Genomic DNA, 55,542 nt, shown 5'->3' with positions numbered 1-55,542 from the left:
GCTTCGCGGACGCTGGGCAGCGGGCCGTCGACGGTCTCATTGCTGGCGATCTTGATGGCGCCGGGCACGGTGCGGCCGGGGGTGTAGGCAGGCAGAGCGTCCATCTCGGGGCGCAGGCGGGCGGTCACCCGGGACAGTCTAGGTGGACGGCAAATGGCCTTCTGGCGTCGCGCTTTGCCTTTGGCAGTGTTGACTGTGTACCGTATGCCCTCGGCGGTTCCGGGGTGCAAGAGCCCGGTAACCTCGGAGCGTTCAGGAGGCGTGCCAGAGCGGCCGAATGGGACTCACTGCTAATGAGTTGTCCCCCTTACAGGGGACCGGAGGTTCAAATCCTCTCGCCTCCGCCACATAACTGAATAGTTGTAACCATGCGCCCGTAGCTCAATGGATAGAGCACCTGACTACGGATCAGGAGGTTAGGGGTTCGAGTCCCTTCGGGCGCACAACAAACAACAGGCCAGAAGCTGAAGCTTCTGGCCTGTTGTCGTTTCTGAACACAGTCCTCAGCGCGAGGCCTGTAGCACCGGAATCAGGTAGCGGCGGGCGAATTCGCGGGTGTTCTCGTCATCGTCGGTGGGCAGGAATTCCGATGGCGCGATCAGCAATGTCGCGGTGACGCGCAGCGAGAAGTCGAGCGCCCGTTCGGCGGCGGCCGATGGATAGTCGTTGTCGGCCAGGAACATCGCGAGCACGCTGATCATGCTGCGGTAACCCGGCGTATCGAGGGTGAACAGGCGCCGGGTGAACGCCTCGTTCTCGAAGTCTTTGAGGGCCTGCACGAGAGGGTGCTCGCGGCATTCCCGCATGCCCATGACGAAGATCTCGACCATCTTGTCTTCGATGGTCTGCTGGGTCGCTATGGCGGCAGCGCCGCGGGTGAAGAAGTCGATTACTTCCCGCTGCACGACGGACGCCACGATCTGGTCTTTGTCGCCGCATTGGCGGTAGAGCGTCGGCCGGGAAACGCCGGCTCGGGTGGCGATGGTGGCGACCGAGGTGCGCGCGATGCCGTGGTTGATGAACTCCGTGCGCGCTGCGTCGAGCATGCGGTCACGGGCGTCGTTGGCATCTCCCTGGCCGCCGGCCATTACTGCGGCCGCGAGTGACGGCAGGTCGACCATGCCCCAGATGTTAGAGCATTATTGATCCTTGAATCAGAGAACGATCTTTGATTCACTGATTCACATGGTTGCGCCAGAAGCGATAGACAGGTCCGTTGAGTCCGGGAACCCGCCACGGCCACCGGACCCGCCGACGTTGCACAGGCGGGACGCGATCAGGCTCGCCGCGTCGTGCGCGGGTGATCCGATGCGCCTGCCCTACACGCTGTTGCCCAAGATCGCGGCCAAGTACGGGGACGTGGTGCGGCTGAACAACTCGCGCCGGCCGGAGTTCACGGTGACGCTGATCAATCACCCGGACCACATCGACCACGTCTTCACGCGGCACCACGACCGCTACGTCAAGCACGAGGCCGCGAACGAGTTGGTATCGGGAGAACCGGCAGCTCTGCCGCTGCTCGATGGTGCGGAGTGGAAGCGGGTTCGCACCACCTTCAATCCGTTCTTCGGGGAGAAGGCGCTGGCTGCCGCGACCCCGCTGATGATGGAAGGGATCACCGACCGGGTTGACGCGTGGTCCGAATACGCCGCGTCGGCACGGGAAGTCAACCTTGAACATGAGCTCGGTGCCGTCGTCATGGACGGCCTCATGCGCTCGATGTTCAAGATCGAGCTCACCCCGGCGGAAATCGACGTCGCGGTCGATGGCGCGCGAGAGTACGGCGTCTACGTGATCAGCCGCGTCGGCTTCCACTATCTGCCGAACTGGGTGCCGAACCCGTTGCAGCGCAAGGGGGAGGCGGCGAAAAGTGAACTGTTCGGCATGCTGGACCGCTTCGTCGATGAACGACGAGGCTGCCCGATGTCAGGTGCACCCGACTTGGTCGACACCCTGATCGGCATGGAATTCGAGGGATGCCCGGAGCAACAAGACAGGCGCCGGCGGTCAGAAGCCGCGGGCCTGGTGTTCGCCGGATTCGAAACCACCGCAGCCGCACTGGCCTGGACCATCGCACTGTTGTGCCGCAACCCTGGCGCGTTGGGCAAGGCGTATGCCGAGGTTGACGCGCTGGGCGGAAAACCGTTGGTATACGACGATTTGCAGCACCTCACGTATCTACGTGCCTGTTTCGACGAAGCGCAGCGGTTCCAGGCCGCGCCGGCGAATATCCGCACGGCTGTGGTGGACGACGAGATCGGCGGGTATCACATACCCAAGGGGTCGCAGGTACTGATCACACCCTATGCGCTGCACCGTGATCCGCGATTCTGGACGAGGCCGGACGACTTCTGGCCGGACCGTTTCCGCACCGAGAAGATCAACAGGAATGCCTTCTTGCCGTTCAGCATCGGGCCACGCAAGTGCATGGGCACGCGGATGGCCTACATCGAAGGCACGTTGGTGCTGGGAACCATCTTGCAGCGCTTCACCTTCCAGGTGCGTGACGGCTGGACGCCACGCCATCTGGTGCGGGTCTCGACCGGCCTCGCCGGCGGCCTGCCTGTGCGCCTCGCTGCGCGCTGATTTCGTAGACACTCAAAACCCTTGAAAGGCAGCATCTTCATGACCAAGATCAGTGAACTCGGACCCTCGCCGGAGCACGCCAAGTACCAGGCCCTGATGCCCAAATTCTGGGAACGCGTCGCGCAACAGGAGAAGCTTGCCATCGAGCGTGGTCTGCCCGCCGAGGGGATGTTCGACTTCGCGCAGGTCTGGTTCTCCGCGTGGGCCGAACAGGACATCAAGAAGATCGACTACTGCCTCGCCGACGAGTGCAGCTACATCGACAGCTCGACATTCCAGGTGAACAAGGAAGGTCGGCAGTTCACAATCGACAACTGCCAGGCCAGTTTTGACATCTTCCCGGACTTCGCGTTCTACCCGCAGGACGGCACCATCCGATCGCTGCCGTACGCCGACTACTTCGAAGGGCAGTGGCGCATCACGATCCCGTGGCGTGGAGTCGGCCGGATGACGGGCGAAACCGTCGTGCCCGGTCTGGACGTGAAGCTGCGCGGCACGGGCCGCTGCCTCAATTTCATCGGCATCGACCGCTACACGCTGACCGACGACTTCAAGATCAGCCACATAGATACCGACTGGGACATGCTTTATGGCGCAGCACAACTCGCCGGTATCGGCTCGTTGGTGCACAACGAGCGCCTGCAGAAAATCGGCATCCGGACGGCTTCGGCAATGTCTCCGATCGTCCGAGCGCTCACTCGGCTGACGGCGTGATTCCGCCGCCGGCGGGTGTCAGGCTGTGTCGTAGCCGGCGGACATCGCGGCGAGCAACGCCACGAGGTACGCAGTGATCTGCTCGGCGCTGTGGTCGAGCTTCCCCGTGATGGATGCCAGCAGTACCTCACGGCACGCGCCACCAAAGGCGTACGCGCCCATGCGCAGCATTCCTCGCTGGATCGGATCGTCCGGGCTGTTGGGATCGCTTGCCAGCCACAGCTCGACGGCGCCGTCGATGAAGCGCTGGCTGTGGTTGGTGAGCGCGCCCGAGTCGGCCTCCACGAACAGCAGCCGCGCTATCCGGTGGTCGGACAGCACCGTGTCGACGAAGTAGGCCACGGCCGGCTGCGGGTTACGGAAGCCTCCCTTGGCGACGCGGGGGACCAATCCTTCGGCAATGTCGGCGAGGATTCGCTTGACGACCGCGTCCACGAGATCGTCTAGGGAACTGAAGCTTTCGTAGAAGTAGCGCTTGTTGAGCCGGGCATGGACGCATATCTGGTCGATGCTGACCGCGGCGATGCCCTGGGTGCCGAACAGCTCCAGACCAGAATCGATCAAGGTCGCGCGCCGGATGCTCTTCCGCTCGGCAGCGCTCACGCCGCGATGCGGGCGATGTAGGGCGGAGTCGGCCACCGTCGGGGCTCCTCTCGGTCTTCCCGTCAATCTTGACACGGCATCGTACCCAAAATAGTCTGCTGGCAATGCTGGTACGAGATCGTGCCAACAATTCTGAACGGAGCGGCGAGATGCTGACACACCCGGTGGACATGACGCCCAATCTCACCGTGTATTGGCTGGTGATGGCTGGGCTCGCAGTCAGCACAGTGGCGGTCGGTGTTATGGCGCTACGGGACTGGCTGCGTCGGCGAGATCCGCTACTGGCGCTCCTGATAGTCAGCGGCGCAACGATTTTCGCGTTCGCCATCGAACCGACCTACGACATTGCGATGGCGACCTGGTATCCGGCGGAGTTGCCCCTGCAGTTGGCCACCATTGCCGGGCGGCCGATGTCGGCAATGGTTCCCCTGATGTACGCATCGTCCGTCGCCTACGTCTCCTACCTCGCCTACCGGATGATCGTTGCCGGCGCGTCGGTCAATCGGATGATCGTGGTGTTCGGCGGACTCTCGCTGATCGAGGGTGCTGGTGAGATGGCGCTGTCGTATTTCGACGTCATGCGTTACTACGGCAACCACGCCACGATCCTGGGCGTGCCGCTTCCCAGCTTGATGCAGAACGCCGGCATGTTTCCGATCATCGGCGTCGCGCTGGCGATGTTGGTGCCACACCTCCGAGGCTGGCGTTGGCTGGCAGCACTGGTCGCACCGCCGGTGCTCTACATCGGCTACGTCCTCGGTTGCACCTTTCCGAACTTCCTGGCCATCCATGGTCAGGCGAGCCCACCGTTGTTCTGGGTGCTTGCGATTGCGTCCACGGCATTGAACGGCGGCGCGGCGTGGGTGGCGCTACACATGCCGGTCTGCGTGGACTACCGCTTACGCGCGTCCGTGCACCGCTCGAACGCACCGGCGCCGACTGCCGTCTAACCGGCACTAATCCTTAGCTGTTTGAACGAGATTGGAGTGGCGATGGCCACCGAGTTACTCAACTACTTCCGCAACCCGGTGCGCACGGCACGCCTGGCTCGATCGGAGCGGGCTGCCGTTCGCCCGCCGGGACCCAAGGGCAAGCCGTTCATCGGTGTCTTGCCTCAGTATCAACGTGACCCGTTCACCTACCTGCGGAACTGTGCGGCCGACTATGGCGACGTCTTTTCGGTTCCGCTGCCGGTGCTCGACATCGTGTGCGTCAATCACCCCGATCACGTCGCGCAGATCATGGCCGACAACACCGGTACCTACAGCATGGTCGGCCCGTTTGAATCGCTGGCGCACAACATCTTGGGCGCATCAATTCCTTACATGGAAGGTGCTGCATTCAAGCAGCGCCGGCGCTTGATCACGCCGATGTTCCGCAACAGCTCGCTCGCCGAACTATCGCCGGCGGTGGTCGATGAGTTCAACAGCCGCATGGACGCATGGGCTCCGTGGGTGGGAACCGGCAAAACCGTTGATTTGCAACATAAGATCGCCTGGCTGACCATGCCGGCATTCATGCGGGCCATGTTCGGCATCCCCCTCACCGACGGAGAAATCGATCAGCTCGATCAGGACCTTCGTACGATCCTGAAAATGATGAGCGCGGCGGTCTTGGTGAACCGCCCCCCGAACCTGTTGCCATTCGGGCGCAACAACCTTTGGGCTGCGTATCGGCGTACCCGTCGCTGGATCAACAAACAGATCGAGCACCGGCTGGCGCAGCCGATCGAAGGAACAGATCTGCTACAGGTGCTGCTCGACGCGCGCGATGAGGACGGGAATCCGTTGAGCCGCAAGGACCTCATTGCCGAATTGTTGATCCTCATCGCGGGCGGCTATGAAACCGTCGTCGCGTCGACGGCGTGGACACTGGCCCTGCTGCGTGACAACCCCGCCGCTCGTGCCCAGCTGCAGGCCGAAGTCGATCAGTTGAATGGCCAGCCGCCTACCTACGCCGATCTTGAACGTCTCACCTGGGTCAAGGCATGCTTCGACGAAGGTCAACGGCTGCAAGGACATCCGTTTCATCCACGGATCGCGATGCGCGACGACACGATCGACGGCTACTTCATTCCGAAAGGGACGATCGTCGGGGTCTCGGTGTACGCACTGCACCGCGACCAACGTTGGTGGGACAACCCAGATCAGTTCGATCCCAGCCGGTTCACCGATCGGGACACGGTTGCGGCGCGACCGTCGCTGGCGTACATCCCGTTCGGCGCCGGCCCGCATCGGTGCATCGGATCGCAGATGGGCTATATGAACGCCATGTTCATCCTGACCTTGCTGCACCAGCGATTCGAGCTGGCCATCGATCCCGGTTGGCGTCCGGTCCATGCCTCGACGTTCTCGTGCACGATCTCCGGCGGTCTGCCGGTGCGGCTCGAGCCTCGCCGCACAACGACTATCCGCGAAGCACTGTCGGTGTCGTCGTGATCACGGTGCAGGTCGATCCCGAGTTGTGCTTGGAATCAGGCCAGTGCATCGCGGCGGTGCCCACCTTGTTCGGCTTCGATGGCGGTGTTGTGAGTCTGCTTGGGGAGAATCCCATCGGACCAGTACCCGTTGGACCGGCTGACGAACAACGCGTTCGGCAGGCTGCTGACCGTTGTCCTGCCGCCGCTATCGTGTTGGGGCATCAGGATTGAGGTCGGATATGAGCGATTCCGGCAGGGCATCGCTGGGCCAGCACTCGCTGCTGTGGCGATGGGCCGGCGACATGCGCATCGCATTCGAAGGCGGTGCGGCAGGGCTGCTGCAGACGATGCATCCGGCGATCGGCTATGCGCTGATCGAGCACTCCAACTTCTTCGATGACCCGGTGGACCGGGTATTCCGTTCCCTGCCAGGGATTCTCGGCACCGTCTATCGCGCCGACGGCGCTGCCACGGGGTTGGGGGTCCGTGACTACCACCGAGAGATCAAAGGCGAGATGCCCGACGGGCAGCCGTATCACGCGCTGAACCCGAAAACATACTGGTGGGCGCACGCCACCTTCCAGCGGATGGTCGACCGAGTGGCGACCTATTGGGACACCTACCCGTTGACCGATACCGAGCTACAGCAGCTCTACGACGAGGGCTGCGTCTGGTATCACCGATACGGTGTCAGCGACGCACCATTGCCCGCCGACCGCGAGGCGTTCGAGGCAGAGTTCGAGCGCTACTGCACCCAAGTGCTGGAACCGAATCCAGCGTCGGATTACCTGATTGCCTTCATCAAGCGTCAAGCCATCCCCGATATGAGCGCCTCGCCGTACTTCCCTGCGTTGCCCGGCTTGGCTGCGGTGACCGACCGCTTGCTGCCGATGCGCTCGACCCGAACGGTGCTCGCGCCGCCGATGCGATTGACCATCTTTGGTGGCCTGCCCGAGGTTGTGCGAGAACGATTCGAGATTCGATGGACCCGCACCGATGAGCGGGCGTACCGTGCCATCCGGGCAACCATCCGACACAGCTGGCCGCTGGTGCCCAGGCCATGGCGTTGGCACGAAGAAGCGCGGATGGGTTGGTCGCGGGTGAGACGAGGTATCTAGGAGCATGAATGCCGACAGTTGAACATTCCGCCGAGTTTTCGGTACCCGCCGATGTGTGCTTCGCATACATCGACAGCGCCGATAACGTTCCCAAGTTTGTGTTCGGCGCCAAGGCATTTGACTATCTGGTGCCCACCGCGCCGCGGCTCGGCGCCAAGTTTCTGTTGCGCATGCAACTCGGTCCGATCAAGTTCGCCCTCAACGGTCATGTATCCGAGTACACCGATGGTCAGATCATCGCTCTGTCACTCGACGACGGCCTCATCACCGGCACTGTGGTGTGGGGTGTGACGCCGGTCGACGCCGAACGGTGTTCGACTTCCGCGGAGATCCGATACCAGGTCGGAGGTGGCTTGGCCGGCCGTGCGCTATCCAAGGTCATCGATTCCATACTCGAGCCCGGCATCAAGTACACCGAGTCGAAACTGCGTGAACAGGTCACCGCGCACTATCGAGCCCTCGCTACGGACTGACCGGGTCCGCTTCGGGGCGGAATCGACAGCTGACGTGCGCCTTCAGCGATACGCTGCCGGACATGTCGCCCGGGACAGCGTCCGCAGAGAGCCTCGCGCGCCGTCGACGGGTGCTGACTGTGGCCGCCCGCATCGGCGCGGTGGTCGCTGTCTTCCTCGGCGGGTTGGCCATGCTCGCCGGCGAGCATGGCCTGTGGATCGGGGCGCTTGCCGTCGTGTGCGCCCCGGTCTATCTCGTGCTCCCCAGGCTGTACCGCTTCGGTGAACTCCACGCCCCGCTGATCTTCATCGGTATCGCGTACTCCCTGACCACTCTCGTGACGGCGTATATAGGACGCGGATCGGGGCAGCAGCTGTACTTTCTGGTCGCCGCGTCGCTCGTCGTGCTGATCCTCGGCATCGAACACATCGTGCTGGCATCAGTCGTGGCGGCGGTCGGGGCCGGGCTCACCATTGCGTTGCAGTTCCTGGCGCCCATCGACACCGGGGTCCAGCCGACATGGGCGACGACCCTCGGGTTCGTCATCTCGGTGGTGTCGTCATGGATCCTGGTGGTCGCGACCGTCTGGTATGCGATGCGCGAAATCGGCCGTGCGGAAACCGCTTTGGCGAGTGAGTACGAACGCTCCGAGTCGCTGTTGGCCAATATCCTGCCGGCGAAGATCGCGCAGCGATTGAAGGATCCGCACCGGGATGTCATCGCCGACAGGTACGACGACGCTTCGGTGTTGTTCGCCGATATCGCCGGATTCACCCAGCGCGCAGCCGATACCACGCCCACCGAACTGGTCCGTTTCCTCGATGGCCTGTACACCGACCTGGACACCCTGGTGGATCGGCATGGCCTGGAGAAGATCAAGAGCAGTGGCGACTCCTACATGGTCGTCAGCGGGGTGCCGGAGCCGCGCCCCGACCACCTCGAGGCGCTGGCGTCGTTGGCGCTGGACATGGTCGACGCCGTGGCGGAACTGAAGGACCCGGGCGGCCGACCGGTGCCGCTGCGCATCGGGTTGGCGGCCGGCCCGGTGGTCGCCGGCATCGTCGGCGCCCGGAAGTTCTTCTACGACGTGTGGGGCGACGCGGTCAACGTTGCGGCACGCATGGAGACCACCGACGTCGAAGGCCGAATCCAGGTGCCGCAGAACGTCTATGAGCGACTCAAGGACTCATTCGTGCTGGAGGAGCGGGGCGCAGTCGAAGTCAAAGGCAAGGGTGTGATGCACACCTGGTACCTGGTCAGCCGCCGGGACTAGGCGGCGGCCTGCTCCAGTTCGTCGAGTGCTTCGCGGGCATACACGGCCAGGCGCTGCAGGTGCGGCATGGTGTCGCGGCAGCCGACGAACCCGAGGATGACCTTGTCGGTGTAACCCACCAGGGTGATGTTCAGCCCGTAGCCGTCGCACAGGAACGAGACGGGGGCGATCAACTCCAGCTGCGCGCCGCCGAGGTACAGCGGATCCTTGGTCAGGACCACGTTGGACACCGTGAGGTTGAACAGCGGCGGAATCTTGGTCAGCGCACCGGTTTTCTGGCCGATGGTCAGCGGCAGCAGCCCCATCAGCGTGTAGTGGTTCAGTGCGTTCGGTGACATCGCGAGCAGTTCCTTCTTGCCGCGGGTAGTCGAGGCGTTGATCACCGCCAACCGCTCCAACGGGTCGGATTCCGTTGTCGCCAAAGGACAGACGAAACCGGCGGCAGCATTCAAGGTGTCCTCGTCCCGCTCCCAGCCGACCGGCACCGAGGCCGTCAGGGTTTGGTCGGGCAGCTCGCCCTGCTCCTCAAGGTAGCGGCGCAGCGCCGCGCCGCAGACTGCCAGCGTGACGTCGTTGACGGTCGTCTCGGTGGCTTTGGCGATCGCCTTCAGGCGGGAGAGTTCGAGAATCTCGACCGCGAGTCGACGCTGCGGGGTGAGAGTCGCGTTGAACGGCGCCCGCGGCGTGCCCAGCGTGGCCCCCACGTGGCTGTTGTCGCCGCCGATCATGCCGACCAGGCTCTTCACCAACTCGGCCGAGCCGGTGACACCGTCGGCCGTCCGGTTCCAGAGCTCGTACGCGACCGACGCGAGCCGATTGCGGTCGGGCACCTCCGCCTTCGGCCCGGCCTCGGACAGCGGCACGTAGCGGTCGGGTTCGGTGCTCAACCACTTCTTGATGGTGTTGATCGCGCCCATGCCGTCCACCGCACAGTGGTGGGCCTTGAAGTACATGGCGAAGCGCCCGTCGGACAGGCCCTCGATGAAGTGCGCCTCCCAGAGGGGCCGGCGCATGTCCAGGGGGTGGGCGTGCAACCGCGCAACGAGCTTGCCCAAATCGGTTTCGCTCCCCGGGTACGGCAGCGCCGAGAGTCGGACGTGATAGTCCGGATCGGGCTGGACGGTGTGCCACTCGGGGAAGATGCCGTCGACGATCTGACTGTCGAACGGGAACGGCAGGAACGAGAGTGTGGAGAACGCCTCGTACAGCTTGCGGACGTAGTCCGGGCCGGCGCCGTCGGGCAGCCGGAACGTCAGCAGGGCACCGATGTGCATGGGCGTCCGGTCGGACTCCATCCGGTAGAACATCGTGTCGACAGCGCTCAACAACCGCATGGCAGCACTATGTCAGGCGCGCCAGCTGGAACACGACGAAATCGACCACGAAATCCACGCCGGACGCGAATTCCTCGTCCCGGTCGAAGCGCGCGAGAAAGGGCGCGCACGCAACCACTTCCGGTAATGCGGATTCGTCGAGTTCGGCTTGTCTGGCTGTGATGTCGGCGGGATCGCCGCTACCGAACGTGGGGCCGGCGGACACCTCACGAAGCAGCATCCCGACGACAGCGGCCACCAGGACGCGGGTGAGGCGCACGGCCTGCTCGGGGTTCGCGCCGCCCTGACGCAGCATCGACAGCAGCGCGTCGACGGGGGTGAGCCCGGCGAGCGTAGACATCTGCCGGGTCAGTACGAGCGTCGCGGCCTCGGGGTGGGCGAGGGTCACCCGCCGGAATTCGTAGGCCAGGGCGCGAAGGTCGGTCCGCAGGTCGCCCGTGGGCGCCGGTGGCCGCAGCTGTCCGAGCAGATGTTCGGCGACGGCGTCGAGCAGATCGTCCTTGTCGGCGACGTGGTGGTACAGGCTTTTCGCGTCGACGCCGAGCAACCGGCTGACCGATCGCATGCTCACCGCGGCGATGCCGTCGTTGTCGATGACCTGCAGCGCCGCTTCGCGAATAGTCGATCGCGTCAACTGTGCCAGTGCCTTTGGTGGCCGTCCGCGGCGCGGAGCTGGGGTGGCCGCGTTCATGGCGTCATTCTTGCGCAGACCCTTGCAAATTTCCACACCGTGGGATTATCCTCGATTAATCCCACGGTGTGGAAATACTTCACGGCCCGAACAGGAGGGCGCATGACGCTCCGCTTCGCCATTCCGTCCATCGAGGTGTTGCAGGCTCGCGAAAAGCTTGTCCTCGACCACTTTCACGACGAGGTCCGCCAGGACTGGGACGACGTGCTGGCCACCTTCCCGCATCCGCACTACGAGATCATCCCGACGCTCACCGTCCACGACGGCGACGCCGACGTGCGTGGCTACTACCACGACACCCGGGTCGCGTTTCCCGACCAGGACCACGAGATCATCGCGCTGCGGCACAGTGCCGATGCGGTGATCGTCGAATTTTGGCTGCTGGGAACGCATCTGGGGCCGCTGGGCGGAATCCCGGCCACGGGCTCACGGCACCGGACGCGGATGACGGCGTATTTCGTCTTCGACGAGAACGAGAACCTGATCGCCGAACGCATCTACTTCGACACGCTGACAATGCTGAAACAGCTTGTGGGAGGCCTCAATCTGCGCGACCCACGAAACTGGCCCGTGGTCATCCGCGGGCTGCGCGGGCTGCTGGCCATGTCCAGCCAGCCTGACGCCCGGCTCATCGATACCCCGCCCGCTGATCTGACCGCGTCGCCATGAAGGTCCACCACCTGAACTGCGGCACCATGCACCCGCGTTTCGTCCCCGACGGGTTGGTGTGTCACGTGCTGCTGGTGGAAACGCCGGGTGGTCTCGTGCTCGTCGACTCAGGACTGGGGCTACGGGACGCCGAGTCGCCAGCCAGCCGCTTCGGCCCGGCCCGCTTCTACGTCCGGCCGGTCTTCGACCCGGCCGAAGCCGCCGTCAACCAAATCCGCGGGCTCGGATTTCAGCCCACCGATGTCCGGCACATCGTCCTGACCCATTTCGATGCGGACCACGTGGGCGGTCTTGCCGACTTCCCTTGGGCCCAGGTGCATCTCACCAACGCCGAAGCATTTGCGGCGCTGCACCCGAAAACCCTCGTGGAGAAGCAACGGTACTTGCCCGCCGGACACGCCCACGGCCCGCTCCTGGTCGAGCACTCACCCGCGGACACCGAGTCTTGGCGCGGTTTCGCCGGCGCCAAAGAACTGACCGAGATCGCAGACGGCATCGTTTTGATCAACCTGCCAGGGCACACGTGTGGGCACGCCGCGGTGGCGGTCGACGCCGGGAACCGCTGGATTCTGCACGTGGGCGACAGCTTCTACCATCACGGTCAGCTCGACGGCAGCGGTAGCGCACCGCAGGCCCTGCGCCTGATGGAGCGTTCAGTCGCGTTCGACTGGAAGAAGGTGCAGGCCAATCACCAACGGCTGAGCGAACTTTGGGCCGCGGGCCAACCGAATCTACTGCTGGTCAACGCTCATGACCCGCAGCTGCTTCGGCGCGCGGCCACTTAGCCTGGTACGGCTGTAGCGGCCGTTGCCGCACGAACGTCGGCCACCAGAACCACGGGCCCAGCAGCCGCACCAGACACGGCACGATAAATGACCGCACCACCAGGGTGTCGAGCAGCAGGCCGATGCAGACGGTCGACCCCATCTGCCCGATGGTCCGCAGATCACTGGAGAGCATCGCCAGCATGGTGAATGCGAACACCAGACCGGCGGACGTCACGACGCCACCGGTGCTGCCCAGCGCACGGATGAGGCCGGTGTTCAGGCCGGCGTGGATTTCTTCTTTGAGCCGGGCCACCAGCAGCAGGTTGTAATCCGAGCCGACGGCCACCAGCACGATGAAAGTCAGCGGCAGGATCAGCCAGTGCAGATGCAGGCCGATCAGGTGCTGCCAGATGAGCACCGACAACCCGAACGCACCCGCGTAGGAGAAGGCCACGGTGCCGGGAATGACCAAGGCAGCCACCAGGGATCGGGTGATGATCATCATGATCAGGAAGATCAGCACGAAGGCCGCGATGGCCGCGATCATCAGGTCGTTCTTCGAGTACAGCTCGATGTCCTTGTTGTTGGACCCGGAACCACCGATGTAGATCTTCGACCCGGCCAGCGACGTTTCCTTCAGCGCGATCTTGATGGCGTCGGGGAACTGCTCGACGTGCTCGATGCCCTCGGGGCCCATCGCGTTGCCCTCGTGGGTGACGATGAAGCGCGCGGCATGTCCGTCGGGCGACATCATCAGTGCCATACCGGTTTTGATGTCGTCGTTGTCGAACGCTTCGCGCGGGATGTAGAAGAAATCGTCACTGCGCGACGCGTCGAAGTCGTTGCCGACGTTGATCATGTCGTCGAAGGTCTGGTCGGTGTTCTTGTTCTGAATGTCGGTGGGGCCGTAGTTGTTGACGATCAACGCCAGTAGCGCCTGATTGTCGGACACCGTCTGCCGCAGCAGTGAGACCATCTGCGGCATCAGGCTGTCAATCACCTGAAATGAGCCGACCGCCTTGCCGATGTCGGCGGCCAGGTTGTCGACCTTGTCGATCACGTCGAACAGCGACCGGAACGACCAGCACACCGGAATGTCGAAACAGTGTGGCTCCCAATAGAAATACGCACGAAGCGGGCGCATGAAGTCGTCGAGGTTGGATACCGCGTCACGCATGTCGTTGGTGACCTGCTCCATGTCCTCCAGGGTCAACACCGTGTTGTGCAGTTCGTCGGCGAGTCGCTGGGTCAGGTCCGCCGTCTTCTGCAGCACCTCGATGCTGTGCGCGGTGATCTTGGCCTGCTTCGCGGTGTTCTCGTTGTTGTGCTGGGTGAACGGCAACTGCTGGCCGTTGCCGCTGCCCTGTGTGGTGAAAAGGTAAGGGATGGAGGCGTGTTCGAGAGCCCGGCCCATGGGGCGGGTGATGCTCTGCACCATCGCCACGCCGGGCAGGCGGATCAGGGCTTTGGCCACCCGGTCCAGCGAGATGAAGTCCGCCGAATTGCGCATGTCATGGTCAGCCTGGACCATCAGCATCTCGCTGAACAGCTTGCTCTTCGGGAAATGCCGGTCGGCGGCCTGAAATCCCTGATTGGCCGGGGCATCTGACGGTTGGTAGGTGCGATCGTCGAAACTGACCCGGTACGTCGGGACGAACACCGCGCCCGCGGACACGACCGCGACACTGGCCACGAGAATCGGCTTGGGCCAGCGCACCACGGCGGTGCCGATGCGCCGGTACAGCTTGGCCTTGACCGCTTGCTTCGGGTCGAAGAGCCCGAAGAGGCTGCCGACGCTGAGCAGTGCGGGCCCGATGGTCAGGGCACCGGCGATGGTGATCAGCATGCTGACCGCCACGGCGGGGCCCATGGTGTGGAAGTAATTCAGCCGGGCGAACGTCAGGCAGGCGCAGGCGCCCGCGATGGTCAGGCCGGAGCCGACGATGACGTGCGAAACACCCTTGTAGGCGGTGTAATACGCGTCTTCACGACTCTCGCCGGCGAGGCGGGCTTCGTGATATCGGCCGATGAGGAAGATGCCGTAGTCGGTACCCGCACCGAGGGTCAGTGAGATGACCATGTTGGTGGCAAAAGACGACAACGGGATGAAGCCGTAGTGCCCGAACGCGGAGATCACGCCCTTGACCGACAGCATCAGCAGGATCACCCCGAAGAACGGCACCAGCATCGTGACGACGGAGCGGTAGACCAGCAACAGCATGAAGATGATCAGGAACATCGTCGCGATGGTGATGTTGTTCAGGCTCGAGTTCGCGATGAGGACGGTGTCGGCGGCCAGTGGCGCCGCGCCACTGACGTAAACCTTCAGTCCGGCAGGCGGATTGGAGGTGTCGACGATTGTCCTGACGGCATTGACCGAGTTGTTGGCCTCCATCTGCCCGATGTCGCCGGCCAGGCGGAGCAGGACGTAGGCGGCTTTGCCGTCGAGGCTCTGCGCGCCGGCGGCGGTGATCGGCTTGCCCCAGGTGTCCATGACGTACTGCACGTGCGTGCTGTCGGCCTTGAGCGTGTTGACCAGGCCGGCGTAGTAGTCACGATCCTGCTCGGTGAGGCCGCGGTCGGCCTCCAGCACCAGCATGGTCAAGCTGGTCGAGGTGGACTCGTGGAATTCCTTGCCGATGGTCAGCATCGCGACCTGGGATGGCGCGTAGGTCGGCACCATCGGGCCGGCGAGTTCCTCGGCGACGCGTTCGATCTGCGGCACAAAGGTATTCGTGATCACCGCGAGCAGCGCCCAGAAGACGATGATTGGGATGGCCAGGAACCGAACGGTTCTGGCGACGAAGGGGCGCTTCGCCGCGCTGTGTGCGGGGCGGGCGATCGGGGCGGTGTCGGTTTCGGTCACGCGGACTTCACCCGGCAGGCGACGTCGGCGTTGCCGTGGTCGTCGGATTGTTCATCGCGGACAACGTCATTCACCTTCATCCGGCAGCCGACGGTGCCGCCGTGCACCTGGATCGAGATGCTGCCGGAGACCACGGTGAGGGTGGTGGTCTCGGTGTGTGACCACGGCAGTTCGGTGAGGTCGACCTTGTGGGGGTGGCCGCTGATGTCGACGTACGACAGCAGGCCGCCGGAGCCGAGGGTGCCGAAGACCTCATAAGTGAGGGTCTTGGGGGTGAACTCCGGAGGAGCCTGCGGCGGGTTGACCGCCAGCACCGGTCCCGGCTCGGAGAATTCGTGGACCTTGACCATGCACAGCACGCCGACGGCGATCGCGATGAGGGCGACCAACGGCATCCAGGCGCGTGCGAGGAATCGTCTGCCGGTAGAGCGCTGGCTCACTCGATCACCTTTCGACATCAGAGTTCTATATCAACTAGATTGAGATGAGTCGGCGTAAAGACTATCAGTCAATCGACGCCGGAGTAGTCCCACATATTCCGCGCCATAGAAAGGCGAGGTGAGAGCGTCCAGCTAATTCCCAGAATTCACCAAGGTGACGGTCGCGAGGCGCTTTTTCAGTTTGATCACCCGGAAGATCTGCGTCGTCACATTGATGGACGAGATCATGGCGATGATCCCGAGAAAGGTGCGCTCCGAAGGGGTTGCGCCGTGCAGTTGTTCCAGGCTGCCGAGCACGTAGAAACAGCCCAGCGAAAAGATGGTGAGGGGAATTGCGAAAGTCATCAGGGTCCGCTGATTGTTGACGACCTGGGTCGCATATTCCAGTTCTTCAGGGGTCATCGGCTGGCGCTTGCGGACCTTGGTGAGCACCGTCTGCTTGGCCCGTACGCCCTCGGCCATCGGTAACTGGGGCTGTTTTCGGAGGCGCTGGATGTAGAAGAACATCACTGTGGCACCGAACAGCAGCGTCAGGAGGGCGACGTCGGCCAGCTTGCCGAACAGGTGCCAGTCGGTGCCGAGGAAGTTCCAATCCATGCGGACACTCCTTTGCGGTTCTGGATGTGTGGGACGTTACCTCAGCTAACTGGGAACGTGTAGGTGGTGTCAACTCGATTGACATGGGGTCTTGATGCCCGAGGATCGATGGCACAGACTGGCGGTGATGACGAACGTGCAGACCGTCAGGGGCCCGGTTCCTGTCGACCGACTCGGGGCGACGCTCATGCATGAGCACGTGTTCATCCTGGGCGACGAGATTCGGCAGAACTTCCCCGACTATCCGTCGCCGTGGGACGAGGAGACCCGCGTCGCCGACGCGATAGACCAACTGCGCCAATGCAAATCACGAGGCATCGACACGATCGTCGATCCCACGGTGATCGGTCTTGGCCGCTACCTGCCCCGTATCCAGCGGGTCAACGAGCAGGTCGACATCAACATCGTGGTGGCGACAGGCATCTACACCTACAACGACGTGCCGTTCCAGTTTCTGCACACCGGCCCTGGCCGGCTGTTCGACACTCCGGAGCCGATGGTCGAACTGTTCGTCCGAGATATCCGCGAGGGCATCGCCGGCACCGGGGTCAAGGCGGCGTTCCTGAAATGCGCCATCGAGCACCAGGGGCTGACGCCGGGCGTCGAGCGGGTGATGCGCGCCGTCGGCCAGGCACACGTGCAGACCGGTGCCCCCATCACCGTGCACACCGACGCGCACAGCCGCTCCGGCCTCGTCGCGCAGCAGGTGTTCGCCGAGGAAGGTGTCGACCTGACCAAGGTCGTCATCGGGCACTCCGGCGACAGTACGGATCTCGACTACCTGTGCGCGCTCGCCGACGCCGGGTCGTATCTCGGTATGGACCGCTTCGGGCTCGACATCCTGCTGCCGTTCGAGCAGCGGGTCGACACCGTGGCGGCGCTGGCCAAACGCGGCTATGCCGAGAAGATGGTGCTGGCGCATGACACCTCGTGCTTCATCGACTGGTTCTCGCATGAGGGCAAACTGGCTGCGGTGCCCAACTGGAAGCTGACCCACATCAGCGACGACGTGCTGCCCGCACTGCGGGAGCGTGGCGTCACCGACGAACAGATCACCGCCATGCTGGTGGTCAACCCGCGCCGGTATTTCAGCGGCGAGATCGCCTGAGCGGCAGCGGGATGCGTCTACTGCTGATCTCCGACACCCACGTGCCCAAGCGGGCCCGGGACATGCCCGCGCAGGTCTGGGACGAAGTGGCCCGCGCCGACGTGGTGCTGCACGCCGGCGACTGGGTGGACGTGGCGTTGTTCGACGAACTCGAGCAGCGGGCAGCGCGTCTGGTCGCGTGCTGGGGCAACAACGACGGCGACGATCTGCGCGCCCGGCTGCCCGAGCGGGCCGACGTCACGCTCGACGGCGTGCGGTTCACCATCACCCATGAGACCGGCGCGTCCGCCGGACGCGATGCCCGGATGGCCCGGCTGTACCCCGACACCGACGTGTTGGTGTTCGGGCACAGTCACATTCCCTGGGACAGCACCGCGGCCACCGGCCTGCGGCTGCTCAACCCCGGCTCACCCACCGACCGCCGGCGCCAGCCGCACTGCACGTACATGACAGCGACGATCGACCAGGGTGTTCTCGCGGAAGTGGTGTTGCACGAGCTGTGAGATGGAAAGGTGGTCGGTATGGAGCAGAAGCCGCCAACCGATGCCATCGCCGCCGCCAACCGCGCACACACCGCGTCGCTCCCGTTCGCGGACACCCGCGACTTCGACGACGCAGACCGCGGATTCATCGCCGCGCTGGAACCGTGCGTCGTCACCGCCGCTGACGGAAGAGTGGTGTGGGACAACGACTCCTACAACTTTCTGAACGGCGACGCGCCGGACAGCGTGCACCCGAGCCTGTGGCGGCAGTCCCAGCTGTGCGCCAAACAGGGCCTGTACGAAGTGGTGCCGGGCATCTACCAGGTGCGCGGTCTGGACCTGTCGAACATCAGCTTCATCGAGGGCGATACCGGTGTCATCGTCATCGACCCGCTGATCTCCACCGAGACCGCCGCCGCGGCGCTCGCGCTGTATCGCGCCCAGCGCGGTGATCGTGAAGTCCGGGCGGTCATCTACACGCACAGCCACGTCGACCATTTCGGCGGCGTGCTCGGCGTGACCTCACAGGCCGAGGTCGACGCCGGCGCCGTCGCGATCATCGCTCCCGAGGGCTTCACCGAACATGCTGTGCAGGAAAACGTCTACGCCGGAACGGCGATGGCCCGCCGCGCGGGCTACATGTACGGCGCGGCACTCGATCGCGGTCCGCAGGGGCAGGTCGGCTGCGGCCTGGGGCAGGTCGGGTCGACGGGTGAGGTGGCACTGATCGTGCCGACCCTCGATATCAAGGCGACGGGCGAGACGCACACCATCGACGGCGTCGAGATCGAGTTCCAGATGGCGCCGGGCACTGAGGCGCCCGCCGAAATGCATTTCTATTTCCCGCAATTCCGGGCGCTGTGCATGGCCGAGAACGCGACCCACAACCTGCACAACCTACTGACGCTGCGTGGCGCACTGGTGCGCGATCCGCACGGCTGGGCCGGTTACCTGACCGAGGCCATCGACACCTTCGCCGGCCGGGCCGACGTCGTCTTCGCATCCCACCACTGGCCGACCTGGGGCCAGGACAACATCGTCGAATACCTTTCGGTGCAACGGGATCTGTACGCCTACCTGCACGACCAGACGCTGCGGCAGCTCAATCAGGGCTACACCGGCATCGAGATCGCCGAAACCTTCCAGATGCCACCAGCTTTGGAGCAGGCCTGGCACACCCACGGCTACTACGGGTCGGTCAGCCACAACGTGAAAGCGGTCTACCAGCGCTACATGGGCTGGTTCGACGGCAACCCGGGCCGGCTTTGGCAGCATCCGCCGGCTGCGGCGGCGCCCCGCTACGTGGCGGCCATGGGCGGCATCGACCGGGTCGTCGAGCTGGCGCAGGCCGCGTTCGACGAGGGTGACTTCCGTTGGGCGGTAACCCTGTTGGATCACGCCATCTTCACCGATGAGCACCACGTCGCCGCCCGGGAACTGTACGCGGACACCCTGGAGCAGCTGGCCTACGGCGCCGAGAACGCCGTGTGGCGCAACTTCTTCCTGTCCGGCGCCACCGAACTGCGCGTCGGCAACTTCGGCACCCCGACGCAGTCGGCGTCACCGACGATGCTGGCGCAGTTGACGCCGGAGCAGATGTTCGACACTTTCGCGATCAACGTCAACGGCCCGCGCGCGTGGGACCTGAACCTCGCCATCGACGTGACGTTCCAGGACGTCGCCACCAACTACCGGTTGAGCCTGCGCAATGGAGTTCTGGTGCACCGCAAGGTCACGGCTGACCCGGGCACCGCGCAGGCCACAGTCACCCTGGCGAACAAGTTGCGGCTCTTGGCATTTGCCGCCGGAGACACCAGCTCGCCAGGCGTGGAGGTGACCGGTGACGCCACCGCGCTCCCGACACTGCTGAGCGTCGTCGACCGGCCCGACCCGGCGTTCAACATCATCACCCCCTGACGCCTTTCGGCGATCAGGTGGTCGGCACCCAGTTGCCGTGGAATCCGGCCGGTACCCGGTGCGGAATCTTGATGCTCGCGACGTCCTCCAAGGTCTGTGCGTCGAGGATCGCCAGCTCGCTGCGGTCGGTCGCCTCGTCGTAGACATAGCCCATCAGCACCCCGTCGTCTTCGGCCGCGGTCGGCGACGACGGGTGGAAGACGAACTCGCCCAGCATCTTCCCGGCGCCGAAGAAGCGCGTCGCGGTGCTGCCGGCGATCAGGTCGTGCTTGAGCAGGGTGTCGCTGCCGCCCGCGCCTTCGCTGACGGTGGGTGCGTAGCCGTAGCGGTGGCGCTTGCCGACCAGGCGCTCATCGAGGCGGGGGAACTCCTGCGGATGATCGTCGAAGCGTTCCTCGCGGACCTTGCCGTCGCCCAGGTCGACGGTCCAGCGCTCGAGGGTGGGCGACCCCTCGTTCGGCCCCAGCTGGTCGGTGTCGAACATCTTCGGGTGCCGGACGACGTCCAGGATGATCGTGTTGTCGTCGGGGGAGTCGTACGCGTTCAGCGGGTGGAAGACGTAGCACGGCTCGACGTCGAACCAGCGGACGTCGGCGCTGCCGCCATCGCGCGGCATGACGCCGACACGTGCCGGATATTTCGGGTTCCACGAGTACGGCATCCGGCGGTCCCGCTGGTTGAGGTTCGGCTGCCGGGCGGTGACGGGATCGGGGATCTTGACCCGACCGATCAACGAGGACAACAGAAGTCGCGCGGGCACCCGCAGGGCCTTCGGCACTGCCATCTCTGCGACGATCCGGGCGTCGAACGTCACGGGCAGGTCGTAGAAGATCACGTGCCGCTCGGTCAGCGAGAAGTCGTGCATCATCGGGCTGCCGTGCACCTCGATGTCGACGGTGCGCTTGGCGCGGCCGTCGGTGCCGATCACCGAGTACTGCACGGTGTTGCCGCGCGCGAAGCTGTACGAAACAGCATGCAGCTCACCGGTTTCCGGGTCGCGTTTCGGGTGTGCGGTGTAGCCGCCGCTGAGGGTGCCGTCGAAATCGCAGACACCGACGGTGTCCAGCTCCTCGCTCAGTTCATAGTTGGCCAGGCCGCCTTCGACCAGCGCCAGCGTCTTGCCGGCATGGCCGAGCACGTTGGTGTTCGCGCCGATGCCGGACGGGCCGAAATGTCCTACGGGGGCCGGCTCGCCCAACGTGTGGGCGGTCATCGGGCCGCGGACCCACCGGTTGCGGTACCACTCGGCCTTGCCGTCGCGGATGCGGACGCCGTGGACCATGCCGTCGCCGATGAACCAGTGGTAGAGCTCCGGATCGATCTCGCCGATCGGGTTCGGGCCGTTGCGCAGATAGCGACCGTCCAGGTAGTCCGGGATCGTGCCGGTGACGGTCAGGTCGGTCAGGGTGAATTCGTCGTGCAGTGGCGCGAAAGCGCCTTCCAGGTAGCGGTTGGTCATCCCAGAACCTCCATAACAGTGTTATTGGCTGTGGGTACTGGTATAACACTGTTATGAGAGGTGCGCAAGAGTGAGCGATGAAATTCGTCGGCAATTGATCGAAGCCGGTATCGCGATTCTGGAGCGCGACGGCATCCAGGCGCTGAGCGTGCGCAAGCTCGCCGCCGAGGTCGGTACGTCAACCATGGTGGTGTACACGCACTTCGGTTCGATGGCTGGTGTGCTCGAAGCCATCTCGGCCGAGATCTTCGCCCGTTTCGGTGCGGCCCTGGCAGCTGTGCCGCACACCGATGATCCGGTCGCCGATTTCTTCTCGATGGGCGCCCGGTACCGGCGTTTCGCGCTGACGAATCCGCAGCACTACCAATTGATGTTCGGCACTTCGGTGCCCGCGTCGTTGTCGAGTGGTCGTGAGGATTTGACGGTGACCGGCCATGCCTCCTCGTACGATGCGTCGTTCCAGACGCTCTGCGAATCGGTGCGTCGGATGACCGAAGCTGGGCGCATCCGCAAGTGCGACGAAGCCGCTGTCGCAGGCCGGATCTGGAGCATCTGCCACGGCGCGGTGACCCTCGAGATGGCGGGGTTCTTCGGTACTGAGGGCCATGGCCTGCGGGAAATTCTCAGCCCGCTGACCGTCGATCTTCTGGTCGGAATGGGTGACGAACGGGACCGCACCAATGCATCGCTGGCCACCGCGGCGGCGGTTCTCCTGGCAAGGGGCCACCTGTGAGCTAGGCGAAACCGCCGTCGGCCCGCAAGATCGAACCGGTGGTGAAGCTCGACGCATCGGACATCAAAAACAGTGCCGCGCCGACGATTTCGCGCGGGTTGCCGGCGCGCTGCAGGGGCAGTGAGCGGAAGGCGTTCGACGTATCCTCGCCCCAGGCCTTGCTGATGTCGGTGAGGAACGGCCCGGCCATCAGGGTATTGACCCGCACGGTCGGGCCGAATGCCTTCGCGAAACCCTCTGTGAGCGTGTTCAATCCGGCCTTGGCGGCGGCGTACGGCAGCATGTAGGCGTCCGGACGCAGCGAGCCCGACGAGCTGATGTTGATGATCGACCCGCCGCCGTCGGCCACCATGCGCTCGCCGACCAATGCCGACAATCGGAACGGCCCCTTGAAGTTCAGGTTCACCACCGCGTCGAACAGCTTCTCCGGCACCGAGCCCAACGACTCGTACAGCGGCGACATCCCGGCGTTGTTGACCAGCACGTCGACCTTGCCGAACCGGGCATACGCGGCATCGACCAGCCCGTCGAGCTCGTACCAGCGTCCGACGTGCACCTGGTGGGCAAGCGCGGCGCGACCCGTCGCCTCGACGATCTCGTCGGCGGTGGTCTGACACGACTCGAGGTTCCGGCTGGCGATGATGACGTCGGCCCCGCAGTGCGCCGCCGCGAACGCCATCTCCCGGCCGAGTCCGCGACTGCCCCCGGTGATCAGGACCACCCGGTCAGCGAGGTCGAAGAGTTCGTCGGCATACCCCATGGCTTTATGGTGACACGGTGCAATTGCTTCTCATCCGTCACGCCCTGCCGCTGCGCAATGAGCCCGGCGAAGGTGCCGACCCCGACCTGTCCGAGGAAGGCATCGCCCAGGCCGGCCGGCTGCCCGACGCGCTCAAGCGGTACCCGATCACGCGGCTGATCAGCAGCCCGCAGAAGCGCGCCTTCCAGACCGGCCAGCCGGTGGCGGACGCGCTCGGGCTGCCCATCGAGATCGACGACCGGCTCGCCGAGTACGACCGCGACATGGAGCAGTACATCCCGATCGAGCAGATCGCGGCCGAGCACCCTGAGGAGATGGCCCGGCTGATGTCCGGCCACCTGCCCAGCAGTGTCGACGAAGACGCGTTCCTGGCCCGCATCGCCGAGGCCATCGCCGACATCGCGAGCGAAGCCGAGGCCGACGACACCGTCGCGATCTTCAGCCACGGCGGCGTCATCAACGGGCTGCTGCACGACATCCTGCCGACCGAACGCATCCTGTCTTTCCAGGTCGACTACACCGGCATCACCCGGCTGCTGTCCTCACGCAGTGGCCGGCTCGCGGTCGCCGGCGTCAACAGCGTCGAACACGTGTGGGACCTGCTGCCGCGAAATCAGCGATGGTAGACAGATCGGGTGACCAGTCTCGATGGCCTTGACCTGACTGCCCTCGACGCGCACCTACGTGAGATCGGGGTGGCCCGCAGTGGTGAGTTGCGTGCTGAGCTGATTGCCGGGGGCCGGTCGAATCTGACGTTCCTGGTGTTCGATGACGCCGCCAAGTGGGTGCTGCGCCGGCCGCCGCTGCACGGTCTGACGCCGTCGGCGCATGACATGGCTCGTGAGTACAAAGTCGTTGCGGCGCTTGAGGGTACGACGGTGCCGGTGGCGCATGCGGTGACGATGCGCAACGACGATTCGGTGTTGGGTGCGCCGTTCCAGATGGTTGATTTCGTGCCTGGCCGGGTGGTGCGGTATTCGGCGGAGCTCGACGCGCTGGGGGACCAGCAGGCCATCGACGCCTGCGTGGATGCGCTGATCACGGTGCTGGCCGATCTGCATGCCCTGGACCCGGAAGCTGTCGGGCTGGGGGACTTCGGTAAGGCCAACGGGTATCTGGAGCGGCAGGTGCGGCGTTGGGGTTCGCAGTGGGATCTGGTGCGGCTGCCCGACGATCCGCGCGACGCCGACGTGCGCCGGCTGCATGGCCTGCTGGCTGAGAAGCTGCCGCCGCAGAGCCGGGCGGCGATCGTGCACGGGGACTACCGCATCGACAACACGATGCTCGACGCGGACGATGCCACGAAGGTGCGGGCGGTGCTGGACTGGGAGATGTCGACCCTGGGTGACCCGCTGTCGGACGCTGCGCTGATGTGTGTCTACCGGCACCCGATGTTCTCGATGGTGCATTCGGATGCGGCCTGGTCCTCGGACAAGATCCCGCCGATGGACCAGCTGGCCCAGAAGTACTCGGTTGCGGCTGGGCAGCCTTTGGATCATTGGGAGTTCTATCTGGCGCTGGCGTACTTCAAGCTGGCGATCATCGCGGCCGGTATCGACTTCCGGGCCCGCATGGCCGCCGGCGGGGCGGGCCACGACGACCCCGTCGGTGAGGCCGTCGCGCCGCTGATCGCCGCCGGCCTCGCTGTCCTCTAGAGCCCGGCCTTCAGGTTCTTCTTCGCGGCCAGCCGCAGTTGCAGGATCCTGGTGGTGGCGACCGCGAAGGTCAGCAGGCCGCCGGCGATCGCCGCGAGCAGGATGGTCACGCCCAATTGCACCTGGTGCAGCTTCCAGCCGAGCAGGACGATGTCGACCGGGGTGTCGTTCTGGATGACGAACACCAGCAGCAGGATCAGGATCAGGAAACCGAGAACCAGCGCTGACCACAGGGCCGCCGTGCGGGTGAACTTCACCGCCGACTCCGGAGTCTTGGGCGACTTCGACGATTTGGGCGACTTGGGCGCCGCAGGTTCGGCGTGGGCGGGCGCGGCCTCGGGCGTCGGCTCGGTCGGCTCGGGGGTCGACGCGTGATCGCTACTCATAGGCACCATCTTGACTGTTCTGCGGGCAGGATGCCGGGAACTGCGGCACCAATTTTCGAATAACGCTAGGGTCGGCCTGAGTGCACGACGCCGAAAGGACGTTCGGATGGACTTTGGGGGAGCCGGGGCGCGCACTGCCGCACCTCGCAGACTTCTCGCCGCTCTGGTCCTGCTGCTCGCTGTCCTGCTGACCGGATGCGGCAGCGCCAATCCCCTCGGCGGGGGCAGTATCTCGGGTGATCTCAAGTCGATCGTGGTGGGGTCCGCCGACTTCCCCGAGTCGAAGATCATCGCCGAGATCTATGCGCAGGCATTGGCCGCCAACGGCTTTACTGTCGGTCGGCAATTCGGAATCGGCAGCCGCGAGACGTACGTCCCTGCGGTGAAAGATCATTCGATCGATCTGATCCCCGAATACACCGGCAATCTGCTGCAGTACTTCGATCCGAAGACCACGGCCACGGCCGCCGATGACGTCGAATTGGCACTGGCGCGAGCGCTTCCCGGTGATCTGTCGATCCTGACCCCCTCCCCGGCCGCGGACACCGACACCGTGGCCGTTTCGGCGGAGACCGCCAAGAAGTGGAACCTGAAAACCATCGGTGACCTGGCGCAGCATTCGGCCCAGGTGAAATTCGGTGCGCCGTCGGAATTTCTGCAGCGGACCGAGGGGCTGCCGGGGCTGAAGGCCAAGTACGGCCTCGATATCGCGCCGGTCAACTTCATCGCCATCAGCGACGGCGGGGGACCGGCCACGGTCCGGGCGCTGGTCGACGGAACCGTCACCGCGGCAGATATTTTCAGTACCTCGCCCGCCATCGTCCAGAACAACCTGGTGGTGCTCGACGATCCGAAGCACAACTTCCTGGCCGCCAACGTGGTGCCACTGGTGGCATCGCAGAAGAAGTCCGATCTGCTCAAGACGGTGCTCGACGGCGTCAGCGCGAAACTCACCACGAAAGCGCTCATCGAGATGAACACCGCGGTATCCGGTAACAGCGGTGTCGACGCGGACCAGGCCGCGAGAAAATGGGTGCAGGACAACGGGGTCGACAAGCCGGTGAGCCGATGATCACGTTCGACACGGTCACCAAGAGCTACGGCAGCGCCATCGCAGTCGACGAGCTGAGCCTCGAGATCGCCGAGGGCACACTGTCGGTGTTCGTCGGGCCGTCCGGCTGCGGCAAGACCACCTCCATGCGGATGATCAACCGGATGATCGACCCGACATCCGGCACCTTGACCGTCGACGGTGCCAACGTCGCCACCGTCGACCCGGTGCGGCTGCGCCTCGGCATCGGGTACGTGCTGCAGAGCGCCGGGCTCATGCCGCACCTGAAAGTGGTGGACAACGTCGCCACCGTGCCGGTGCTGAAAGGCGAATCACGCCGCAGCGCCAGGAAAAAGGCGCTGGGCGTGTTGGAGCGCGTCGGACTCGACGTCAAGCTCGCCGACCGCTACCCGGCCCAGTTGTCGGGCGGGCAGCAACAGCGGGTCGGGGTGGCCCGGGCGCTGGCCGCCGACCCGCCCATTCTGCTGATGGACGAGCCGTTCAGTGCGGTGGACCCCGTGGTTCGCGAAGACCTGCAGGCCGAAATCCTGCGGCTGCAAAGCGATCTACGCAAGACCATCGTGTTCGTCACGCACGACATCGATGAGGCCGTCAAACTCGGCGACCGTGTCGCGGTGTTCGGACCTGGCGGCGCGCTGCAGCAGTACGACGCACCGCAGCGGCTGTTGTCCAACCCGGCCAACGCATTTGTCGCCGGCTTCGTCGGTGCCGACCGCGGCTACCGGGGCCTGCAGTTCCGCGACACGACAGGACTTCAGCTGCGCGACATTCGTACCGTCGCCGAACCGGCGGTCGATGCTCTGGAACTCGGCGACGGCCAATGGGCGCTGGTGGTCAACGCCGACGGCACCCCGTACGCGTGGATCAACGCCGACGGGGTGCGCCTGCATCGCATCGGAAAGTCCTTGTACGACAGCACCATCGCCGGTGGCTCGTTGTTCCGACCTGATGGCACCCTGCGACTGGCGCTGGACTCGGCGTTGTCGTCCCCGTCCGGGCTGGGGGTGGCAGTCGATGAGCAGGGTCGCGTGATCGGTGGCGTGGGCCTCGATGATGTGATGGCTCTCATCAAGAGCCGCAAAGGCCCCCAATGCGATACCTGCTGACCCACCTCGAGACCGCTTGGGTGCTGACGCAGATTCACCTGCGGCTGGCACTGCTGCCGTTGCTGATCGGGGTGCTCATCGCGGTACCGCTGGGTGCCTATGTGCGGCAGCGGCCACGGCTGCGGCGAGTCAGCACCATCACCGCCAGCATCATCTTCACCATCCCGTCGCTGGCGCTGTTCGTGGTGCTGCCGTTGATCATCCCGACGCGGATTCTCGACGAAGCCAACGTCCTGGTCGCCCTGACGCTGTACACCGTGGCGCTGCTGATGCGGACGGTGCCCGAAGCGCTCGATGCCGTCCCGGCGGAGACCCGGGAGGCGGCCACCGCCATCGGCTACCGGCCACGCACCCGCTTCTTGAGAATCGAACTGCCCCTGGCGATTCCGGTCCTCACTGCCGGGATGCGCGTGGTCGCCGTCACCAACATCTCGATGGTGTCGGTGGGTTCGGTGATCGGCATCGGCGGGCTCGGCACCTGGTTCACCGAGGGCTATCAGGCCGACAAGAGCGACCAGATCATCGCCGGCATCATCGCGATCTTCGTGCTGGCAGTGGTCGTCGACCTGCTCATCCTGGCCGCCGGCCGCCTGGCCACGCCATGGACCCGGGCGAAGGCACCGGCATGAACTTCCTGCACCAGGCCCTCGCCTACATCTTCACCGCGGCCAACTGGACCGGCCCGGCGGGCCTCGGCATGCGGATGCTGGAACACCTGGAATACACCGGCATCGCGGTGCTCTGCAGTGCCCTCGTGGCCATTCCCGTGGGCATGTACGTCGGGCACACCGGCCGCGGCACGGCCCTGGTGGTAGGCGGTGTCAACGCCCTGCGCGCCCTGCCGACCCTCGGTGTCCTGCTGCTCGGCGTCCTGCTGTGGGGACTGGGCCTGCTGCCGCCGACCGTGGCCCTGATGCTGCTGGGCATTCCGCCCCTGCTGGCCGGGACGTACGCCGGGATCGCCAACGTCGATCCGGTGGTGGTCGACGCCGCCCGCGCCATGGGCATGACCGAGCGCCAGGTCCTGCTGCGCACCGAGGTGCCGAACGCCATGCCGCTGATCGTCGGCGGGCTGCGGACCGCGACGCTGCAGGTGGTGGCCACTGCGACTGTCGCGGCCTACGCCAGTCTGGGTGGGCTCGGGCGGTTCCTGATCGACGGCATCAAGGTTCGGCAGTTCTATCTCGCGCTGGTCGGCGCCCTGCTCGTGGCGGTGCTCGCCCTGGCTCTCGACGCCGCGTTGGCGTTGGCGGTGCGGGCATCGCGGCCGGGACCGTCCGGACTTGCCATCGCGGCTGCAAAGCCGGGCCTTCGTCGCCTACGGTAGACGGGTGAGCGCAGCCCAGTCCGATGCCAGCCCCGAAGCTGCAGAACCCGCCTGGCCGGCGATTCTGACCTGGCGCGCGCAGGATGTGTCGCGCATGGAGTCGGTCCGGGTCCAGTTGTCCGGCAACCGGATCAAGGCCTATGGCCGGATCGTCGCCGCTGCCACCGATATACATCCCGCGTTCAGCGCGTCCTATGACCTGGTGACCGACGAAAGCGGCGCGACCAAACGGCTGTCACTGACCGTCACCCTCGCGCAGCGCGAGCGGCAGCTGTCCATCGCCCGCGACGAAGAGAACATGTGGCTGGTGCAGGACCACCAGAACCAGACCCGCCGCGCCGCCTACAACGGAGCGCTGGACGTCGACGTGGTGTTCAGCCCGTTCTTCAACGCGCTGCCCATCCGGCGTACCGGGCTGCACAACCGCACCGCGTCGGTGTCCCTGCCTGTCGTCTACGTCCGGGTGCCGGATCTGACGGTCGAAGCCGTGACCATCGGCTACACCAGCGCCGGTCCCGGCAACCCGATCAAGCTGGACTCGCCCGTCGCCGATACCTCGATCATCGTCGACGCAGACGGCTTCATCCTCGAGTACCCCGGACTGGCAGAGCGGATCTGATCACCCCACCGGCCCGGCCCTGCGCGGCGAGCTCTTCGCGCCAGCCGTCGGCCCCGATGGTCGTCGTCATGATCTGCGGCCGGGGGAAGTTGTCGTAGCGGACCCGGGCGGCATGGCCACCGTCCACCAGCTCAGCGACCGATTGGGCCTCGACGAGCGACGACCGGGCCTGGCTCAGCAGCTCCATGGCCCGGTCCAGCATGACCGTCAGCTCGGCGGCGTTGGCCTCACACATGGCCCGAACCAGGTCGGGTGCGGTGGCCGCGACCCGGGTGCCGTCCCGGAACGAGCCCGCGGCCAGCGCGAATGCCAGCGGAACCTCGCCGGCGGTCGTGGCCAGTGCCTCGGCCAGCAGATGCGGCAGGTGCGAGATCGCGGCGGCCGCGGCGTCGTGTTCGTCAGAGCGGGCCGGCACGATCACGGCGCGGCAGTCCAGCGCCAGATGCATCACCTGGGCCCACACGTCGGGGTCGACGTGGTCGTCCACGCTCACCACCCACGGCGCCCCGACGAACAGATCGGCGGCACCGGCCGTCCAGCCGGAATGCGCGGTGCCGGCCATCGGGTGCCCGCCGACGAATCGCCTCTGCAGGCCGTGCTCCTGAACCTGTTGCAGCACATTGCCTTTGACGCTCACCACATCGGTGAGCGGGCAGTCCGGGGCGGTGTCGCGAATGTGCTCGAGCATGATCGGCAGCGCGGGCACCGGCACCGCCAGGACGATCAGTGCCTCGCTCAGCGCGGCGCGTTTGAGGGCGGCGGTGAGGTCCTCGGTCGCGTCGAAGCCGTCTGCCGTCGCCGATTTGACCGCGTCGATCGAGCGGTTGTATCCGAAGACCTCGCGGCCCGCGGCCTGCCCGGCCCGCATCAGCGAACCGCCGATGAGGCCCAGACCCAGCACACACACCGGAGTTGTCACCTTCCAAGGTTTGCATACGGCCGAGGGCGGGTACATATGGGACCGCTGGTCAAGTTGCAGAGCGCGGACTAGCGTTGTCTGCATGGGAGTACAGCGCGCGCAGGCACAGCAGCAGGTGGCCGATCTCCCCGACGGCTTCGGTGTCGCAGTCGTCCGGGAGGACGGCGCATGGCGTTGCGCGCCCCTGAAGCGCGCGGCGCTGGTGGACCTGACTGCCGCCGAGACCGAACTTCGTGAACTCCGTTCTGCCGGTGCGGTTTTCGGCCTGCTGAATGTCGACGACGAGTTCTTCGTGATCGTCCGCCCGGCCCCCTCCGGCGCCCGGCTGCTGCTCTCGGATGCCACCGCGGCGCTGGACTACGACATCGCGGCCGACGTGCTGGAGAAACTCGACGCCGACCTGAGCCTGGAAGAGCTCGAAGAGGACGACCCGTTCGAGGAAGGCGACCTGGGGCTGCTGGCCGACCTGGGCCTGCCCGAGGCGGTCCTCGGCGTGATCCTCGCCGACGACGAATACGCCGACGAACAACTCAGCCGCATCGCCCAGGAGATGGGCTTCAACGACGAACTCACGGCGGTATTGGACAAGCTGGGGCGGTGAGCGCAGCCGACTGCAACCCGATTGTCAGCTCCGCTGATGAACGGCTGATCCGGCTGGCGCTGGAGGCCGCCGAACTGGCCGGAGCCGACGACGTACCGATCGGTGCCGTGGTGTTCTCGGCAGACGGGGTAGAGCTGGCCCGGGCGGCCAATGCCCGCGAATCACTGGGGGACCCGACCGCGCACGCCGAAATCCTCGCGCTGCGGGCGGCCGCCGCGGTGCACGGCGACGGCTGGCGGTTGGAAGGCGCGACCCTGGCGGTCACCGTCGAGCCGTGCACCATGTGCGCCGGCGCGCTGGTGATGTCCCGGGTGGCGCGGGTGGTGTTCGGGGCCTGGGAACCCAAGACCGGCGCCGTCGGATCGTTGTGGGATGTCGTCCGCGACCGTCGGCTGACGCACCGGCCGGAGGTCCGCGGCGGGGTCCTCGAGACCGAGTGCGCGGCGCTGATGGAGCAGTTCTTCGCCCGCCAGCGGTAGGACTGCTGGTCAGAGCCCGATTAGGGCAAGGCAGCCTGCGGCCGGTAAGCTGCCACACGGTGGCGTGTCCGAGCGGCCTAAGGAGCACGCCTCGAAAGCGTGTGTGGGGTAACCCCCCACCGAGGGTTCAAATCCCTCCGCCACCGCCATGAGCCCCTCACCTGTCACCGCAGGTGAGGGGCTTTTTTGCGGCCCGCGTCTTCAGTCACGGTAACTTCGCGCGCTTGGTGATTGACGCGACGGATTTCCGCCATCGCCGCCGGCGGGGGTGGCATCCACTGCACCACGCAGCAGGAGCCCGCCCGCTGATCGCCGAAACACAAAGGCCAGGCACCCCAGCGGGGTGCCTGGCCGTTGTGATCACGGACTAGCGGCCGAAGGTGAAGGCCGATCCGCTGTTGAAGTTGGAGCCGCCGACCGGGGTCGCAACGCCGGCACCGGAGTTGGTGCTGGTGCTCGCGCCGTCGGGGCCGATCTCGCTCGAGCCACCGGTGTTGAAGCCGCTGCCGCCGACCGGGGTGTTGACGGCTGCGCCGCCACCGGCACCGCCACCGACGGTGGGGATGAAGTTGGCCGGGGTGGGCATCGCGAACTCGTTGGAGGCGCCGGCGTTGAAGCCGCTGCCGCCGACCGGGGTGTTCACGCCCGCGCCGCCACCGGCGTTGACGCCGCCGTCGAAGGTCGGGAAGAAGTCAACCGGGTTGGGCAGGTTGAAGTCGGTGGCCGCACCGGTGTTGAAGCTGCTGCCGCCGATCGGGGTATTGACCGCGGCTCCGGTGTTCGTGTCGAAGCCCGCGCCGCCGAAACCGGCTTCGGTGCCCGTGGCGGTGTTGAACTCGCCGCCGCCGAGCGGGGTGTTCATGCCTGCGCCACCGCCGGCATTACTGGAGGCGTCGAAGGGGTGCCAGAACGGGTTCTCCACGTTGAAGCCCGCTCCGCCATCTGCGTTGCCACTGCCGACCGGGGTAGCGACCGCGGCGCCGGTCTCGCCGGAAACCTCGTCGTCGGCCCATGCCGGGGCGGCGACGGCAAGCGGGATCAGCGCGAGGGCCGATGCCGCAGCAAATCCGACCAAACGTCCTGTGTTGCGCATTAGTGAAACTCCAATCGTGGTTCTCTCGCGTATGGCCGGTGGACCCTACTAGGTCGTACTCGGTTCATCCGACCACTACCCTGATATCGCCGGCCTCGGCGTATCCGTTACAGCAGTGAACCAGCTGGTTAACACATAGCCATTTGCTAATGGTCTCGATACGGTCACTTAACCTGTGAATATGCTGGACATAGTCGGTTGGGTTCGTATTCGCTGCCAGGCGATCCGCTACTCACAATTCAGGACTGCTGCCTCGTACCAGTGGCACAGCAGCAGCGCCATCTCGACGTCCAGCCGATCGTCGCCGAGCGGCCGCCCGCGGCGTTCCAGTGCCCGCCCGACGCGGTACTTGACGGTGTTGAAATGCACCACCAGCTCGTCGGCTGCAGCAGTGTAGCTACCGCCATGCCCTAGAAACACGCGCAGGGTCTCCCGCAGACGGGCATCGTTGGCGCCGGACCCGGCCAGCGGCCCGAGGACCGCATGGACGAACTCGCGGGCGTTGTCCTGGTTCTCGCCCATCAACGCCGCCGCGGCGAAGCCTGCCGCGTCGGCCGCGGTGACACCCGTCAGGTTGGCGGTCACCGCGACGCCGTGTGCGCGAAGGGCCTGCCGGTGCGACTGCCGGAAGCCCTCGACGCTGGGTAGCGGCGTGCCCACGGCGACGGCGGGGGCGCCCGGATAGGACTCGGCGAACTGCTTCAATTGTGCGGACGCGACGGGTGCGGTGGCACTGGACAGTGGCAGCCAGCCCCAGCCGGTCCGCTGGTCAGCGGCCAGGAACAGCGGACTGCCTTGCGTACCAACGTGATCGGCGGCCGCCCGGAGGAACTGTTCGAGCTTGGCCAGGGCATCGTCGTGCCCGGTGACGTGTCCGCTACCGGTGGGCCACCACAGCACCACGGCCAGATGCTGGCGGCGCATCGGATAGCGGATCGCGGCGGTCACGGCCTCGGGGTCGGAGTCGTTGCCGGACAAGACTTCCCGCACCCGGAGTGCTTGGGTGCTGTTGCGGTTGGCGAGCCAGCGGTCGCGCTCGTCCTCGTAAACCCCGACGACCTCCTGCGAGATCCAGTCGATGTAGCGGAACGTCACCGACGTTATCCGCTCGAAGATGTCCAGCCTGGTCTGCGGCGCGAAGTCTGCATTGTTGATCTCCTCGGCGCAGACGTCGAGCGCCATCGCGTGGCCGATCCGGTAGGCCCGAACCAATGCGTTCATCGGCACCCCGCGCTGCGCTAGCCGGCGGGCGTACTCCAGGGCGGCCGTCGGCGCTTCGATGTTGTCCAGAGATATGTCGTGGCGGAGGGCGTGGAAGATGGTGTTGATATTGCCCGCAACGCTGGCGCCGAGCAGCTCGATGATCTCGGGATCGCCACGGAGTTCGGTGATATCGCTGGCCAGGCGGTTCCCGACGGCGCGGGAAACCTCATCCTGGCGGGCGATCAGACGCGTCATGACGGTGGTGTTGGCCTCGCTGACCGCCGGATCCATGCGCCGACTGTAGAGCGAAAATTTGTGTCGAGCGTACAAATCATCCGAGAAAGTTGATCGGCGCACGACGGAGTGGTGCACACCACAAACTCCTACCTTTATGACATGAACCTCGCCACCCTGCCCGACCGCCGCGCGGCCGCTGCGCCCCACGCTCCCGCCGTCGCCGACGACCACACCGACTTCGACAATGCCGCATTCCTCGACGCCGTCCAGCGCGCCGCCGGGGCGCTGCACCAGCGCGGTGTCCGCGCCGGCGACGTCGTCGGCATCATGCTCCCGAACCGCGTGGCCTTCGTGGTGGCGCTGTTCGCCACCTGGCGGCTCGGCGCCGTCGCGACTCCCATCAGCCCGACCCTGGTGCCTGCCGAGGTCGCCTACCAGGTGGCTGACGCCGGGGCGGTCGTGCTCGTCGTCGACCACGACGTCGATTCCGACATCACTGTGCTGCACGTCGATGACCTGGGTGGCGAGCCCCGGACCGACGCGCCGGTGGTCGGCAACGACGACGACCTGGCCCTGCTGATCTACACCAGCGGTACGACCGGCCGGCCCAAGGGCGTCATGCTCGACAACTCGAACCTGAACGCCATGTGCGCCATGGTGATCGAAGGTTTCGAGTTGACCGACGCCGATCACAGCCTGCTCATCCTGCCGCTGTTCCACGTGAACGGCATCGTGGTCAGCGTGCTGTCGCCGCTGCTCGCCGGCGGCCGGACCACCATTGCCGGCCGGTTCAATCCCGCGACCTTCTTCGAGCGCCTGGAATCCAGCCGCGCCACTTACTTCTCCGCGGTGCCAACCATTTACACCATGCTGCTGGGCCTGCCGCCGGAGGTGCGGCCCGATACGTCCGCGGTGCGGTTCGCCGTGTGCGGGGCGGCGCCGGCCAGCGTCGAGCTGCTCGACGGATTCGAAAAGCGTTACGGCATAGGCCTGGTCGAGGGCTACGGACTGTCTGAGGGATCGTGCGCCAGTACGGGCAACCCGCTGGGCGGGCCGCGCAAGGTCGGCACCGTCGGAATCCCGTTGCCAGGTCAGGAGATTCGCATCGTCGACGTCGCCGGTGCCGAAGTCCCGCAGGGCGAACTCGGCGAGGTGGTCATCAAGGGTCCCAACGTGATGCGCGGGTACCTGAACCGCCCCGAGGAGACCGAGAAGACCTTGAAGGACGGCTGGCTGCACACCGGCGATGTCGGCCGGTTCGACGAGGACGGCTACCTGGTGCTGGTCGACCGGGCCAAGGACATGATCATCCGCGGCGGCGAGAACATCTACCCCAAGGAGATCGAGACCGTCGTGCACCAGCTGGCCGGGGTCGCCGAGGCCGCGGTGGTCGGACGGGCCAGCGGACTCTACGGCGAAGAGCCGGTGCTGTTCGTCTCCGCACATCCTGGCGCCGAACTCGACGTCGACAACATCGCCGCGCACCTGAAGGCGTCGTTGTCGAAATACAAACTGCCCGTGGACATCACCGTTCTGGCGGCGCTACCGAAGAACCCCGTCGGCAAGATCGACAAGCCGTCGCTCCGCAAAACCCTCACCACCACCGATCCGCGAATCTAGCCTGATACCAGCAAAGGAGCTCATCTCATGGGATTCATCGAACCGACCTTGCCGAAGGTCGACCTGGAAGAGTTTCTCCGGATGCCGCTGCAGGAGCGGCTGCGGATCATGTGTCTGAAATGGGTGGACGACGGATACGGCGCGCCGCGCATGATCCACGTCCTGTACATCGTCAAACTCGTGTTCTTCTACGCCCTCGGCGGCGTCGTGATCGCCACCGCGACATCGCACCTGCCGGCCTTCTGGCACGTGTCGGAATGGTGGAACCAGCCCATCGTGTACCAGAAGGTGATCCTGTGGACCGTCCTGCTGGAACTCGTCGGGTTCGCGGGTTCCTGGGGTCCGCTGGCCGGCAAGACCAAGCCGATGACGGGCGGGTTCCGGTTCTGGGCCAAGCCCAACACCATTCGGCTGCGGCCATGGAAGGCAGTGCCGTTCACGAACGGTGACCGGCGCACCTGGTTCGACATCATCGTGTACCTGGCGCTGATGGCCACCGTGCTCGTCGCGATGGTGCTGCCCGGCGTGCCCAGTGATTCACTGTCGAAAGCGTTGCCGGACAACACCTCCGGCTTGGTCAACCCGGCGCTGCTGATCGCGCCGATCATCCTGTTCATTCTCATCGGACTGCGGGACAAGACGATCTTCCTGGCCGGCCGCGGTGAGCAGTACCTGCCCGCGCTGATCTTCTTCAGCACGCTGCCGTTCGTCAACATGATCATCGCCGGCAAGCTGCTGATCGGCACGGTGTGGTTCTGGGCGGGTGTCTCGAAGTTCGGCCTGCACTTCACCAATGTCATTCCGCCGATGGTGAGCAACAGCCCCGCCATCCCGTTCAGGTGGCTGAAGCGGGCGCACTACCGCAACTTCCCCGAGGACCTGCGTCCGTCACATCTGGCGACCTTCATGGCGCACGGCCCGGGCAGCATCGTGGAGATCGCCGCGCCGCTGGCCCTGCTGTTCTCGCCGTGGCCATGGCTGTCGATCGTTGCCGCCGCCATCATGGTGAGCTTCCACCTGTTCATCATCTCGACGTTCCCGCTGGCGGTGCCGGTGGAATGGAACGTGCTGTTCGCCTACGCCACCATCTTCCTGTTCCTGGGCTTCCCGAACGGGGACGGCTACGCGGTGTGGGACATGAACCCGGGGTGGCTGGCCATCGTGCTGGCCGCGGCCCTGTCGTTCTTCCCGATCCTGGGCAACCTGCGCCCCGACCTGGTGTCGTTCCTGCCGGCGATGCGCCAGTACGCCGGCAACTGGGCCTCTGCGGTGTGGACCTTCACGCCCGGCGCCGAACAGAAGCTGAACCGGGTCACCCGGTCATCGCCCAACTCTGCTGATCAGTACGTCGACTTCGGGTGGGACCCGATCACCGCCGAGGTGTTCACCCAGCAGGTGACGGCATGGCGGGCCATGCACAGCCAGGGCCGCGGCTTGTATTCGGTGCTGCTGACGTGTCTGCCCGACATCGACACTCGCGTTGTCCGCGAGGGCGAGATGTCGTGCAACACCATCATCGGCTTCAACTTCGGCGACGGGCACCTGCACAATGAAGACCTGATCCGGGCTATCCAGTCCGAGGCGCAGTTCGAGCCGGGCGAGTTCGTCATCGCCTGGGTGGAATCGCAGCCGATCCACAAGATGACTCAGGAGTACAAGGTGATCGACGCGGCCCTCGGTGTGATCGAGCGTGGTACCTGGAACGTGAAGGACCTGGTCGACGAGCAGCCGTGGCTGCCCAACGGGCCGATCCCGCTCAACGTCACCTGGCAGCGTGCCGGAGTCCTCCAGTAATGAGTACCGCGGTTGTGGTCGGCGCCGGGCCCAACGGGCTCGCCGCCGCCATCACCTTGGCCGCCAAGGGGATCGACGTCACGGTGCTGGAGGCCACCGATCGGATCGGCGGCGGCGTCCGGTCCAGCGAGTACGTCCTCCCGGGCCTGGTGTTCGACGATTGCGCCGCCATCCATGTGATGCCTGCCGGTTCCCGGTTCATCAAGGGCCTTGAGCTGGATCGCTATGGCCTGCAGTGGAAGTGGACCGAGATCGATTGCGTCCACCCGCTCGATGACGGCACCGCCGGGGCGCTCTACCGCTCGGTCGAGACCACGGCCGACGGGCTCGGGGTCGACGGCTCGCGGTGGCAGCTGCTGTTCGGTGGACCGTCGCGCCGGTTCGACAAACTGTCCGAGGACATCATGGGCCCGCTGCTCCGGGTGCCGCGGCACCCGTTGGAACTGGCCAGATTCGGGGCGCCGACGGTGCTGCCCGCGGCAGCGCTGGCCCGGGTCTTCCGCACGCCGCAGGCCCGCGCCCTCTTCGGAGGCGTTGCCGCCCATACCTTTCAGCCGTTGCACCACCCGCTCACCTCGGCGATCGGGCTGGGCATCATCACCGCCGGGCACGCCAACGGCTGGCCGGTGGCGGCCGGGGGATCGCAGGCGATCACCAACGCGTTCGAGGCCGTGCTGACCGAACTCGGCGGCAAGATCGAGACTGGCGTGCGGGTCACCTCGGCGTCGCAGTTGCCGCCCGCGGACATCACCGTCTTCGATCTGTCGCCCACCGCCATCACCGGGATCCTCGGAGACCGGTTGCCCACGCGGGTGCGCCGCGCCTTCGACCGATTCCGATACGGCCCAGGCGCTTTCAAGGTCGACTTCGCCGTCGAGGGTGATGTGCCGTGGACCAACGCGGCAGCCCGGCAGGCCGGTACCGTCCACCTGGGTGGTGATTTCGCCGAGATCGCCGCGACCGAGCGGGACATTCATGCGGGCCGGATGCCGCAGCGTCCGTTCGTGCTGGCGTTCCAGCAGTATCTGGCCGATCCGGGACGTTCCGTCGGCACGGTCAACCCCGTCTCCGCGTACGCGCATGTGCCGAACGGCTACAGCGGCGACGCCACCGAGGCGATCACCGCGCAGATCGAGCGCTTCGCTCCCGGGTTCCGTGAGCGCATCGTCGGGCAGGCCGTGCGGTCCACCACCGAGATGTCGGTCTACAACACCAATTACGTCGGCGGCGACATCAATACCGGCGCCAAGGACATCCGCCAGCTGGCCTTCGGTCCGCGAACCACGTTGTCGCCGTACACCATCGGCGTACCGGGAATGTACATCTGCTCGGCGGCCACCCCGCCGGGACCGGGTGGGCACGGCATGTGCGGCGCCAACGCCGCCGCCGTCGCACTGGCCCGATTGGGGCGGTAGCTACACGTTCACCGCAATGGTGTGCATCTCCCAGACCAGCAGCTCGGCGCCCGCGTCGGCCGCGGTGACGCGTTGTCCACCAGTTGCGGTGAGCCGCACGGCATCACCGGTATGGAGCGGACCGTGGTCTTCGAACTCGGCTTGCCCGCGGGTGACGAAGACGTGGCCAAACGGCGCGTCGGGTACCTCGATCGCGCTGCCGGCATCCAGCCGGGCGACATGCAGGGTGGCGTAGCTGTTGCCGAACATGATCGCCGCATCGTCGCGGTACTTGCGCATGCCCGACGCCATCGGGATGAGGGCATTGCCGGTGAGCTCGGTGCCGATATCGGATTCCTGATAACTCGGTGCGCCACCGAGTTCATCGGGCGGAATCCACATCTGGACAACCCGCAACGGCTGACGTTCCTGGCGCCCCGCGCCGTTGCGCTCAGAATGCCGAATGCCGGTACCGGCGCTCATCCGCTGCGCCAGCCCCGGGTAGATGACGCTCTCATTGCCCAGCGAATCCTTGTGCACCAGTGAGCCTTCCAGCACCCAGGTGATGATCTCCATATCCCGGTGGTCGTGCGCGTCGAAGCCTTCACCGCCGTTGACGGTGTCCTCATTGTTGATCATCAGCAGGCCGTGGGCATTGGCCGCCAGATCGAAGTTGCCGGTCGCCGGAAACGACTGCCACGATTCCAGCCACTCGTTCCGCCAGTGCCAGCGTTCAGCAGCACGGATGACGCGGACGGGCGTGGCTGTCGCTTGGTTCACCGCTCAATTCTGGCAGGGGTGCACCATGGGAGCATGATCCGTTCGTCACTGCGGGTATCGATGGCTGTGCTGGTGGTCGCCGCGCTGCTGGCGCTGGCAGGTTGCGGCGGGCATCGGGCGGCCGGTGCGCCGACGAACGGCGTCCCGGTGGGGCGGTCCGACCAGTCGGTGCAGGCCGGCGGACTGAACCGCACCTTCCACCTCTACCGGCCCGACGGACTCAGTGGCCCAGCGCCGTTGGTGATCATGCTGCACGGCGGCTACGGCGACGGTGCGCAGGCCGAACGTGCCTACAACTGGGACGGCCAGGCCGACGGTGGTCGCTTCGTCGTCGCCTATCCCGACGGCCTGGATCGCGCTTGGAACGCCGGAACCTGTTGTGGCATACCGAAGAACCGCAACATCGACGACGTCGGTTTCATCACCGCGATGGTCGCCGCGATCGAAGCGCAGATGTCTGTCGACCCGGCCCGCGTCTACGTCACCGGGATGTCCAACGGCGCCATGATGGCGCTGCGCCTCGGCTGCCAGACGGATCTGTTCGCCGCTGTCGCCCCGGTCGCCGGGACGCTGTTGACCGATTGTTCGCACGCCACTCCGACATCGGTGCTGCAGATCCACGGCACCGCGGACGATCGCGTCCCCTTCGACGGCGGACCGGGCAAGGCCAAGACACTGTCCGGTGCACCGAATGTCGACGGACCGTCGGTACCTGCGGTGAATGCGACTTGGCGCGGCATCGATGGGTGCGGGACGCCGGCGACGTCCACTGCCGGTGCGGTGACCACCCAGACGGCAGACTGCCCCGGCGGGCGCACCGTCGAACTCGTCAGCGTCGCCGGTGCCGGCCATCAGTGGCCAGGTGGGGTCCCGAGCCCGCTGGCGCAACGGTTGGGTGACCTACCGCCGCCGTCGACCGCACTGAACGCGACCGACACCATCTGGCAGTTCTTCGCGGCGCACCATCGCTGAAACCTGCCCGGCACAGTCACCGCCGGAGATGTACAGAATGTCGACAAGGCAGCCACGGTTCTGAGCCGGTGCGAACGGCTGGCAGCGCAATCCCATCGCGCGACAGTCCCGTCCTAGTGTGGCGGCCCCGGGCCGAACTAGCGTCGATGTGGTCGCAGTCACATGCAGGACTGACATCCGGCGTTCGATCTGGAGAAACACGAGCTCGCCAATCGACGCACCACTGGAAAGGAAAAGCGTATGCCGATGTGGATCGTTCACGCGCCTGAGGGCGTGTACAGCGATGAGGACAAGAAGGACATCACCGAGATGCTTACGCAGTTCTACGTAGAAGGCGTTGCGTTGCCGAAGTTCTATGTGGTGGTGCGATTTGACGAGTATCCGCGCGATTCGATGTGGGTCGGTGGGAAACCAGTGAACGATTTCGTGCGATTTGTGGTCGATCACATCGCGCGCCAGATGGACGAACAGGCGATCAGGGAACTGTGCATGTCCATCCTGTGCGAACGGATTGCGCCGTTCACCACCGAGCGCGGATTGCACACAGAGATCCACATCGACGAGACGGCCGTCGATCTGTGGCGGGTCGATGGGCTCAAGCCGCCGCCGCCGTACTCCGAAGCCGAAAAGCAGTGGGCCAAAGACAACGCCCCCGCGCCTTACGACCTCGCCGCCGCGACCTGAGCCCGACCACGGCGCGATCCTCAGGACACCGTGTGAGGGAGGCGGCGATCGTCGCCGCCTCCCTCGATCGGTACTGCCGTCAGGTCGTCGCGACTGCGTTCGCGGCGACACGGCGCAGGGCGGGCTTGTCGGGCTTTCCCACCGGGTTCTTCGGGAGTTCCTCGACGAATGTGATCGCCTCAGGCACTTTGACTTTCGCCAGGTTGCGTCGGCAGTGAGCGGCGAGACTGTCGACGTCGAGCACCACGCCGGGGTATGGCTGCACGTAGGCAACCGGGACCTCGCCGAGGACCTCGTGGGGGCGTCCGACGACCGCGGCATCCAAGACGCCGTCGATGGCGGTCAAGACGGATTCGATTTCCTTGGGGTAGATGTTCTCGCCGCCGCGGATGATCATGTCCTTGATGCGCCCGACGATGCGCAGGAACCCGTCATCATCCAAGATCCCCACATCGCCGGTGTGCAGCCACCCGTCCACGACAGTCTGCGCGGTGACCTCGGGCAGGTTGAGATAGCCGCGCATCACGACAGGGCCCGAGATCACTACCTCGCCGCGCTCACCTCTGGCCAAGATTTCCCCTGTGGGAGACATGATTTCGACGCGTTGGCCGGCCATGGCCGGCCCCACGGTGCCGAGCTTTCTCGGACCGCGTAGCGGATTCACCGCCGAGGCGCAGGTGGCTTCGGTCAGGCCATAGCCCTCGACAATGACGATCCCGAAGCGTTCCTGTGCGCGCGTCATCAGTTCCTCGGACAGCGGCGCCGCGCCGCAACCGGCAAAGCGCAGAGATGTGGTGTCGGGTTGGACATCATCAGGCAACGCCACCAGCATCGAAAGAATGGAGGGCACCGACGAGAAGTATGTCGGTCGCAGTTTCTCCACTTGCTCGAAGAACCGGCTTACCGAGAACTTGCCCACGATGCTGGTTTGAGCGCCCACGCGAAACGGGCTGAGCGTGCCGAGCATCAGCGCATTGACGTGGAACAGCGGCAGGATCAACAGACTGTGATCCTGTGGAGTAAGTTCCATGTGGTCGACAAAAGCGGTTGTCATCGCGTCGATGTTGGCGTGATCGAGCATCACACCTTTGGGCTTCCCAGTTGATCCGCTGGTGTAAATCAGCAATGCCACATGGTCTTTGGTCAAAGTGACGGGCGCGGGGCCAGGCCCCGGCCCCACGAGTTCATCGACGTGAATGGCGGGTCGGCCACCGCTGGACACGTCCGGCGACTCGTTGATCACCAGGTGAGCGTTGCAATCGTTGATCTGAAAATCGGCCTCAGCGGCGGTGAACGCGGGATTGACCGGGGTGGCGACGCCACCCAACCGCCACGCTGCCAGTATCGCCACCACCAGCTCAACACGATTGGGCAACATCACCGCCAAAACGCTCCCGTCGCCGAAGCCCTGCGCCGCCAATTGGCCCGCGACCGCCGCCGACCAGGCGTCAAGCTGCCCGTAAGTCAACGTGACCGCGTCATCGCGCAATGCAGGCATCGACCGATCCCGCTCAGACATCCACGGTAGATACGCAAAAGTCATAATGTCCTAAACTTCGTCTGGCCCCAGTCCAGTGCGCGAAATAGCTTGGGCCAGAGCGTGACCGCGCATCGCGACGCCGTAAGGGTGGCCGAACCGTCGGGGATGATGTTGTGTCGTTGAGATTTACGATCTAGACGGCGTCGGTCAGCTCGTAGGGGCTGGGCGCGTTATCCCTTGCCCATTTCTTCTCGGCTTCCGAGAACGGTGGCGGCGGCTTCAGCCCATCCACCCGCCACAGATCAATCGGCGTTTCATCGATGTGGAATTCCGTGTGCAAACCTCGATCGGTGGTGAAGGGCGCGAGCCCCTCGGCCCCCATGTTCATGGCGAGCTCCCTGAACTCCGGGTCGTCCAACTGGCGCGCGATGTGGTCGACCACGAAGCGCACGAAATCGTTCACCGGCTTACCGCCGACCCACATCGAATCGCGGGGATACTCATCGAACCGAACCACCACATAGAATCGGGGCAGTCCAACGGAATCCACGTACATCTGCGTGAGGACCTCGGTGAGGTTCTTCTTGTCTTCAGTGCTGTACACACCCTCAGGTGCGTGCACAATCCACATCGGCATGTCTGTTTTCCTTTCAGTGATGTGACAATTGGCGAGCAGGCGTCACCGGGCCGGCAACGTCGGCCTCGATGAGGTGCTCCACGAAATGGTCGCGAGCCGCGTGAGAAGAAATGCGGAGGCCCTCGCCGGCATATAGCCCGAAGTGGCCGCCGTCTGTGATCAGCAACCGCTTGGGCTCCCGCGCCATGTTGTAGGCCTCGAACGCGAATTCATGAGGGGCGCAGACGTCGGTTCTGGCGATGATCATCAGCAGGGGTGTCGGGGAGATGCGATGCACGTAGGACCGCGGCGAAAACTCCGATATGAGATCAAAGCTGCGTGCCGTTACCTCGTTCTTCCACCTGGGCGCCCGCGCGGCGGCTGTGGTGCTGAACCATTGCCATGCCTCGGGATCGGGCATCATGGATGGTGCCATCGGGTCGGGATCAACCGCGGGAAGAGTCGCCGGCTCACCGCCGGCGAACCGATTCGCCCGGTCGGCGTCGAGATTGTCCAGCAAGTGCCCGATTAGATCTGGGCGCACCATCCACCGCGCGCTGTTGTAGCCGTCGATGAACGGTACTTGCGACACCACTGCCTTGACCCTGCGGTCGATAGCCGCCACGGTGAGTACCAGCCCGCCGGAAAAGCTCGTCCCCCAGATTCCGACACGCTCGGAATCCACCTCGGGTCGAGTGATTGCATACGAGATGGCGTCCCGATAGCCACGATATTGCGCGACCGGGTCCACCTCTTGGCGAGGAGTGCCGTCGCTCGCTCCGAAGTTACGGTGATCGTAGACAAGAACATTCAGGCCGGCAGCTGCGAACACTTCCGCATAATCGGCCAGGCACAGTTCCTTGACGGCCGAAAGGCCGTGTGCCATAACGACAACCGGGGCAGGTCCCGCGCTTCCCGCTGCGGCGAAGAACCACCCACGCAGCGTCACATCTCCAGTGCTGAACTCGACGTCCTCGGGTTTCATGTTTCTCCAGTTCGACGCGAAGAAATTCGCGCTGTGGCGTTCAATTGGACTCGCCGGCCGCAGGTTCTCTGGCCTGTGGTCGTGACCATATCGACGCTACTGAGACAGGGTCCGCCACAATAGAACGATCCTGACGCCCGGTGGGATCGCCCTGCCAACCATGTCGCGTGGTGGCTAATCGCGCAGATGCGCCGCACCATTTGCGGTCTCGCCGCGTAGCCGCGAAGGTGACGTGTTGAACCATCTGCGAACTGCGCGAGCCAAGCTCGACTGTTCACGCATCCCCACCCGCGTCGCGATCTGCGAGAACGACAAATGGGTTGTCGTAATGAATTTCAGGGTTTGATCCCGGCGTACCTCATCAACGATATTGTTGAAGGAGGTGCCCTCTGCGAACAAGTTCCGTTGCAGCGTGCGCGGGTGCAGCTTCAGCAGGCGCGCGACCTTCGACAGATCAGGGGTGCCGAAGCCAAGGTGGTCAGCGACTATCTCAGTCACCAGATCGGAGACGGGTAAACCTCTGTGGCCGAAGTGGGTCTCCAGGTAGTCGATCGCCATGTCGCGAAGCAGGTCGTTGCCTCCGCTGACCGGGGCCAAGAGCATTTGGCGGGGTACCCGTAGAACGGCCTTCGTGCTGTCGAACGTGACCTGCGCGGCAAAGAAATCTCTGTAGACAGCTTCGGGCGCCAGGGGTGAATGTGGAAGTTGCACAGATCGCAGCCCGTACGACTCGGCACCGTTGATCAGAAACAGGATGCGATGGACGATCGCGACGCCGTAGTCGACGCCCTGGGCGGCTGTGCCCAGCTGGTAGCGAAGCCCGATCACCTCCGGATTGCCCAACGGATCGACTATCGGTTCGAGGGACAAGGCAGGGCTGTGAACGAACAGGTAGCGTTTCGCGCACTCGAGAGCTTCCCCCATCGTTCGCGAATTCCCGATCGCGATCGCGACCGGGCCCATGAAGTCCAGGTCCTGCTGGGCCGCCATGCGCAATCCGAAGTCTGGGACCGACAACTGTGCGGCCGCATCTTCGAGGAGACGCTCGACTACCCCGAGGCTGAGGAACGCGTCGCGCCCAGCGATTTGCGTTTCATCCAAGCCGCTGGCAGCGAGAAGTTCGGGGCCCGAGCCGCCCAACTCATCGACGAGAGCGGCAAACCCTCGCAAAGCTGACGCCCGAATGGGCACCTTGCTGTCGCGCACAGACAGATCCTTGTCGTCTTGGGACAAGTAATGGCAGATATAGGCGAGGAAACTACAGCATGAGCAGCTCGGTGGAGGCGGAGTTGCCAGCCGGCCGGCGCGGACTGGCCGTGCTTGTAGTGGAGAGCAACCCCGGCAGGAGGCAGGCAATGACGCCAGCTCAAGCAACCTTGGCCCGTCCCGACCGCGCGGCACTGGAAGAGCATGACTTTCACTGGCGGGCGGCCGTTCGTGACCGCCTTGCCAGTATGGAACTGCGGCGCAAGACGGAGTGGGTCGGGAGCTTTGGCTCTTCCAGGATCCGCGACCTCGGCGATCTCCTCATCACCGATTGGGAGTGCCCCTCGGTGGAGGCGGTTCGAGGCAACAATCTGGCGCGTCGCGACGATGACGCCTTGCTGGTACTCACAGCCTCCGCAGGGAAACAGATCATCGAACTCGCGGGTCAGACCGTTGTGCTCCGACCCGGGGCGGTGGTGATCACAAGTACTCGGGCAACGGGGACCTTTGTCATCCCCGACCGCCTGACGAAACGATCCATCCGAGTGCCCATGACGGCGCTCGCCTCGTTCGATACGGGTGGCCGCGTACCCGATTGCCTACTCATGGACACAGCGGAGAATCCGCTGGCCAAGATCCTGCAGGACCTCCTGGTTGGTATCGACAGCCACTTCGGTCGCATGTCATCGGTAGAGACCGAGACCGCGCGCAACGCACTACTCACCTTGATCGCAGGGATGCTTCGGGCAAGTGAGCTCCCCGACACGGGCGAGCGCGAGCTCTTGCCGCTGCTCCGGCGACAGCTGGAGAAGTGGATCATGAATCACCTCTCGGGAGGTGCCGTCAGGGTCCAGGATCTCGCGGCCGCACACAACGTTGCACCCAGAACCGTGCACCGCGCATTCGAAGCAACCGGCGACACCGTCGGAGCGGTCGTCCGAAAGCACCGCTTAGCCGCCGCGAGAGACGACCTCGTGCACACGAACCTCTCGATCGCTACGATCGCGCACCGCTGGGGATTCTGCGATGCAAGCCACCTAGGCCGAGAATTCCGACGGCATTTGTCCTTGTCACCCGGCGACTACCGAGAAGCACACGGATTCACTCGAGGTTAGAAGAAGGACGCGGCCGGCCACCGTGGCGCATCTGTACCACTGACGGGCGTAGCTGTTCTATGCCAGAGAAGACGTTGGTTCATAACGTGGGTTTGTCGCCGCAGTGCAACGTGTACGGCCACAGATGCGCCGATTGACCGCCCCACAATATTTGGAGGTACTCCGTGGAGACTGCAACCACTTCGCCCGCCCGTATTCCTACGGGATCGTCGACGGACGCTCCGTCGATCCGTGCGACTGTTTTCGTCGGTCGCTGGCCGAACATCCCCGTGGTCGAGGTACCGGGGGTGCCGACGGGCACCTTCTCGCCAACGACCGCGACCTTGGTGACCGGAGCCACCGAGGCGGTTCTGATCGACGCGCTGTACCTCAAAGATGACGTCCGTGACCTCGGAGACCTCATCGAGCGCACCGGCAAGAAACTCACGACGATCTACATCACCCACGCCCACCAGGATCACTACCTTGGATTCGGTCCGCTCCTGGAGCGGTTTCCGGACGCGAAATGTGTTGCGCTGCCGCATGTCATCGAGGCGATCAGGGACACCATGGACATGCAGACCGAGCAGTGGAAGATGATGTTCGGCGACGCGTGTGTGACGGCTGGACCGGTGCCCGAACCGATGGACGGCCACACGCTATTCGTCGACGGTTCGCCGCTGAACGTCATCGAGGTCAAGCAGGCTGACATCCATCCCACGACCATCGTCCACATCCCCGAAATCGATGTTGTGGTGGCCGGCGACTCCGTCTACAACGAAATCCACGCGATGCTCGGATTGGCTACGCCGGCAGAATGGCAGGACTGGCTCGAAACAGTCGACGTCGTGGAGAGCCTCAAGCCTCGGATGATCGTCGCCGGACACCGCCGGCCCGACGGGGACGACTACGCGACTGAGCGGATGATTGCGCAGACCCGTTCGTACATCAAGGATTTCGCGGCCGCATATGAGGTCGCGGCAGATGCCGACGCACTGGTCTCCGCCATGACGGAGAAGTACCCGTATCACGGCAATCTCTGGACCCTGCAGTTCTCAGCGATCGGCGCAATGATGTTGCGCGAAAACGCTGCGTCAGCGGCGAACAGCGCACCATAGTCAGCCGAAAGTTGTTGAAGTACTGAACTTCTACTGGACGCGACTTCAAGCGGTTGGGGCTGCCAGGCGGTCACCGCCACCGCGTCACACCCAAGCGAATGGGAGACCGATCATGAGCGACAGGTCGCAACTACATACCCCTCCGGCTGCTAACCCCACTGAAACGCTGCCCTTCGAGGACACCCGTGCCGTGTGCTACGAGATGGACGGACAGGTCGCGCACCTGATCATGCAGCACCGCCCGCACAATTTCCTGGGCCTCGCGCTGATGGAGGGCCTCGTTGAAGGAATCCGGTGGGCGCAGGCGCAGGGGGCCCGCGCCGTAGTGCTGCGAAGCGCGCTGCGGCACTTCTGCGCCGGTGCCGATGTGAGCTTGTTCGCGACTGCACAAGACGGCGTCGCCCCCGACGAAGACGTCACGGAGCTCCTGCGGGCCTTCGAAGAGCTGCCCCTTCCGGTCATAGCGTCGGTGCACGGGGTCTGCGTCGGCGGCGGTCTGGAGATCGCGCTGGCCTGCGACCTGATCATCGCCGCGGAGTCGGCCAAGATCGGCTCCGTTGAGGCGACGATCGGGATGAATCCGTTGATGGGCGCCATCCAGCGGGTCACTCAGCGCGCCGGCGCCACGCGAGCCAAGGAGATGGCACTGCTGGGACGCCGCTACGACGCGCGAACGCTGGAACGCTGGAATGTGATCAACCGGGTGGTTCCCGACGAACAGCTGGCCGATGCGACCAATGTTCTGGCCCAGGAGCTCGCGCATGGGCCGACGGTCGCTCACGCCTCCACCAAGCGCATCGTCGACGTGGCGGTCAACCAGGGCGTGCACGCTGCCGATGAGGCCATGCGGGAACTACAAAAGGACCTTTGGGCGTCAGCCGATCTGAAAGAAGGGCTCACGTCGCTGTTCCAAAACGGGCCAGGCGCAGCGCGATTCGAGGGTAAGTGATGGCACTGCCGCTCGAAGGGGTTCGCGTCATCGACTTTTCGCGGGTTCTGGCTGGGCCGCATTGTGCCAAGCACTTGGTCGATCTGGGTGCAGAGGTCGTCAAGGTCGAACCTCCGACGGGCGACGTGTCGCGCTTGGCACAGCCGGTATTCGGTGCGGTCAGCGGCTACTACGCCCAGCAGAATTCCGGAAAGCGCAATCTCAGTATCGATTTGAACGTTCCGGAGGCGCGCCCGGTCGTCCTGAAACTGTGCGAGACAGCTGACGTCATCGTCGAGAATTTTCGACCGGGCACCTTGGGATCGTTCGGATTGGACTACGAGACGATCGCAGCGCGCAACCCGGGCGTGGTGTACGCCTCGATCAGCGGTTACGGCCAGAAGGGGTCCTGGCGCAACCGCATGGCCTATGCCCCAACGATTCAGGCAGAAGCCGGCTTCACCATCAACACCCACCGTCAGTTCGGTGTGGGGGAGGAGCAGCGTCAAACAGATGCCCTCTCACATGCCGACGTTTACTCCGGCCTGCACGCCGCGATCGCTGTGCTCGCAGCGCTCAACCACCGCAACGTCACCGGCGAAGGGCAATACGTCGACATCGCGATGGCGTCGGTGATCCTGTCGATGAACGAACGGGTTCACTACGATCTGTCCGAGGTCGACCTTGGCGACGAGCCACCCGTTCTGGGAGCGACGCAGACGCCATTTTTCAGCAGCCCCGATGGGACGCCATTCGTCGTCCCGATGTCGCTGGTCGGTACGGGTACCTTCGGTTTCTACCTGAAGGTGATGCGCCGGCCAGATCTAGCCGAGGATCCGCGCTTTTTGACACCCACGCTGCGCAAGCAGAACCTGGTGGCCCTCCACAACATCGTGCAGAAGTGGATCCTGACCTTCGCGGACATGGCATCGCTTGATGCTCAATTCGACGAGGCAAAGCTGGCGACGGGCACCGTGCGCGAGATCAAGGATTTCGCCAAGACTGACTGGGCGCAGAGTTGGGGAGCGACTCGCAGCGTGTCGGATCGCCAGGGCGGAGACATCACGATCCCTGGCCCACCATGGCATTTCAGCGCACATGACGGTGCGCTTGTACCGCAGGTGCCCGCCTTGCAGGGCGAGCACAACTGGGAGATTCTGCGCGAAATCGGCTTGAGTGACGAAGATATCGAGCAGCTCTACAAACTGTCCGCACTGATCGGTGGTCCTTCCGCAGCACCGGATGACGTCGTGAACAAGGCGTGATGACACTAAGTGGGCTCTAGCTCTCGCCGGGTGATGCACAGCGGCGGTGCGGTGCCGACCTTCTACTTCACCAACGCTGTGAGGCTGCAAGAAACGTTGAAGCTGCCCGTGATTCAGTCCGTCGTGAGTAGTGGTCAGGTGCGCTGCAGTTGGCGCAGCGGAGCGCAGTGGACGTCGAAGCGTTGCGCGACGGTGTCCAGGGTGCGTTGCAGGTGGGGGCGTCGGCGCCGGTGGGTGGCCAGGAACTGGGCCAGCCCGACGGCCTGGCGGGGCAGCGGATACCAGCGCGCGATGTCCACGCCGCAGTCACGAAAAATGCTGAGGGGCAGGGTATCTGACATGAGACCCAGGTTGTGTACGGCCAGCGTCATCACGGTGTGGGGGAAAACCTTGTTGCACTTGCGGCGCAACTCGATCATGTCGAGCTCGTAGAGCGGTACCTCGGTGAGCTGGTCGGTGAACATCAGATGGGGCAGGAAGTAGCCCATGAACGTCGTCAGGTGCAGGGTCGCCGCTCGGCCGTTCAGCGACAGCACCCGGCCGCTCGGCGAGGTGTAGGGCTCATACGGTTGTGGGTGCTTGAGCAGATATCCGGTGCAGTTGACGATCCAGCTCTCCGGGTCGATCTGCCGGACCCCGCCACTGCGCAGCTGAATCTCGGTGCGTCCGTCGCGATCGACGGCATCCACGAAATGGTCCATCACGACGTCGTTCAAGCCGGCCGCGATGGCGTCTCTCTCGGCCGTCGACAGCAGGCCGAGCAGGAAGTTGTCGGTGCCGGGCGTCAGCCAGATGGCGTACCTCTCGAGCCAGCGGCGGCTCACCTCGTCCTCGTTGGTGCCGTCGAACAGCTGGGTCACGTCGTTGGCGACGGCGTTGAATGTCGTTCCACTCCACCATCTTTGGGCGCCGGTGGGGAACAGTCGGTCGCGGTGCGCGAAGTAGGTTCCCGAGCCGGCCAGCAGATTCACCTCGCGTCCGGGGTGGCGAGAGATCAGCGCGTATGCGGTGTCCATCGCGGTCTTGCCGCTGCCGATCACCCATACCGGAGCGTCGCTGTCGTCGATGGAACCACTGCGCATGTCGCAGTAGTTCGGCGACACCGAATGGACGGTGGTGCTGGACACCGGCAGCGGATCGTTCGGTTCGACGTCGGAGGCGATGGCCTTGATCAGGCGCTTGGCCTCGACCACCAGGCTGCGCCCGTCGTCCGACACGCACTGCACCCGGACGACGCCATCGACCTCGGAATCGGATTGCAGTGTCCAGCCATAGAATTCGTCGACCGTGATGCGCTGCCGCAGCACGTCGAGGCAATGGTCGAAATGAGCCAGCACCTCGTGCTTGGTGGCCAGATGGGACGGCTCGGCGTCCAGCGTCCAGCCGATGTTCCCGGCGGTGAAGAACGGGTGCGGCTGATGCAGCCGCACGTAGTCGTAGGTGTCGACCCACATGCCGCCCACTCGGTGCCGCCGGTCCAGCAGGATGACGCGCTGGCCCGACGACAGGTACTGGGACGTCGTGAAGAGGGCATTCAGCCCGGCGATACCCGCACCGACGATGCAGACCTCGCAGCGTTCGACCGTGGCGCTCACTGGTTCGATCCCGTGGTGGTGTTGAGCATGGGGGACCTCCTTGTCCTTGCCATGACGATCCGGCATCGGGCCCGGGAGTACATCAGCTGATCGGCGTATTTGGCTGGGGCACTACAGCGATATGGCCAGCAGCGTGCGGACCAGCTCGGCCTGCCGGTGGGTGCCCGTCTTGTCGAAGATGTGCTGGACGTGGGTTCTGACGGTGCCGGCGGACAGGCACATGCTCTCGGCGATCGGCTTGATCCCGTCGCCCTGTATCAGCCTGATGGCCACCGCAGCCTCGGCCGTCGTCAGCCCGTACAGGCGGCGCAGCATCTCGACGTCCGGTTGCGGGTGCCGCTCGGGATCCAGGATGAGCACCAGGGCCCGGGATTCGGCCAGTGGAGCCGTCACGTGCTGGAACGGCAGGACGTGAATCACGTAGGGCCGCAGGCCGGATGGCCGCGGGCACAGCAGCGAGGTGGTGCCGCGCACGACCGCCCCGGTCTGTCCGAGTGCGGCGTTGATGCCGAGCCGCAGAGCGGCGTCAGCGGGCGGATGCGCGAATTCGAACGATCCGTCACGAATGGTCAAACCGTCGTGGCGGCGGACGATGTTCTCCGCTGCCGTGTTCAGGTAACGCACCGACAGCAAGCAGTCCACCACGGCCATCCCGATGCGGGTGACGTTGTCCATCGCCGACGAGATGTTGCGGATCTGGTGGGTGGCCTCACTGAGGTCGTGCTGGATGCGCATCGCGCGCTGGAAATGCGGAACCAGCGCCTCGGCCAGTTGAACACGTTCGGTGGTGTCGAACGGTTCGTCACGCTTCTCGGTGGCCACCAGCCAGGTCGCGGGTTCGGGCCCGTCCGTCAGCCGGACGAACAGCCCGTCTTCGAGGCGGTGCGGCCGCATCCAGTCCATGTGGAACTCGGCGTTCGGCTGCAGCGCGGTGAGTTCTTGGCTGCCGTGTACCAGCCCTACAGGCCCGTTCTCGACGGCCTCGAGGATGTAGTCGATGTGGCGGTAGTAGTCCGCATACTCGGTCAGGGCGTCGGTCGGGATGGTGACGCTCTGGGGCGCCCGGCTCACACTGTCCGCCAACACCAGAGCCGCCCCGCCGGTCGCGCCGAACATGGCTTGGAGCTCGGCCATGGTCGCGGTCCACTGCTCGGGCTGGACTGCGGAATCGTAGATCGACGAGACTACGCGCGAAAAGGCCTCGACCGTGACCACGGTCGGTACTCCCTGACCAATGTAGGGCTCACGCCTTGCGCCTCTCGCGACGTGATCTACCTGCGGCAGCGCCGCAAGCACTGCGGAAATCGTAATTCAAGACCAATGGTATGTAAAGTGTTTCCTTGGCGGTTGCTGAGAGTCAGATCAGCGCCGCCGAACGTGCGGGCAGATCGCGGTTGGCGGGGGATCGCGATCTGTTCGCACCGTCGATTTCGGGCACTGCGTCAGGCCGCCGCCGACTTCTCCGAGCGCGCGGCAGCCTTGGACCCGCCGCCCTTCGGACTCGTCTTCGGTGTGTCCTTGCCATCGTTGTCGGATGATGTCGCCGGCTTCGGGTCGTCGGCGTCCTTCTTCGACGTGTTCTTCGTTTTCTTCGGCTTGGTCGGTTTCACCGGCGGTGCGTCGGGGTCGGTCTTCGGCTTGGTGGACTTGACCGGCGGAGTATCCGAATCTGCCTGCGGCTTGGGTGATTTCACCTGTGGCTCATCCGAAGTGGCGGGCTTCTGGTCGGTGTCGGTGTTCGGTGTCGAGACGGGGGACTGCGGCTGCTCCGTCTTGACGTCGGCCTTCAAGTCGGCCTTCACGTCGGTCTTCAGATCCGTCTTCTCGTCGGTCTTCGTGTCCGTCTTGGTGTCTGTCTTCTCGTCGGCCTTCGTGTTCGCCGTCGGCTTGTCCTCGGCCGTCGCTGCCACCGGCGCCAGGGCCGCCGGCTTCTTGGCGGAGACGTCCAGCGGCGTGACCGGCGGCGAGCTCGCCGGTGTGGCGGCCAGGCCCGGCAGGTGTAGTTGGGACTGGATATCGGTGACGAAGTTGTTGGCGCCTTCCTGCAGCGCGCCGGGAATCGCGTTGATCGTCTCGATGATCTTCGACAGGGGAGTGAACAACGAGAACGGCGTCTTCTTCGCCGGATTCAGGTTCTCGCGGTCGGTGTATCCCATGTCGACCAGCACCCGCAGCAGCGGCTCGACGGCGTCCAGCAGCGGTTTGACCAACGGCGTCAACCCGATGGCGCCGGCGCCGATGCGCAGGGGCACCAACAGCGGCAGGTCGGGATTGTTGATGAAGACGTAGGTGTCCGTCCCGCCCGCACCGTTGTCGGGCACGACCGTGATGATCGCGGGCGTGGTGCCCGGGATGTACGAGTCGTAGTACGCGTCCGGGTGGGCGTACATGACGCCGAGCAGGCTGTTGGCCAACGAGAGTGGGTTGAAGTAGGCCGGGAAATCGGCGTACGGGTCGTATTCCCGGGTGTAGAACGTGGTGTCGTATGGCGATGGCGCGGCCGGGCCCTGGTTGTTGACGATGAACGGCACGTTGATGCCCGGGAAGCGTTCGAAGATGCCGCCGTTGCCGGCGAAGGGCGAGCCGATCATCACGAACGACAGCTGTGACGGCGCGGGGCCGGTGCCGTTGGCCAGTAGCCGGCGTTTGGCCCACTCGGCGCCCAGACTGCCTTCCGAATAGCCCGCCACGATCAACTGCTCACCGGGTCGAGAGGTGATGGCGTTGTACACCTTCGGCCCGGAGACGGTGGTGCTCGTCGACAGCTGGATGGACGCCGGGTAGTTGATCGGCAGGTAGGTGTAGCCGGACGGCACCACGGTGTGATTGAGCTTGGCCGGGATGTTGGCCGATGTGGGGTCGCCGCGTCCGCCGATGCCGATCACGGTGTTCATCAGGCCGACGACGAAGCTCGACGTGATGTTGGTGGCCGGACTCATCAGCAGCGCGCAGCACAGCGCGACCAACAGGAAGACGCGCGGCACTCCGCGCACGGCAGGACTGGTGGTCGGCCATATCTGGACTGACATCGACGCTCCCCCGACTAGGCGTGAACCGGACGCTACTCCCGGGACCAGGGCTTTAGACGGGAATTTGCAACTTCCCCCCGGAACGCAGAACGGGTGGTGTTCCGGCGAACCGGAACACCACCCGTGCTGTGCGGGTACCTGCTAGGGGCAGGTCACCTCGATCTCGAAGGGCTTCTTGGTGGGCTCCATCGGGTTGGCCATGTCGACACCGGTTGCGGTGCCGCTGATCTTGTAGGTCTTGCCGTCCTTGGTGGCCTTGGCTTCGCCGCCCGGGACACCGTCGGTGTAGCCGAGGGTGACGCCGCCGACGCTGCCCAGGCCGACGGTCTTGACGACCGGCGGGTCGGCGTCGGTCAGGGTGACGCCCAGGCCGCCCGAAGCGTTGCCGATGGCGATGACCACGTTGCCGGCTGCCGTGGTGCAGCCGATCTGGCCCTGGACGTCCTGGGCCTTGCCGTCGATGCTGACCTTCGCGGTGCCGGAGCCTGCACTGGAGTTGCCAGCGGCCGATGAAGCCGAAGCCGAAGCGGTGGCCGAGGAACCGGTCGACTTCTTGTCATCCTTGGAACAGCCGGTCAGGCCGGCGGCCAGAACCGCGGCACCTGCGACCGCGACAACCAAACCACGTTTCATAACTTGTGCTCCTTTGTAATGCGAACCGTCCCGAACGGCGGGTCATCCAGTGCATTATGGGGTTCGCCAAGCGACTGTTCATGGTATTCACAGAAAATCCCTATAACCGTCCTGACCTGTTTGTTTCCGCGTCGTTAGCCGGCATTCGGGTGTCGGGCCGGGGAATTGATTGAATACAGCGGTGAATCAGCAGTTCTTCGAGGTCACCGCACAGCTGCCGGGCCGGCGTGGCCGTGCCGGGGTGATCCACACCCCGCACGGTGATATCCAGACCCCGGCATTCATTGCCGTCGGCACCGCGGCCACGGTCAAGGGCGTCCTGCCGGAGACCATGAAAGAACTTGGGGCGCAGGCTCTTCTGGCCAACGCCTACCATCTGTACCTGCAGCCCGGTCCCGATGTGGTGGACGAGGCAGGTGGTCTCGGCGCCTTCATGAACTGGCCCGGTCCGACGTTCACCGACAGCGGCGGCTTTCAGGTGATGTCACTCGGCGTGGGTTTCAAGAAAGTGCTGGCCATGGACACGGCCCGTCTGCAGGCCGACGACATCATCGCCGAAGGCAAGGAACGACTGGCGCACGTCGACGAGGACGGGGTGACGTTCCGCTCGCACCTCAATGGCGACAAGCATCGCTTCACGCCTGAGGTGTCGATCGGCATTCA

Annotated in this window: 56 protein-coding genes and 3 tRNA genes (2 of these 59 running past the window's edge); 36 read left to right on the top strand and 23 right to left on the bottom strand. The window is 65.0% G+C overall.

What is annotated here, in order from left to right:
* Positions 1-128, bottom strand: the start of a protein-coding gene (hisC, locus tag AC1U2B_RS05865; protein WP_480216031.1) for a histidinol-phosphate transaminase. It extends 931 nt beyond the left edge of the window; the window shows 128 of its 1,059 coding nt (coding positions 1-128); it begins with the start codon at positions 126-128; its stop codon lies off the left edge, out of view.
* Between the two features lie 127 nt (positions 129-255).
* Here hisC and AC1U2B_RS05860 point away from each other — a divergent pair.
* Positions 256-347, top strand: a tRNA-Ser gene (locus AC1U2B_RS05860).
* Positions 348-370: 23 nt separating this feature from the next.
* A tRNA-Arg gene (locus AC1U2B_RS05855) sits at positions 371-443 on the top strand.
* 60 nt (positions 444-503) lie between these two features.
* On the opposite strand, the gene AC1U2B_RS05850 is transcribed toward AC1U2B_RS05855, so the two are convergent.
* A complete protein-coding gene (locus AC1U2B_RS05850; RefSeq protein ID WP_480216030.1) occupies positions 504-1,121 on the bottom strand; it encodes a TetR/AcrR family transcriptional regulator in 618 nt (205 codons plus the stop codon).
* 187 nt (positions 1,122-1,308) lie between these two features.
* Here AC1U2B_RS05850 and AC1U2B_RS05845 point away from each other — a divergent pair, with 187 nt between their 5' ends.
* Positions 1,309-2,586: a cytochrome P450 gene (locus tag AC1U2B_RS05845; protein WP_480216029.1), complete on the top strand. Its 1,278-nt coding sequence runs from the start codon at positions 1,309-1,311 to the stop codon at positions 2,584-2,586.
* Between the two features lie 39 nt (positions 2,587-2,625).
* Positions 2,626-3,300 carry a nuclear transport factor 2 family protein gene (locus AC1U2B_RS05840; protein WP_480216028.1) on the top strand — a complete coding sequence of 225 codons (675 nt, stop codon included), beginning with the start codon at positions 2,626-2,628 and terminating at the stop codon, positions 3,298-3,300.
* Positions 3,301-3,318: 18 nt separating this feature from the next.
* On the opposite strand, the gene AC1U2B_RS05835 is transcribed toward AC1U2B_RS05840, so the two are convergent.
* On the bottom strand, positions 3,319-3,939 hold the full coding sequence (locus AC1U2B_RS05835; protein WP_480216027.1) for a TetR/AcrR family transcriptional regulator: 621 nt from the start codon (positions 3,937-3,939) through the stop codon (positions 3,319-3,321).
* Positions 3,940-4,052: 113 nt separating this feature from the next.
* On the opposite strand from AC1U2B_RS05835, the gene AC1U2B_RS05830 reads away from it, so the two are divergent.
* From AC1U2B_RS05830 to AC1U2B_RS05805, 6 genes are all read left to right on the top strand, one after another.
* Positions 4,053-4,853 carry a hypothetical protein gene (locus AC1U2B_RS05830; protein ID WP_480216026.1) on the top strand — a complete coding sequence of 267 codons (801 nt, stop codon included), beginning with the start codon at positions 4,053-4,055 and terminating at the stop codon, positions 4,851-4,853.
* A gap of 42 nt (positions 4,854-4,895) precedes the next feature.
* Positions 4,896-6,341, top strand: coding sequence for a cytochrome P450 (locus AC1U2B_RS05825; protein WP_480216076.1), 1,446 nt, complete (start codon positions 4,896-4,898; stop codon positions 6,339-6,341).
* Positions 6,257-6,553, top strand: a complete 297-nt coding sequence (locus AC1U2B_RS05820; RefSeq protein ID WP_480216025.1) for a ferredoxin — start codon at positions 6,257-6,259, stop codon at positions 6,551-6,553. The genes AC1U2B_RS05825 and AC1U2B_RS05820 overlap by 85 nt, the downstream gene beginning before the upstream one ends.
* An 8-nt stretch (positions 6,554-6,561) precedes the next feature.
* A complete protein-coding gene (locus AC1U2B_RS05815; RefSeq protein WP_480216024.1) occupies positions 6,562-7,440 on the top strand; it encodes an oxygenase MpaB family protein in 879 nt (292 codons plus the stop codon).
* 8 nt (positions 7,441-7,448) lie between these two features.
* Positions 7,449-7,913: a hypothetical protein gene (locus AC1U2B_RS05810; RefSeq protein WP_480216023.1), complete on the top strand. Its 465-nt coding sequence runs from the start codon at positions 7,449-7,451 to the stop codon at positions 7,911-7,913.
* Between the two features lie 62 nt (positions 7,914-7,975).
* A complete protein-coding gene (locus AC1U2B_RS05805; protein WP_480216022.1) occupies positions 7,976-9,166 on the top strand; it encodes an adenylate/guanylate cyclase domain-containing protein in 1,191 nt (396 codons plus the stop codon).
* On the opposite strand, the gene AC1U2B_RS05800 is transcribed toward AC1U2B_RS05805, so the two are convergent.
* A complete protein-coding gene (locus tag AC1U2B_RS05800; protein WP_480216021.1) occupies positions 9,163-10,500 on the bottom strand; it encodes a WS/DGAT/MGAT family O-acyltransferase in 1,338 nt (445 codons plus the stop codon). The two genes, AC1U2B_RS05805 and AC1U2B_RS05800, sit on opposite strands and share 4 nt — an antisense overlap.
* Before the next feature lie 7 nt (positions 10,501-10,507).
* Complete coding sequence (locus AC1U2B_RS05795) at positions 10,508-11,191, bottom strand: TetR/AcrR family transcriptional regulator (RefSeq protein ID WP_480216020.1); 684 nt, start codon at positions 11,189-11,191, stop codon at positions 10,508-10,510.
* Positions 11,192-11,293: 102 nt separating this feature from the next.
* Here AC1U2B_RS05795 and AC1U2B_RS05790 point away from each other — a divergent pair, with 102 nt between their 5' ends.
* Complete coding sequence (locus tag AC1U2B_RS05790) at positions 11,294-11,860, top strand: ester cyclase (protein WP_260935456.1); 567 nt, start codon at positions 11,294-11,296, stop codon at positions 11,858-11,860.
* The gene (locus tag AC1U2B_RS05785) at positions 11,857-12,645 is read left to right on the top strand and encodes an MBL fold metallo-hydrolase (RefSeq protein WP_480216019.1); all 789 of its coding nucleotides are present in this window, start codon (positions 11,857-11,859) and stop codon (positions 12,643-12,645) included. The genes AC1U2B_RS05790 and AC1U2B_RS05785 overlap by 4 nt, the downstream gene beginning before the upstream one ends.
* Here the strand turns inward: AC1U2B_RS05785 and AC1U2B_RS05780 are convergent.
* The 3 genes from AC1U2B_RS05780 to AC1U2B_RS05770 form a co-directional block, all read right to left on the bottom strand.
* Positions 12,602-15,469 carry an MMPL/RND family transporter gene (locus tag AC1U2B_RS05780; RefSeq protein ID WP_480216075.1) on the bottom strand — a complete coding sequence of 956 codons (2,868 nt, stop codon included), beginning with the start codon at positions 15,467-15,469 and terminating at the stop codon, positions 12,602-12,604. The two genes, AC1U2B_RS05785 and AC1U2B_RS05780, sit on opposite strands and share 44 nt — an antisense overlap.
* Positions 15,470-15,489: 20 nt before the next feature.
* Entirely contained in the window at positions 15,490-15,888 is a 399-nt protein-coding gene (locus tag AC1U2B_RS05775; protein WP_043402709.1) for an MmpS family transport accessory protein, read from the bottom strand.
* A 177-nt stretch (positions 15,889-16,065) separates the two neighbouring features.
* Positions 16,066-16,530, bottom strand: a complete 465-nt coding sequence (locus AC1U2B_RS05770; RefSeq protein WP_480216018.1) for a hypothetical protein — start codon at positions 16,528-16,530, stop codon at positions 16,066-16,068.
* Between the two features lie 127 nt (positions 16,531-16,657).
* Here AC1U2B_RS05770 and AC1U2B_RS05765 point away from each other — a divergent pair, with 127 nt between their 5' ends.
* The 3 genes from AC1U2B_RS05765 to AC1U2B_RS05755 are packed head-to-tail and all read left to right on the top strand — an operon-like array spanning position 16,658 to position 20,037.
* Positions 16,658-17,638, top strand: coding sequence for a phosphotriesterase family protein (locus AC1U2B_RS05765; RefSeq protein WP_480216017.1), 981 nt, complete (start codon positions 16,658-16,660; stop codon positions 17,636-17,638).
* 11 nt (positions 17,639-17,649) lie between these two features.
* Positions 17,650-18,141, top strand: coding sequence for a metallophosphoesterase family protein (locus tag AC1U2B_RS05760; protein WP_480216016.1), 492 nt, complete (start codon positions 17,650-17,652; stop codon positions 18,139-18,141).
* A gap of 18 nt (positions 18,142-18,159) precedes the next feature.
* Positions 18,160-20,037 carry an alkyl/aryl-sulfatase gene (locus AC1U2B_RS05755; protein ID WP_480216015.1) on the top strand — a complete coding sequence of 626 codons (1,878 nt, stop codon included), beginning with the start codon at positions 18,160-18,162 and terminating at the stop codon, positions 20,035-20,037.
* A 13-nt stretch (positions 20,038-20,050) separates the two neighbouring features.
* On the opposite strand, the gene AC1U2B_RS05750 is transcribed toward AC1U2B_RS05755, so the two are convergent.
* Complete coding sequence (locus AC1U2B_RS05750; RefSeq protein WP_480216014.1) at positions 20,051-21,496, bottom strand: carotenoid oxygenase family protein; 1,446 nt, start codon at positions 21,494-21,496, stop codon at positions 20,051-20,053.
* A gap of 70 nt (positions 21,497-21,566) precedes the next feature.
* Here AC1U2B_RS05750 and AC1U2B_RS05745 point away from each other — a divergent pair, with 70 nt between their 5' ends.
* A complete protein-coding gene (locus AC1U2B_RS05745) occupies positions 21,567-22,229 on the top strand; it encodes a TetR/AcrR family transcriptional regulator (RefSeq protein WP_480216013.1) in 663 nt (220 codons plus the stop codon).
* A 1-nt stretch (position 22,230) separates the two neighbouring features.
* On the opposite strand, the gene AC1U2B_RS05740 is transcribed toward AC1U2B_RS05745, so the two are convergent.
* Entirely contained in the window at positions 22,231-22,989 is a 759-nt protein-coding gene (locus tag AC1U2B_RS05740; RefSeq protein ID WP_480216012.1) for an SDR family NAD(P)-dependent oxidoreductase, read from the bottom strand.
* Positions 22,990-23,006: 17 nt separating this feature from the next.
* Between AC1U2B_RS05740 and AC1U2B_RS05735 the strand changes: the two genes are divergently transcribed.
* Both AC1U2B_RS05735 and AC1U2B_RS05730 read left to right on the top strand, forming a co-directional pair.
* Positions 23,007-23,615 carry a histidine phosphatase family protein gene (locus AC1U2B_RS05735; RefSeq protein ID WP_043402730.1) on the top strand — a complete coding sequence of 203 codons (609 nt, stop codon included), beginning with the start codon at positions 23,007-23,009 and terminating at the stop codon, positions 23,613-23,615.
* A 9-nt stretch (positions 23,616-23,624) separates the two neighbouring features.
* Entirely contained in the window at positions 23,625-24,644 is a 1,020-nt protein-coding gene (locus AC1U2B_RS05730; RefSeq protein ID WP_480216011.1) for a phosphotransferase family protein, read from the top strand.
* Here the strand turns inward: AC1U2B_RS05730 and AC1U2B_RS05725 are convergent.
* On the bottom strand, positions 24,641-25,030 hold the full coding sequence (locus AC1U2B_RS05725) for a lipopolysaccharide assembly protein LapA domain-containing protein (protein ID WP_480216010.1): 390 nt from the start codon (positions 25,028-25,030) through the stop codon (positions 24,641-24,643). The two genes, AC1U2B_RS05730 and AC1U2B_RS05725, sit on opposite strands and share 4 nt — an antisense overlap.
* A gap of 106 nt (positions 25,031-25,136) precedes the next feature.
* On the opposite strand from AC1U2B_RS05725, the gene AC1U2B_RS05720 reads away from it, so the two are divergent.
* The 5 genes from AC1U2B_RS05720 to AC1U2B_RS05700 are packed head-to-tail and all read left to right on the top strand — an operon-like array spanning position 25,137 to position 29,154.
* Positions 25,137-26,102 carry an ABC transporter substrate-binding protein gene (locus AC1U2B_RS05720; protein ID WP_480216009.1) on the top strand — a complete coding sequence of 322 codons (966 nt, stop codon included), beginning with the start codon at positions 25,137-25,139 and terminating at the stop codon, positions 26,100-26,102.
* The gene (locus tag AC1U2B_RS05715) at positions 26,099-27,208 is read left to right on the top strand and encodes an ABC transporter ATP-binding protein (RefSeq protein WP_480216008.1); all 1,110 of its coding nucleotides are present in this window, start codon (positions 26,099-26,101) and stop codon (positions 27,206-27,208) included. Before AC1U2B_RS05720 ends, AC1U2B_RS05715 begins: the two co-directional genes overlap by 4 nt.
* Entirely contained in the window at positions 27,193-27,837 is a 645-nt protein-coding gene (locus tag AC1U2B_RS05710) for an ABC transporter permease (protein ID WP_043402741.1), read from the top strand. Before AC1U2B_RS05715 ends, AC1U2B_RS05710 begins: the two co-directional genes overlap by 16 nt.
* Positions 27,834-28,535 carry an ABC transporter permease gene (locus AC1U2B_RS05705; protein WP_082067979.1) on the top strand — a complete coding sequence of 234 codons (702 nt, stop codon included), beginning with the start codon at positions 27,834-27,836 and terminating at the stop codon, positions 28,533-28,535. Before AC1U2B_RS05710 ends, AC1U2B_RS05705 begins: the two co-directional genes overlap by 4 nt.
* A gap of 4 nt (positions 28,536-28,539) precedes the next feature.
* Entirely contained in the window at positions 28,540-29,154 is a 615-nt protein-coding gene (locus AC1U2B_RS05700) for a putative glycolipid-binding domain-containing protein (protein ID WP_480216007.1), read from the top strand.
* Here the strand turns inward: AC1U2B_RS05700 and AC1U2B_RS05695 are convergent.
* A complete protein-coding gene (locus AC1U2B_RS05695) occupies positions 29,117-30,061 on the bottom strand; it encodes a prephenate dehydrogenase (protein WP_480216074.1) in 945 nt (314 codons plus the stop codon). The genes AC1U2B_RS05700 and AC1U2B_RS05695 overlap by 38 nt on opposite strands.
* A gap of 94 nt (positions 30,062-30,155) precedes the next feature.
* On the opposite strand from AC1U2B_RS05695, the gene AC1U2B_RS05690 reads away from it, so the two are divergent.
* The 3 genes from AC1U2B_RS05690 to AC1U2B_RS05680 all read left to right on the top strand — a co-directional run bounded on the left by AC1U2B_RS05690 (position 30,156) and on the right by AC1U2B_RS05680 (position 31,302).
* Complete coding sequence (locus AC1U2B_RS05690; RefSeq protein ID WP_043402749.1) at positions 30,156-30,674, top strand: tRNA adenosine deaminase-associated protein; 519 nt, start codon at positions 30,156-30,158, stop codon at positions 30,672-30,674.
* Positions 30,675-30,694: 20 nt separating this feature from the next.
* The gene (locus AC1U2B_RS05685; RefSeq protein WP_043402988.1) at positions 30,695-31,153 is read left to right on the top strand and encodes a nucleoside deaminase; all 459 of its coding nucleotides are present in this window, start codon (positions 30,695-30,697) and stop codon (positions 31,151-31,153) included.
* 58 nt (positions 31,154-31,211) lie between these two features.
* A tRNA-Ser gene (locus AC1U2B_RS05680) sits at positions 31,212-31,302 on the top strand.
* 218 nt (positions 31,303-31,520) lie between these two features.
* On the opposite strand, the gene AC1U2B_RS05675 is transcribed toward AC1U2B_RS05680, so the two are convergent.
* Positions 31,521-32,246: a hypothetical protein gene (locus AC1U2B_RS05675; RefSeq protein ID WP_071287528.1), complete on the bottom strand. Its 726-nt coding sequence runs from the start codon at positions 32,244-32,246 to the stop codon at positions 31,521-31,523.
* Positions 32,247-32,474: 228 nt separating this feature from the next.
* Complete coding sequence (locus AC1U2B_RS05670) at positions 32,475-33,740, bottom strand: PucR family transcriptional regulator (protein ID WP_480216006.1); 1,266 nt, start codon at positions 33,738-33,740, stop codon at positions 32,475-32,477.
* Positions 33,741-33,845: 105 nt separating this feature from the next.
* Here AC1U2B_RS05670 and AC1U2B_RS05665 point away from each other — a divergent pair, with 105 nt between their 5' ends.
* From AC1U2B_RS05665 to AC1U2B_RS05655, 3 genes are read left to right on the top strand one after another with little or no spacing between them, the layout of a single operon-like run.
* Positions 33,846-35,306: a class I adenylate-forming enzyme family protein gene (locus AC1U2B_RS05665; protein ID WP_480216005.1), complete on the top strand. Its 1,461-nt coding sequence runs from the start codon at positions 33,846-33,848 to the stop codon at positions 35,304-35,306.
* Positions 35,307-35,333: 27 nt separating this feature from the next.
* On the top strand, positions 35,334-37,100 hold the full coding sequence (locus tag AC1U2B_RS05660; protein ID WP_480216004.1) for a DUF3556 domain-containing protein: 1,767 nt from the start codon (positions 35,334-35,336) through the stop codon (positions 37,098-37,100).
* Entirely contained in the window at positions 37,100-38,515 is a 1,416-nt protein-coding gene (locus AC1U2B_RS05655; protein ID WP_480216003.1) for a phytoene desaturase family protein, read from the top strand. Before AC1U2B_RS05660 ends, AC1U2B_RS05655 begins: the two co-directional genes overlap by 1 nt.
* Here AC1U2B_RS05655 and AC1U2B_RS05650 read toward each other — a convergent pair whose 3' ends face one another.
* Positions 38,516-39,274 carry a pirin family protein gene (locus AC1U2B_RS05650; protein ID WP_480216002.1) on the bottom strand — a complete coding sequence of 253 codons (759 nt, stop codon included), beginning with the start codon at positions 39,272-39,274 and terminating at the stop codon, positions 38,516-38,518. It lies immediately after the preceding gene.
* A gap of 33 nt (positions 39,275-39,307) precedes the next feature.
* On the opposite strand from AC1U2B_RS05650, the gene AC1U2B_RS05645 reads away from it, so the two are divergent.
* Both AC1U2B_RS05645 and AC1U2B_RS05640 read left to right on the top strand, forming a co-directional pair.
* Positions 39,308-40,246 carry an extracellular catalytic domain type 1 short-chain-length polyhydroxyalkanoate depolymerase gene (locus AC1U2B_RS05645; RefSeq protein WP_480216001.1) on the top strand — a complete coding sequence of 313 codons (939 nt, stop codon included), beginning with the start codon at positions 39,308-39,310 and terminating at the stop codon, positions 40,244-40,246.
* A 240-nt stretch (positions 40,247-40,486) separates the two neighbouring features.
* Positions 40,487-40,930, top strand: coding sequence for a tautomerase family protein (locus AC1U2B_RS05640; protein ID WP_480216000.1), 444 nt, complete (start codon positions 40,487-40,489; stop codon positions 40,928-40,930).
* A gap of 79 nt (positions 40,931-41,009) precedes the next feature.
* Here the strand turns inward: AC1U2B_RS05640 and AC1U2B_RS05635 are convergent, their stop codons facing one another.
* From AC1U2B_RS05635 to AC1U2B_RS05620, 4 genes are all read right to left on the bottom strand, one after another.
* Positions 41,010-42,473, bottom strand: a complete 1,464-nt coding sequence (locus AC1U2B_RS05635) for a class I adenylate-forming enzyme family protein (RefSeq protein WP_480215999.1) — start codon at positions 42,471-42,473, stop codon at positions 41,010-41,012.
* Between the two features lie 130 nt (positions 42,474-42,603).
* Positions 42,604-43,047 (bottom strand): tautomerase family protein, encoded by a 444-nt coding sequence (locus tag AC1U2B_RS05630; RefSeq protein ID WP_480215998.1) that lies wholly within the window; start codon positions 43,045-43,047, stop codon positions 42,604-42,606.
* Between the two features lie 13 nt (positions 43,048-43,060).
* On the bottom strand, positions 43,061-44,011 hold the full coding sequence (locus tag AC1U2B_RS05625; protein WP_480215997.1) for an alpha/beta hydrolase: 951 nt from the start codon (positions 44,009-44,011) through the stop codon (positions 43,061-43,063).
* A gap of 174 nt (positions 44,012-44,185) precedes the next feature.
* Entirely contained in the window at positions 44,186-45,217 is a 1,032-nt protein-coding gene (locus AC1U2B_RS05620; RefSeq protein WP_480215996.1) for an AraC family transcriptional regulator, read from the bottom strand.
* A 59-nt stretch (positions 45,218-45,276) separates the two neighbouring features.
* Here AC1U2B_RS05620 and AC1U2B_RS05615 point away from each other — a divergent pair, with 59 nt between their 5' ends.
* The 4 genes from AC1U2B_RS05615 to AC1U2B_RS05600 all read left to right on the top strand — a co-directional run bounded on the left by AC1U2B_RS05615 (position 45,277) and on the right by AC1U2B_RS05600 (position 49,622).
* A complete protein-coding gene (locus tag AC1U2B_RS05615) occupies positions 45,277-46,332 on the top strand; it encodes an AraC family transcriptional regulator (protein WP_480215995.1) in 1,056 nt (351 codons plus the stop codon).
* A 164-nt stretch (positions 46,333-46,496) separates the two neighbouring features.
* Entirely contained in the window at positions 46,497-47,429 is a 933-nt protein-coding gene (locus AC1U2B_RS05610; RefSeq protein ID WP_480215994.1) for an MBL fold metallo-hydrolase, read from the top strand.
* 112 nt (positions 47,430-47,541) lie between these two features.
* Entirely contained in the window at positions 47,542-48,378 is an 837-nt protein-coding gene (locus AC1U2B_RS05605) for an enoyl-CoA hydratase/isomerase family protein (RefSeq protein WP_480215993.1), read from the top strand.
* A complete protein-coding gene (locus tag AC1U2B_RS05600; protein ID WP_480215992.1) occupies positions 48,378-49,622 on the top strand; it encodes a CaiB/BaiF CoA transferase family protein in 1,245 nt (414 codons plus the stop codon). Before AC1U2B_RS05605 ends, AC1U2B_RS05600 begins: the two co-directional genes overlap by 1 nt.
* A 134-nt stretch (positions 49,623-49,756) precedes the next feature.
* On the opposite strand, the gene AC1U2B_RS05595 is transcribed toward AC1U2B_RS05600, so the two are convergent.
* The 4 genes from AC1U2B_RS05595 to AC1U2B_RS05580 form a co-directional block, all read right to left on the bottom strand.
* A complete protein-coding gene (locus AC1U2B_RS05595; RefSeq protein WP_480215991.1) occupies positions 49,757-51,283 on the bottom strand; it encodes an NAD(P)-binding protein in 1,527 nt (508 codons plus the stop codon).
* Positions 51,284-51,328: 45 nt separating this feature from the next.
* Positions 51,329-52,432 (bottom strand): helix-turn-helix transcriptional regulator, encoded by a 1,104-nt coding sequence (locus AC1U2B_RS05590; RefSeq protein WP_480215990.1) that lies wholly within the window; start codon positions 52,430-52,432, stop codon positions 51,329-51,331.
* Between the two features lie 227 nt (positions 52,433-52,659).
* Positions 52,660-54,246: a PE-PPE domain-containing protein gene (locus AC1U2B_RS05585; protein ID WP_480215989.1), complete on the bottom strand. Its 1,587-nt coding sequence runs from the start codon at positions 54,244-54,246 to the stop codon at positions 52,660-52,662.
* Positions 54,247-54,387: 141 nt separating this feature from the next.
* Entirely contained in the window at positions 54,388-54,879 is a 492-nt protein-coding gene (locus tag AC1U2B_RS05580) for a lipoprotein LpqH (RefSeq protein WP_480215988.1), read from the bottom strand.
* 181 nt (positions 54,880-55,060) lie between these two features.
* On the opposite strand from AC1U2B_RS05580, the gene tgt reads away from it, so the two are divergent.
* Positions 55,061-55,542 carry the 5' end (the start) of a tRNA guanosine(34) transglycosylase Tgt gene (gene tgt, locus AC1U2B_RS05575; protein ID WP_043402852.1) on the top strand. It continues 745 nt past the right edge of the window, so only the first 482 of its 1,227 coding nucleotides appear in the window; it begins with the start codon at positions 55,061-55,063; its stop codon lies off the right edge, out of view.

It is taken from the genome of Mycolicibacterium sp. P4_G11, from assembly GCF_056555145.1.
Note: the sequence above shows the minus strand (reverse complement) of the source record. Positions and strands in the feature narration are given on the sequence as shown.

Coding starts and splice junctions, on each gene's coding strand:
- AC1U2B_RS05850 (WP_480216030.1), bottom strand. CDS start 1,121: ATGGTCGACCTGCCGTCACTCGCGGCCGCAGTAATGGCCGGCGGCCAG.
- AC1U2B_RS05845 (WP_480216029.1), top strand. CDS start 1,309: ATGCGCCTGCCCTACACGCTGTTGCCCAAGATCGCGGCCAAGTACGGG.
- AC1U2B_RS05840 (WP_480216028.1), top strand. CDS start 2,626: ATGACCAAGATCAGTGAACTCGGACCCTCGCCGGAGCACGCCAAGTAC.
- AC1U2B_RS05830 (WP_480216026.1), top strand. CDS start 4,053: ATGCTGACACACCCGGTGGACATGACGCCCAATCTCACCGTGTATTGG.
- AC1U2B_RS05825 (WP_480216076.1), top strand. CDS start 4,896: ATGGCCACCGAGTTACTCAACTACTTCCGCAACCCGGTGCGCACGGCA.
- AC1U2B_RS05815 (WP_480216024.1), top strand. CDS start 6,562: ATGAGCGATTCCGGCAGGGCATCGCTGGGCCAGCACTCGCTGCTGTGG.
- AC1U2B_RS05810 (WP_480216023.1), top strand. CDS start 7,449: ATGCCGACAGTTGAACATTCCGCCGAGTTTTCGGTACCCGCCGATGTG.
- AC1U2B_RS05805 (WP_480216022.1), top strand. CDS start 7,976: ATGTCGCCCGGGACAGCGTCCGCAGAGAGCCTCGCGCGCCGTCGACGG.
- AC1U2B_RS05800 (WP_480216021.1), bottom strand. CDS start 10,500: ATGCGGTTGTTGAGCGCTGTCGACACGATGTTCTACCGGATGGAGTCC.
- AC1U2B_RS05795 (WP_480216020.1), bottom strand. CDS start 11,191: ATGAACGCGGCCACCCCAGCTCCGCGCCGCGGACGGCCACCAAAGGCA.
- AC1U2B_RS05790 (WP_260935456.1), top strand. CDS start 11,294: ATGACGCTCCGCTTCGCCATTCCGTCCATCGAGGTGTTGCAGGCTCGC.
- AC1U2B_RS05785 (WP_480216019.1), top strand. CDS start 11,857: ATGAAGGTCCACCACCTGAACTGCGGCACCATGCACCCGCGTTTCGTC.
- AC1U2B_RS05775 (WP_043402709.1), bottom strand. CDS start 15,888: ATGCCGTTGGTCGCCCTCATCGCGATCGCCGTCGGCGTGCTGTGCATG.
- AC1U2B_RS05770 (WP_480216018.1), bottom strand. CDS start 16,530: ATGGATTGGAACTTCCTCGGCACCGACTGGCACCTGTTCGGCAAGCTG.
- AC1U2B_RS05765 (WP_480216017.1), top strand. CDS start 16,658: ATGACGAACGTGCAGACCGTCAGGGGCCCGGTTCCTGTCGACCGACTC.
- AC1U2B_RS05760 (WP_480216016.1), top strand. CDS start 17,650: ATGCGTCTACTGCTGATCTCCGACACCCACGTGCCCAAGCGGGCCCGG.
- AC1U2B_RS05755 (WP_480216015.1), top strand. CDS start 18,160: ATGGAGCAGAAGCCGCCAACCGATGCCATCGCCGCCGCCAACCGCGCA.
- AC1U2B_RS05750 (WP_480216014.1), bottom strand. CDS start 21,496: ATGACCAACCGCTACCTGGAAGGCGCTTTCGCGCCACTGCACGACGAA.
- AC1U2B_RS05740 (WP_480216012.1), bottom strand. CDS start 22,989: ATGGGGTATGCCGACGAACTCTTCGACCTCGCTGACCGGGTGGTCCTG.
- AC1U2B_RS05725 (WP_480216010.1), bottom strand. CDS start 25,030: ATGAGTAGCGATCACGCGTCGACCCCCGAGCCGACCGAGCCGACGCCC.
- AC1U2B_RS05720 (WP_480216009.1), top strand. CDS start 25,137: ATGGACTTTGGGGGAGCCGGGGCGCGCACTGCCGCACCTCGCAGACTT.
- AC1U2B_RS05715 (WP_480216008.1), top strand. CDS start 26,099: ATGATCACGTTCGACACGGTCACCAAGAGCTACGGCAGCGCCATCGCA.
- AC1U2B_RS05710 (WP_043402741.1), top strand. CDS start 27,193: ATGCGATACCTGCTGACCCACCTCGAGACCGCTTGGGTGCTGACGCAG.
- AC1U2B_RS05705 (WP_082067979.1), top strand. CDS start 27,834: ATGAACTTCCTGCACCAGGCCCTCGCCTACATCTTCACCGCGGCCAAC.
- AC1U2B_RS05690 (WP_043402749.1), top strand. CDS start 30,156: ATGGGAGTACAGCGCGCGCAGGCACAGCAGCAGGTGGCCGATCTCCCC.
- AC1U2B_RS05675 (WP_071287528.1), bottom strand. CDS start 32,246: ATGCGCAACACAGGACGTTTGGTCGGATTTGCTGCGGCATCGGCCCTC.
- AC1U2B_RS05670 (WP_480216006.1), bottom strand. CDS start 33,740: ATGGATCCGGCGGTCAGCGAGGCCAACACCACCGTCATGACGCGTCTG.
- AC1U2B_RS05665 (WP_480216005.1), top strand. CDS start 33,846: ATGAACCTCGCCACCCTGCCCGACCGCCGCGCGGCCGCTGCGCCCCAC.
- AC1U2B_RS05660 (WP_480216004.1), top strand. CDS start 35,334: ATGGGATTCATCGAACCGACCTTGCCGAAGGTCGACCTGGAAGAGTTT.
- AC1U2B_RS05655 (WP_480216003.1), top strand. CDS start 37,100: ATGAGTACCGCGGTTGTGGTCGGCGCCGGGCCCAACGGGCTCGCCGCC.
- AC1U2B_RS05645 (WP_480216001.1), top strand. CDS start 39,308: ATGATCCGTTCGTCACTGCGGGTATCGATGGCTGTGCTGGTGGTCGCC.
- AC1U2B_RS05640 (WP_480216000.1), top strand. CDS start 40,487: ATGCCGATGTGGATCGTTCACGCGCCTGAGGGCGTGTACAGCGATGAG.
- AC1U2B_RS05635 (WP_480215999.1), bottom strand. CDS start 42,473: ATGACTTTTGCGTATCTACCGTGGATGTCTGAGCGGGATCGGTCGATG.
- AC1U2B_RS05630 (WP_480215998.1), bottom strand. CDS start 43,047: ATGCCGATGTGGATTGTGCACGCACCTGAGGGTGTGTACAGCACTGAA.
- AC1U2B_RS05625 (WP_480215997.1), bottom strand. CDS start 44,011: ATGAAACCCGAGGACGTCGAGTTCAGCACTGGAGATGTGACGCTGCGT.
- AC1U2B_RS05615 (WP_480215995.1), top strand. CDS start 45,277: ATGAGCAGCTCGGTGGAGGCGGAGTTGCCAGCCGGCCGGCGCGGACTG.
- AC1U2B_RS05605 (WP_480215993.1), top strand. CDS start 47,542: ATGAGCGACAGGTCGCAACTACATACCCCTCCGGCTGCTAACCCCACT.
- AC1U2B_RS05600 (WP_480215992.1), top strand. CDS start 48,378: ATGGCACTGCCGCTCGAAGGGGTTCGCGTCATCGACTTTTCGCGGGTT.
- AC1U2B_RS05595 (WP_480215991.1), bottom strand. CDS start 51,283: ATGCCGGATCGTCATGGCAAGGACAAGGAGGTCCCCCATGCTCAACAC.
- AC1U2B_RS05585 (WP_480215989.1), bottom strand. CDS start 54,246: ATGTCAGTCCAGATATGGCCGACCACCAGTCCTGCCGTGCGCGGAGTG.
- AC1U2B_RS05580 (WP_480215988.1), bottom strand. CDS start 54,879: ATGAAACGTGGTTTGGTTGTCGCGGTCGCAGGTGCCGCGGTTCTGGCC.